The organism is Limnospira sp. PMC 1279.21 (assembly GCF_032349615.1).
GTDB lineage: Bacteria > Cyanobacteriota > Cyanobacteriia > Cyanobacteriales > Microcoleaceae > Limnospira > Limnospira fusiformis.
This window is the reverse complement of sequence record NZ_JARPLU010000007.1, coordinates 1-54,182: the sequence shown is the minus strand read 5'-3', so window position 1 is coordinate 54,182 and position 54,182 is coordinate 1. Positions and strand designations below refer to the sequence as shown.

Here is a 54,182-nt window from a genome sequence, read left to right as displayed (position 1 = left end):
TGCTTTAACGCCAATCGACCCCACTACCATGAGGAAAGCGACAGGCTGGGGAACCACCCCTGGCGGCTAGAAACAGCATAAAAGCCATTGAATAAGACCCCGGGGCGACACCCACCGAAACCGCCTATAAATTGGCATCAGGATTCAGTCCTGCTTCTCGCAGCAATTGTTCTAAACGTTGGTTACGTTGCCGTTCCTGTTCCAATTGTTCAGTAGCCGCTTGTTTGGCTTGCCGTTCCTGTTCCAATTGTTCAGTCACATCTTCCAATTGTTCAGTCATAGTTGTTAACTGCTGTTGGGCTTCCAGATAATCGGCAAAGGGTTGACCATCGGGACGATACAACACCAAATTATCCGAGGACAGGTCAAAGCGAATGCCCAAACGAGGGGAAACCCAACCATTGATGGGTTCAATGATATCTAACCAAGTCTCAGAACGTAACCATCCCGTTAGGTTATTCTTTTGAGGGTCATAGATATAGTATTCCTCCACCCCGTAGCGGTCATAAAATAATAATTTGCGGTTCATTTCCTTTTCAGTGTTGTTCGGAGAAAGAATTTCAAAGACGACTTGCGGGGCAATATTATTCTCTTGCCACTGTTGATAAGAACCTCTATCTCCTTTGGGAACACCAAAAGCCACCATTACATCTGGGGCTTGACATAATTTATTATTTCCCTGTACTGGATACCACAATAAATCCCCGGCGATAAACACATTCGGCTCTTGGGCAAATAACCAGGCTAGATTATGGTAAATGACAGTAATCCAGCGAAATTGAAGGGTATTATCGGCCATAGGTTGTCCATCACTTTCGGGATAAATGATTTCGGTATCGGTTGGGAGGGGGAGTTGTGTCGCCATAGTTGTTGTTTAGTTTACAGCTAATGCTGTCGATTTTAGCTTACCTTAATGCTAATCGGGCCAGGGGAGAGTATAGAGTTCTGCGGTATGCCAAAGTCTATCAACGTCTTCGGTTTTGGGCTTGAAAGTGCTTTAACGCAAATCCCGATAATCAGCCCTAGAATCCTCAAACCCCTATCAAATCAGGAAAAAAGTGCTTTAACGCCAATCGACCCCACTACCATGAGGAAAGCGACAGGCTGGGGAACCCGACAGCCAAATCCGCCGCCACCCCCGGCGACCTACTCGATAAGGGGAAATGCGCTAAATTAGCTACAAACCCCTAAAGTCGAAACAGCATGAAAGCTATTGAAACCACAGCGACCATTAACGAAAGTGGAGAACTGACCCTTGATTGCTCCCTAGGTATTACCAAACCTCAGCGAGTCCGCCTCATCGTCTTGATGCTGGAAGAAGACGAAGAAGACCCCGGCGAAACACCTACCGAAATCGCCATAGAAGGCATTAAACAAGGACTACAGGAAGCCTTCACGGGACAAACCCTCCCCCTGTCAGAAATGTGGGAAGGTATTGATGCCGAGTGAACCATTACCCATTGAAATCGCCTTGACTCCCCGCTTTAAACGCGACCTCGGAGTTTCTGGGAGGCGATCGCCTCAACGGCGGACTGTTCGATCGCGACTGGGGAGTTGTGTCGCCATAGTTGTTGTTGAGTTTACAGCTAATGCTGTCGATTTTAGCTTACCTTAACGCTAATCCGGTGCTAGTAGAGGGTCAAGATGCCTAGGGTAGAGTCACTGATTAAGGTTTGAATATGTGCTGCGTGAGTTCGCAGGATTGCTTCAATGTCTGTGGTAGAGCAGTTGCCTCGACGAATCCAAATTATTTTTGGGGGAAAGCCCATTAATGTGAGGAGTTCGTTGTAGTCGCTGTCTTTGGTGACGATGATGAATTTATGGTGCTTGGCATAATCCCAAACCTCACGATCGCCTGATTTCTCGAGTCCGATTTGGTAAACGTGGGTTGATTCGGGAAACAAGTCAGCAAGTCTTTGTATTAGCCGAGGTGAAAGATTGTGGTCAAATAGCAGATTCATGCTTGCACCAGTAGGGTTTGTTGTTCCCGATTGGCGGCGTAGCTGAGGCAAGCCAAGATATCCTCTTGGATGAGGTAGGGAAAGTCGTCTAAAATTTCTTGGTAGGTCATGCCAGAGGCTAAATAGGACAGCACATCATAAACGGTGATCCGCATACCGCGAATGCAGGGTTTGCCACTGCGTTGGCTCGGTTCTAGGGTGATTCGTTCTCTGTAGTCCATTGGCTGTTGCTCCTTTTTCAGTTGGGGCTTGCTCAATTCTGATTCATCGTTCAGTCATATTTTGATTATACTGGCTATATTTTGAAGGGCGACAATCATTGACCGGACAAACTCTCCCCCTCTCGGAAATTGCCTATTAATCAATAACAACACCTAAGACACTTTCCACACGAGGAGAAACCGATCGCCACCAAAAACAATAACTCGCAGACACTCTCGACGGGGGGTGATATCGGAAATGTCGGTAAGATTGTGGGGCGGCTCCCTATTAATTAGATGGGGATTGGCTCATTAATAAGAATTGTAAAAAATTGGGGTTTTTGTGGTCGGTGGGGGGGTACACTGGAAGTTATTTGAGTGGGATGGACTCGCCCGGTGAGGCAAGGGCAGCACCAGAATAACGATCGCTTATTGGTACTATGGGGGAATGGCGATCGCATGATCAGGAAGCCAAGATGACTAATCAACGTTTGCTCGGAATTGAGGATATTAGGGGTCTCACTGGACCGGAGAAAATCGCTGATTTATTCAGGCGGTTGGGTTACAATACCTGCGGCGAGGAATTTGACCCGGAAGATGTGGGTCTGAGCGATCGCCATGGTGAGGCGGTTGAAAAGGCTTACTTAATCGCACAACAGGATAACGGCGACCCGGATTTGAAGGTGCTGCTTTTTCAACTACGCCCGGAAGAATGGCAGGAAGATAGCACCGCCAGTAGCCGCCTGAAGGCGATCGCTAACCAGTTAGGACAACAAAGCACGGAATTTCTGTTGATGGCTACCACCGATTATAACCAATTGATGTTGGTTAACCCTCGTAAAGCCTTCGATGACAACAAGAACATCAAGCGTCACATTCGCAAACTACTCATCGATCGCACTAACCCCACCGCGTTCGATCGCGATCGCCTGGAAGCCCTGGCTGTTAACGGTAAATCCCCCTCCCAATTGTACCACGCTCACTGCCAAGCCTTCGATGTGGAACAACTCACTAAGAGCTTCTACAGGGGCTATCGTGACCTCTTCGAGCGACTAAAAGCGGTGGTGATGGAATATAACCCCCACCCCTATTTTGAGGACGCAGACAGGCTGCACCAGTTCTCTCAGCGACTCCTGGGGCGGCTGATGTTTCTGTATTTCCTCCAGAAAAAAGAGTTTCTGGCAGGCGATCGCCAGTTTTTGAGCCACCAATACCGGATCAACGGTTTTCAGCCATAGGATTGCGACTACTACGCGGAAAAATTTAGGTTGTCAACGGGATTTATAAGGTCTGACGCTACGGAAATTTACTGCGGCGTTGGGGTGAGGGGGAAAGACGGGGAAAGACGGGGAAAGACGGGGAAAGATGGATAACAATACCTAAGACACTTTCCACACGAGGAGAAACCGATCGCCACCAAAAACAATAACTCGCAGACACTCTCGACGGGGGGTGATATCGGAAATGTCGGTAAGATTGTGGGGCGGCTCCCTATTAATTAGATGGGGATTGGCTCATTAATAAGAATTGTAAAAAATTGGGGTTTTTGTGGTCGGTGGGGGGGTACACTGGAAGTTATTTGAGTGGGATGGACTCGCCCGGTGAGGCAAGGGCAGCACCAGAATAACGATCGCTTATTGGTACTATGGGGGAATGGCGATCGCATGATCAGGAAGCCAAGATGACTAATCAACGTTTGCATTGATGTTGGTTAACCGTCGTCAAGCCTTCGATGACGCTACGGAAATTTACTTAATCTTTATCGGCGATTTTGTTTCATGTGGAAACCTTTAGCAGCTTCATGCTTGCACCAGTAGGGTTTGTTCACGATTGGCGGCGTAGCTGAGGCAAGCCAAGATATCTTTTCGGGTGAGGTAGGGAAAGTCCTCTAAAATGTCTTGGTAGGTCATGCCAGAGCCTAAATAGGACAGGACATCATCAACCGTGATCGGCATACCGCGAATGCAGCGTTGGTCAATGGGTTGGCTCGGTTTATGTTTCAGTGATAATCGTTCAGTGATATTTTGATGATACTGGCTATATTTTTAAGCCGGACTATTGACAGAACGGCAAAAAGGGACAATGTTTGAGCAAACGTTCAAAAATATTGATGATGTCCTGCGAAAAGAGGCAGGTTGTACGACGGAGTTAGATTATACCGAGCAAACCTCTTGGCTCCTGTTTCTCAAGTATCTGGATGATTTGGAAGAGGAACGGGCGATGGAGGCGGAGTTACTGGGGAAGTCCTACGAGTTTATTTTAGAGGAACCCTATCGCTGGTCTTATTGGGCTGCGCCAAAGTTACCGAGTGGGGATATTGACCGCAACCATGCTTTAACCGGCGATGATTTGATTGAGTATGTTAATAATGTTCTGTTTCCCCACCTGCAAGGATTCAAACAACGCGCCGCCAGTGCGGATACCATCGAATATAAAATCGGTGAGATTTTTGGCGAAATTAAGAATAAATTTCAAAGTGGTTACGGTTTGCGGGAAGCGTTGGAGTTGGTGGATGAGTTGAAGTTTCAGACCCAGAAGGAGAAACATGAGCTTTCCCATCTCTATGAAACCAAGATAAAAAATATGGGGAATGCTGGCCGGAATGGGGGGGAATATTACACGCCACGGCCGTTAATTCGGGCGATGATTCGGGTGGTTAAACCCAAGATTGGCGATCGCATCTATGACGGGGCTTGCGGTTCGGCTGGATTCTTATGCGAGAGTTACGACTATTTGCGCCAAGGCAAGCTCACCACCCAGCAGCTTAGGCTACTCCAAACCGGGACACTATTTGGCAAGGAGAAAAAGAGCCTCGCCTATGTCATCGCCATCATGAACCTGATTCTGCATGGCATTGATGCGCCGAATATTATTCATACCAATACTCTGGCGGAAAATCTCAGCGATATTCAGGAGAAAGACCGTTTTGATGTGGTATTAGCTAACCCACCTTTTGGGGGGAATGAACGGAAGGAGGTGCAGCAAAATTTCCCGGTTAAAACCGGAGAGACGGCGTTTCTGTTTTTGCAGCACTTTATCAAGATTCTCAAGGTGGGGGGACGAGCGGGGATTGTTATTAAAAATACCTTCCTCTCGAATTCTGATAATGCGTCGCGGGCTTTGCGACAGCAGCTTTTAAGCGATTGTAATCTACACACGATTTTAGATTGTCCGGGGGGGACGTTTATCGGGGCTGGAGTGAAAACTGTGGTGCTGTTTTTTGATAAGGGCAATCCCTCTGATGCAGTTCAGGGGATGCCTTTATTTTCTCAGGGGAAATCTCCCACTGAGGAGATGGCGACTCAGAAGGTTTGGTATTATCAGTTAGACCCAGGGCGGAACATGGGCAAGACTAACCCCCTTAATGATGAGGATTTGCAAGAGTTTCTGGAGTTGCAAGCGACGTTTGCTGATTCGGAAAAGTCTTGGTCTGTGGATGTGGCGGATATTGGCTGGGAAACTTGCGATTTGTCGGTTAAGAATCCCAATAAGGCAGAGGAAACAGCGTTGAGAGACTCGCAGGAAATTCTCGATGAGATTGCGGCGTTGGATGAGGAGAGCGCAGAAATTTTAGCTGGAATTGGGGGGATGTTAATGGTAGATTGATTTTCAAGCTCAAATTAATATCTATAGGTTGGATTAAGCCAAGGGCGAAACTCAATATCCCCTAAAATCCAGAAACCGGGTTTATGGCTACTGAATTTAAGATAATTGAACTGAGGTAGGTTATGAAAAATATCAAAATTATTGTAGAAAAACACGCTGATGGTTATGTGGCTTATCCTTTAGGAATACAGGGGGTGATTGTGGGTGAGGGAGATAGTTATGATGAGGCTTTAAATGATGTCCGTTCTGCGATTTTATTTCATGTGGAAACCTTTGGGAAATCGGTACTAGAATCGGAGGATTTTATATTAGAGGCTTTTGTAGCTGAGACTAGCTTATAATGAGTAAATTTCCGGTAAATGCCCCCAAAACAAAAGTTATTAAAGCACTAGAGATGCTGGGATTTTCAATAGTGAGGGAGAAAGAACATATTTCTATGATTCGTCAAAATATTGATGGTACAAGGACTCCATTAACTTTGCCGAATCATAAACTAATTAAAGGTTCTACGCTGAGAAGTATCTGTACTCAATCTGGTATTTCACGGGATGATTTTCTGGCTGTATATGACCAAACCTAGAAATCTACCTAGTTTTATTTATGGATTGATGGGCTAAATTTGCAGAGTTTATTTTAGCAGGAATTGGGGGGATGTTGGAATGAGAAGTTGGGTAATTAAGAAGTTAGAAGACGTTTGTACACTTCAAAGAGGATTTGACCTTCCGAAAAGACTACGCAAGAAGGGTGAATATCCTCTGATAAGTTCAAGTGGCTGTATAGATATCCATGTTGAAGCAAAGGTTTCTGGGCCTGGAGTTGTTACTGGACGAAGCGGCAGTATTGGCTCAGTTTTTTTCATTGAAAAAGATTTCTGGCCTTTAAACACTACTCTTTATGTAAAAAATTTTCATGGCAATGACCCCAGGTTCATTTTCTATCTGTTAAATAAATTCGATTTAAGTTCTTTTTCAAGTGGTGCTGGTGTCCCAACGCTCAATCGCAACACTGTCCATAGCGAGACTGTTTACGTTCCTACTAATATCATAGAACAGAAGCGGATTGTGGCGATTTTGGATGAGGCGTTTGAGGGGATTGATAGAGCGATCGCCAACACAGAGAAGAACCTCGCCAATGCCCGTGAACTGTTTGAAAGTTATCTCAATGGCGTCTTTAGCCAGAAGGGTGAGGGCTTGGTTGAGAAGAAGTTATCTAGCTTAATTGACATTTCCCACGGCTATGCTTTTAAAGGAGGTGATTTTAATACAAGTAATGACTTAGAAAAACAAATTGTCTTAACACCAGGAAATTATTCGGAAAATGGCCGTTTATATTTTAATTCAAAAAATACTAAACGGTTAACTGGTACTAATTCACCAAATGGGTATCTTTTCAATGTAGGTGATTTAACAATAGTGATGACTGACCTTTCTTCAAAAATGAAGATTTTGGGTAAACCAGCATTTATAGAACAGCCTAATATTTTACATAATCTTTGTTGGCGCGTACCAACATTTTAACGACCCAGCATGGGACGGCGAACCGGAAACCCCCACCCCCATCACGCCCGGAATCAAAAAGCCCTCGATTCAAGACCCCCTAGAACCGGGCGAAACGGAAGAGAAGAGACAACCCCAGAAAGTGAAAATCCAACTGGCAGACGGCAAAGAACGCGAGATCCAGCACACCTTAGCGACGAGTTTCTGGAGTCCCGACGGGAAACCGTTATCAGCGGCTGAGTTTATCAAGGGTCTGTTTGGCACTCTCCCGGAACTGTTCCAAGATGAAAACCAACTGCGGGAACTGTGGAGCAGCCCTGATACCCGCCAGAACCTGTTAGACAGCCTGACGGAGAGAGGCTACAGTGGCGAGGACTTGCTGAAAATTAGCCGCATTATCGACGCGGAAAAAAGCGATATTTATGACGTGCTGGCTTATATCGCCTATGCTACGCCTCCGATAACTCGCAGCCAGAGGGTTCTCGCCCAAAAACGCCTGATTTTTTCGCACTATGACGACAAACAACAGGAGTTTTTAGAGTTTGTCCTTGAGCAGTACATGAAAGAGGGGGTGCAGGAATTGAGGGAAGATAAGCTAGGGTCACTGCTGGAACTGAAATATCACGGACTCCGGGATGCTGTGGCTCAATTGGGGAAGGTTGGCGATATCCGGCAAGTTTTTATCAGCTTCCAGCAATATCTCTATAAAGCTAGTTGACTCCTACCGGACTTAATGACTGTTTAAATTAATACGATCGCTTAACTGTTGTAGAATCTGATGGAGTTCCGGATCGCGATCGCGACGTTTGGCAATCTTTTCGCAGCCATACATAACCGTTGTATGATCTTTCCCTCCAAACACTTCCCCAATCTTAGGTAAACTCAGATCCGTATGCTGTCGCATCAAATACATCCCCACCTGACGTGCTAAACTAATTTCGCGACGGCGAGAATTGCCTTTTAAATCCTCTACCGATACCTTAAACTTGTCCGCGACGGCTTGGATGACTATTTCTGGGGATGACTCCGACTTGGGTTCTGTCGGGGTTAAAACCGCCGCAATATTCTCCACATTCATGGGAAGACTGGAAATAGAAATATAAGCCACCGCGCGAATTAAGGCTCCTTCCAACTCCCGAATATTCGAGGTGTAGTTAGTCGCAATATACTCAATCACCGCTGGGGGGAGTCGCATATTTTCATATTCAGCCTTTTTCTGAAGAATAGCCATCCGCGTTTCTAAATCAGGAGGTTGAATATCCGCTACTAACCCCATGGAAAACCGAGAACATAGGCGATCTTGCAATCCCGAAATTTTCGACGGGGGGCGATCCGAGGCTAAGACAATTTGTTTCCCCGCCTCATGGAGAGTGTTAAAAGTATGAAAAAACTCTTCCTGGGTGTACTCCTTCCCCTCAATAAACTGGATATCATCAACTAATAACACATCAGCGGCTCGGTAATGGTCCCGGAAACTCTGCATACTGTCGCGGCGGATCGCGGCAATTAAATCATTGGTAAACTTTTCTGTAGATACATAAAAAACACGAGCATAAGGATTAATTTCTAAGCGGTAATGACCGATCGCCTGCATTAAATGAGTTTTTCCCAAACCTACCCCACCACAGAGAAACAGCGGGTTAAATTCACGTCCCGGAGACTCAGCTACAGCCAGAGATGCAGCATGAGCCAAGCGACTCCCCGACCCCACCACAAACTGGGAAAACATATATTTAGAATTAAGGTTAGGCGGTTTATGCACGCTAGAGACTACTTCCCCTGGGGTATCTAACCCGCTCGATGACACCCTAGGACTGTGATCATTGGTTGTCATTAATTCTCCGGTTCCGGTGGTGATACAAATTTCTAGGCGATCGCCCATAATATCCTGGACGACATCGGCGATGATTTCCCGGTAGTGTTTTTGTAACCAATTACAGGCGAAGGGGTTAGCCGTGCGAATTACTAGACAATCGTTTTCTAGGCTAGTGGCGATCGCTGTCTTAATCCAGGTATTATATGTCGGTTCCCCAAGCTGTAGCTGGAGACGTTCCAAGACTCGATTCCATAACTGTTCAAGAGAAATATCCACGGCTTATCAAAATTAAAGATTTACTCCCGCGATTCTGCCAGAGCCGGCAAGAATCATGTTAAATTGGGACAAAGTGCCTGATCATGACGGGAAGTTGGTATCAGATGCTAACCCCGGACAGCCCCCTACTAAATTATATTTGAGTCATTATGACTGATACCACTGGAAAAGGCTTTTGGAAACACCCTGTTATCTATTTTCTGTTTTTGCTGATTGGCGGAACCGGAGCATTAATAGGCGATCGCTGGCTACAGAACAAATTAGGCGACCCTGGTAATCCTAACGAGACAGCCTCTCAGGTCAGTTCCCCAGATAGCACCGCTCTCGGTAACACAGAAACTAGACCCCAACCTAGACTGAACGCCCCTAATTGGTTTAATCACCCCTTTAATCCCTCCTCAGACCGAGCCTCTAACTTTATTGTAGAAGCAGTCGATAAGGTGGGTCCGGCGGTGGTGAGAATTAATGCTTCTCGGCGGGTCAGTCGCGATCGTTTCGAGAATTCTCTCCCTAGGGACTTCTTTAATCCTCCTAGGGGTATGCGTCCCCCTGGCGATCGCTTTGAGGAAGGGACTGGCTCCGGCTTTATTTTATCTCCTGATGGTCACATTCTCACCAATAGCCATGTCGTCGAAGGTACCGATACCGTCCAGGTTATATTAAAAGATGGTCGCCGCTATGATGGTCAGGTGTTGGGTACTGATTCGGTCACAGATGTAGCCGTGATTAAAATTGACGCGACCAATTTACCCACTGTCACTATCGGAAATTCTGAACAACTCTCCCCCGGAGAATGGGCGATCGCCATTGGAAACCCCCTCGGACTTGATAACTCCGTAACCGTCGGAATTATTAGCGCTACAGGACGTTCTAGCAGTGATGTCGGTGTTCCTGATAAGCGTATAGGATTCATCCAAACTGATGCTGCTATTAACCCTGGTAATTCTGGCGGTCCCCTGCTGAATGCTAAGGGAGAGGTCATTGGGATGAATACAGCCATCATCAGCGGCGCTCAGGGCTTGGGATTTGCGATCCCCATTAATCATGCTCAACAAATTGCTCAACAGCTAATCGCTTCCGGTCGCGCTGAACACGCCTATTTGGGAATTGAAATGATGACGCTGACCAAAAGATTCCGCCAAGAACTCCAAAATAGTCAAGATTTGCCATTTGCTATTCCTGACACTGATGGGGTATTAATTGTGAATGTCGTATCTGGTTCCCCCGCTGACATAGCCGGACTGCAACCGGGAGATGTGATTCTGAATCTTGACCAACAAACTATTACAACCTCTGAAAGAGTCCAGCAGATTGTACAAAGTAAGGCGGTCGGTAGTATACTAGAAATTGAGGTGAATCGCAACGGAAGTTCACAGATATTGCAAGTGAAAACTGGGAATTTGCCATCTCAAACAACTGGCTAAACGGTTCTACCTCGGTTTGTGAATTTTGGAGGCATTGCTATGGGAGATATACTCGCGGTTACTCAGTTGGGCGACCCGGTGCTGCGTGACCATGCTCAACCTGTTGCTAATATCTGGGAAGCGCGTATTCAGTCTCTGATTGATGATTTAATGGCAACGGTGATTGAAAAAAATGGCGTGGGTATCGCTGCGCCACAGGTGGGATATAGCGATCGTATCTTAGTCATCGCTTCCCGTCCTAGTATCCGCTATCCAGCAGCGCCCGAAATGGAACCCACCGCTATGATTAACCCCAAAATTATCGGTAAATCTGAGGAAATGGTGGCTGACTGGGAAGGCTGTTTAAGTGTTCCGGGAATCCGGGGAATTGTTAACCGTTATCAGGCGATCGAAGTTGAATATACCAGCCGTGATGGTCATCTTCAACACCGAGAACTAACTGGGTTTGTCGCTCGTATTTTTCAGCATGAATATGACCACTTAGAAGGGATCATATTTTTGGATAGGGTAGCTGACTCCCATAGCATGATGACAGAAGACGAATATCAGAAACGCATTGTTTTTCAAAGCTAAATTGAGTTCAAGGAGAACCTAAGATGTCAGTCAATATCAAAAAAGGTGAGCGGATTAATCTTTCCAAAGAGTCCCCCGGACTGCAAGAAGTGGGAATTGGTTTAGGATGGGATATCAATGCTACTGATACCGGGGTGGATTTTGATTTAGATGCTTCCGTGTTTATGTTAGCCAGCAATGGGAAAATCCCCCAAGATGAATACTTTGTATTCTACAATAATTTGAAGTCCCCTGATAGCTCAGTTAGACATTTAGGAGATAATCGCACTGGGTCGGGACTTGGTGATGATGAGGTGGTGGAAATTGATCTAAATCTGGTTAATTCTGCGATCGAAGAATTGATTTTTGTCGTCACAATTCACGAAGCAGACCAACGGCGACAAAATTTCGGTCAAGTCCGCAATTCCTATATCCGTATTTATGACCAGCAAAATAATACCGAGATTGCTAAATATGACCTAGAAGAAGACTTTTCTCGGGAAACCGCCGTCGAATTTGGTCGGTTATATAAGAAAGGTGGCGAATGGCGATTTCATGCAGTTGGACAGGGATATAATGAGGGATTACAAAGTTTCGTAGATAAGTACGTTTAAAGTACCTTTGGCGTTGACTTAATCTCATTCGCAAAGTGAGAAATTGGCAGTCAAAATTAACTAATTAGCAACCGGATTTCTGGATTAATTCTGATGAAATATAAACAATATTCAAGCAGAATAAAAATTCTGGGAGAAGTAGTTAACTAAGCCATTAACTATCAGATAAATGATAGAAATCCGATTGCTGACTGATTGTTATGATGCAAAATTTGGAGATTTTACCATGAGTATCAACCTGAAAAAAGGACAGAGTATTGTTCTTGATAAAAGTCAATATGACCTATCTAATGTGATGATGGGTTTAGGATGGGATGTAGTAGAATCTAAGGGGTTTTTCGGTAATTTACTGGGAGTCAATGCCGATTTTGACTTGGATGCTTATGCTATCTTACTCTCCAATAGTGGCAAAATCGGCAATTATAAAGATGATGTGATTTATTATGGTCATTTAAAGTCTAGTGATGGCACAGTTTATCACTCTGGAGACAACTTAACTGGGGAGGGAGAAGGGGATGATGAGTGTATTTTTCTGCGTTTAAATTCTATCTCCGATAGGTACAGCCACATTATTCTTGGGGTAAGTATTTACCAAGCTAAAACTCGCCAACAGCATTTTGGTCAGGTAGAAAATGCTTTTGTGAGAGTGGTAGATGCTAAAGGTAAAGAAATGGCTTTATATAACCTCTCAGCAGACCCTTCATACGACCAAAAAATTTCTATGTTGATGGGGGAACTTTACCGAGACAATGGTAAATGGAAATTTACGGCTTTGGGTACTCCCCTCAATCAAGATTTAAGTGGGGTTGTTAAAAAGTTTATGTAAGGGGGTAAATTCTAACTCAAGCGGAGTTTTTCCCAGCAACGATTTAAATAAATTCTAGCCACCATATCGTTAGGATTTTGAGATAAACAATCGTGAAATCCCTGTTTAGCTTCTAAGGTATGGTTGAGATAATAAAGGAATAGGGAACGCTCAAATAATACCTTAGTTGCTAACTTTTTAGCGTGTAATTCTGGGGGGTCAGCATCAAAAAACTCGTAAACTGTTACCGCATCAGTTTTCCCCTTCACCTTCACTCGGTCAATAATTCTAAAGGCGTATTGATTAGGGTCATCTAATCCCATAAAGGTTTGGTGGGTAATTAGGAAGGACACGCTATAATTTTTGGTGAGACTCTCAATGCGAGCCGCTAAATTAACCGCATCTCCAATAACGGTACTATCCATGCGGTTGCGACCACCAACAGTTCCCAGCATGAGGGTTCCTGTATGAATGCCTACCCCAATGCGGATAGGTCGCCTTCCGGGTCTACTACGGGTCAAATTATACTCACTTAATTGTTTTAACATAGCAATTCCCGCCTGAACAGCGTGGTCGGGTTTTTCGCCAAATAAAGCCATAATTCCATCGCCAATATATTTATCAATGAAACCATAATTATCTAAAATTTCTGGTTCCATACGGCTTAAAAAAGCATTGATAAACTTAAAACTATCTTCCGGTGTCATACCCTCGGATAAACTGGTAAAGTCTCGGATATCAGAAAATAAAATTGACATTTCTTTCTGGACAGCAGTTCCTAGTTGAACTTCGACTAGACTTTCATAACCTAAGCAGGAAAGAAACTGATGAGGTACAAACCGACCCGCAGCGTCTGTCATTTCAAATTCCGCGTCTAAGGCTTTATCTAAATTCTGATTTAATTCGGAGAGTTCATTTAATAACTCTAATCGCTCTTTTTCGGCGATTTTGCGTGAGGTAATATCTTCCAATAGTCCCTCATAGTAGAGTAAATCGCCGGACTGGTTTCGGACGGCTCGCGCGGTTTCAGAAATCCAGATTTTGGTACCGTCTTGGCGATAAAACTGACATTCAAAGTTGGAGACTTCCCCCTGTTCTCTGATTAATCTTTCAAAAGTTATGCGATCGTCGGGATTGACATATATTTGCTGGGAAATATCCTCACAAATGTTGATGACATCCTCTGGAGAATTATAGCCTAATATCCTAGCCATGGCGGGATTTGCTCGGATAAATTTGCCATCGGGGGTACTCTGAAATAAACCATCTAAGGCATTTTCAAAAATACTGCGATATCTTTCCTCAGCTTCTCGGAGAGCAATTTCTCGTTGTTGTTGCTCGGTAATATCTTGAAAGGCAATAATGGCATAGACTAAATCACCTTCTTGGTCATAATAAGGAGTTACCCAACTTTCAATAGGGATTAATTTATCGCCTTGATTAATTTCCAGAAAATTGGCGATCGCTCTTTGTTCTTGATCTATATCAACAGCATTGGGACTGTCTGGAGAACTATCTACCAATGGCTGTAGCAGGGGCAAAAAATCATCACAAATATCCCCTAATTTTAGCTTTTGATTCAGCAAATTTTTGGCTTGTTGATTGATATATTGTAACTTCCCCACACTATCAACTACCGCCACACCCACTGGCATTCCTTCTAAAAATTGGGTCATGCGTCGCTCCCCTTCCCGCATTTTCGAGTAAAGTCGAGCATTACCAATAGAAATAGCAGCTTGAGAAAATAAAACATTGAGAATTTGTAGTCTTTCTGAGGTAAAAGCGCCGTAAATCAAATTGTTTTCTAAATATAAAACACCCACCAAGTCGCCGCGATGATGAATCGGCATACACAGTAGAGATAATAGTTGATTATCTTGTAAATATTCATCCTCTGGCTTGATAAAATCACGGCTAACATTATCAAAAATGACAGGTTTTTCCGTAGACATGACCAACTCGATAATCCCCTGAGATAATTGTTGGGTCATGGTGACAGGAATAGACTCTAACACTGATATAACTTGAATTTTACCCGGAGTCTTTTTGGTGGAATTAGATGTAGATATCATATCACAAATGGCGACCCCTTCTATAGCCAAATTGGATAGGCGATCGCCTAAAATAATACAACACTTTTGCGCGCCAGCCGTCTCTAGTAGCACCTGCATCAACTTAGATAACAGCTTTTTTAAATCAATTTCTCCCGATAAGGCTTGAGCTGCTGTAATGGTGGTGGACAAGTCCAAAACATTGGAGCCTGTACTACTAGAAATAATCGTTTCTGTAGCGCCCAAATACTCTGATTTATGGTGATATAAAATGGGTTTTAATAATGAAAAATGACCAGATTCTAGGAGTTTTATTTTAGCGGATGCTTGCCAATTTGCATAACCATAATAGGCATCAATTAAATAAGTCCGAGCAATTTTATGCCGTTCCCAGTCTAAATAAAACAGTGCTGCTCGTTCATTAGCTACCGCCAACTCGCGTTTATGACCATGTTTTTGAGCTAATTCTATGGCGCGGTCATAGGCTTCGATCCCCTGAATACGGTTTCCTAAAACTCGATATTTTTCAGCTTCCACTAACTGCCATAAATGCCGAAAATTTTGCGGTGCGGACACACAAAAAGATTCGATAATATCCTGATTATTCCTAACGGTTTCCCCAACTTCTAGCGGTGGGGGATTAATGGCTAATTGAATTAAGGAATCATAGGCATAAAATAGCGCCTTTGACACCACACAAATGACGTTATTCACATGATTTCTGGCTAACTGTGCATACTCCCAACCCCTAGGAAAGTCTCTCAAAATATAAGCCACCATTAAGCGATCGAGATAATCATTAAAGGTTAATCTCTCTGGTGATGAGTTCCCTAACCACTCTTCTAAAGTCAAAGTACCCTTGAGGGTGTTAATGGCTTCGGTAGGAGTCAAAGAACCATTATCAACCCCAGTTAAATAAGCCAAGCGGGGTAACTGTTCAGCAGGTAGAGAAGAACGCCAATTAGCTAGGGACTCGCAGCGAGGTCTAATCCCTTGATTAACCCATTCTAACACCTTGGACTTTAAGGGAATAAAATCTAACTTATCCAGCCATTTTAAGGCTAATTTACCATAAGCATATCCCCTATCTAAATCTCCTGATTCGGTCAAGATTAAACCGGTGGCGGCGTAGGCTACAGCTAGGCGATCGCTTATTCCCAACTCCACTGATAAGTTGACTAATTCCCAGCCAATAAGCTGCGACATTTGGGGGTAATAACGGCGACTGGCTTCCCAAATTAATGAGAGTAGATTTACCGCCGCGCGCCGGGTCTGATTAGCTGGAGAATTAGGAGATAATTCCCTCGGATAATTATCAGGTTCTAAATTAGATAGACTCAGGAATTTAACCCGCGCCTGTTGTAATATATCCTCCCCGGGAACCAGGGGAATTTCTACCCCCAGTTGTTGACATAAATTCAGGGTATTAATAATCGGTGTCTGGGATTTATTTTGAGCAAGGTCTACCAATATTTTTAATTCCCAGGCTGTTACCTGATCAGCCAAAGTTTTAGCTTCCGCCAAAATGCGATCGCACCATTGACTCATCTGTTCCCCATTACCAACCAGATAAGCCACCCGTGCGGCTTGGGTATAAAGTGCTAAAGTCAGTTCATATTGTCTTGTCCATCCCTCCACACCAATTAAACCGATACCCACCATCAAATATCCGATCGCATGAGGGTAATTTTGCTTTTCTACAGCCCAAAATCCAGCGGTTAAATTCAGTTCTGCTAATCTATCCCTTTCCCACTGTTCCCCCATCAATTCTACACCCAAATTCAACTGATTGACTACCAGAAAATGTAATATTTTTTCCTGAGAATCAGAGGGTTGTGCGGTTAGATATGGGTAAAGCCGTCTTCCCAATTCCAGATGGATAGCAGGTCGTTGGTGAGGGAGAATTTGATGATAAGCAGCCACGCGGATACTAGGGTTAACAAAACCATAGCAGTTGGCGGTTACTAACTCAATTAAATTAGCAGCGATCGCCTCATCTAAAACCTCTCCCATTTGACCTGGTGAGAGCTGAGAAGCGCTCAATAAAATATCCGAGGCGAATTCATCCCCCAAACAAGCCGCCTGTTGTAGTAGCCTTTGAGTCAAGGGATTTAACCGTTGTAATTTTTGGTCAACCTCCGACTGCATTTGAGGGTCTAAAGATAGGTTTTCTGTCAGTTCTACTGACCTAAATTTTATCAAATTATACGGCGAATTTGAATAGGGAACACCCAGCTTAATCGTCTGTTGGTAGTCGATTTCCCATTGTGTTTTGGCGGCGACCAAATCCATATAGATACCCCAAGCATTTTGATATCTATCTTCAGGATTTTTAGCCATCAATTTCATAATTATATCGCTAATAATTAACGGAATTTCTGGCTTAATGACATGGGGAGGCTGAGGTTTTTTGGCAATATGAGCGTGAATAAACGACATGGGGTTATTGTATTTAAAAGGTAATTTTCCCGTTAATAACTGATAGAAAGTTACCCCCAGAGAATAAAAATCTGTCCGGTGATCAACCCCTCGATTAATGCGTCCCGTTTGTTCTGGCGCAATATAAGCCGGAGTCCCTTCTAATCCTTTATTCTGATGGTGTAAAATTACCTGATCTGAGAGTCTCACAGAAATGCTAAAGTCAATCAACTGAATAGCTAAAGTAATTGGCTCAATCAGCAAATTTTGAGGCTTAATATCCCGGTGAATAATTTGGCGACGGTGTAGACCGTCAATAATTTGAACAATAGCGGTGGCGACCGTCAAAAATTTGGGAACATCAAGGGGATACTCATAGATATATTCAGCCAAAGATATCAACCCATCATCAACCATAATTAAGGCTAACCCATTACTATATGGTTGCAGAGTTAATATATTAACAATTCCTGGTAGTCCTTTGAGGTATTCGGCGATAGTATATTGGTGGCGAAATTTCTCCAATTCATTGGCGGTAGGATAGCGATCGTGTAATAATTTAATTACCACAGGTTGGCGATCGCTACTACTCAAAGCACGATAAACAGACGTACTCGAGCCATTGTAGATGAGATCGAGAATTTCATACCCTGGTATTTGGACTGTTGGTTTGGAGGCTTCCATCTGATTTAGGCTGACCTTCCGACTGGTAGAGTTAGTGACCATCTCAACCTGCAAATTAGCCTGTAAATTCATGCTGCTATCTTTCCCGTTTTCCCCGTTACAGCCTGTTCATAAATCATCTGATCACCTCTCAAAGTCCCTCTACCTCTTGGGGAGAGGGATTTAGGGTGAGGGGAATGTATTAAGCGACTGGTGAACAAGCTGTAAGCCGTTCCCTAGTTGATTAATAACCATTTGATAGACAAGGATATCTATTATCGCTTTTAACCCTGAATTAGTAAACCGATAAAATAGCCGCTACTTTCAGGTAATGGGAAAAGCTGGAAAGTTGACCAGAAAAGCACTTACAGGTTATGGTGGGTAATCTCGGAATTTCACTATTGGGCATCATAGCCTTTTTGAGATAAGTTATCATCAGCCCAGTTTCCGTCAAATCAGCACCCACGAGATTAACTCCCTTGAGATTAGCATGATTCCAATTAGCTCCTCGCAGTTGACACCCCTTTAGGATAGCGTGACTGACTTAAATAAAGCCGTGTTAGGTCTGTTGGCTTGGCTTTCGCTAAATCAGCAGCTTTAAGATTAGTATTATATAACCTGGTTTGGTGTAGATTTGTCTGATCTAGGGAAGCATAGCCCAAAACTAGCCCCGACTAAACCCGACTTATACCAGGGGGACCCTTATCGATTCCCATTGATTGGCGATCGCCCCCATAATTCGCTAATATGGCGTAGGGTGCATCAACCGCAAGGCGCAACAAAAATGTTACCATGAAGCCCAGATTGGCGATCGCATTCCTCTAACCAGCCAAAGCGCGTTTTCAAGTAGCCCTTAGTTATCACCCCCTTTAAGTTTCATGGCTTTGGATCATTTAATTTTATTTTTGTGGCTAAGTTTAACTGGGTCAGGATTAGTTGCCGCTAGTCCTAGCCAGAGTTTAACCGTAGCGCAACAGCTGAGGGAAACTGCTGGGATGATCTCCCCATCTCCCTTCCTAGCCGCTACAACTTCTGAAAGTCTGCTTTTAGCACAGGAAAACAGTAACAGCAATGGCAACAATCAGGTAAAATTCCTTTCAGGTTTCCCAAAAGCCCTGATTCTTTTAGGAGTTGGTGGAGTAGTTGTCACCGGTGGGGCTGTATTTATTCTAATTCGGCTTCTGGCTACCCCCGACTTAGAGGAAGAGTCCCAGGAAACCCAACAGACTACCCAACCACAACCCGCGCCCGAAATTTCCGCCGCCTCCCCTCAGACCTTAATACAGTTTCCAGCCATAGAAGCGCCCCCCGAAGCAGACCCCCCCATTTCCGAGAATGGTTTAATTAATCTTCCCCCTACCCCCGTCACCGAATCTACTACAGAAGCGCCGCCTCCCCCTTCAGTCCCCACTGAACCCACCTTAGTAGCCGAGAGTCCCCAGCCTGTCAAAATCGATCGCATTGAGGAACTAATTTTACAACTACAGTATCCTAACCCCAATCATCGCAGCAAAGCCATTTGGGAGTTAGCCCAACAGGGGGATTCCAGAGCGATCGAACCTCTGGTAAACTTGCTATTTACATCAGACTCCAAGCAGCGTAGCAAAATATTGGCAGCCTTAGCAGAAATTAGCACCCGCTGTATCAAGCCCATGAGTAAGGCCCTGGTTTTTTCCTTGCAGGATGAAAACCCAGAGGTACGACAAAATGCCATTCGGGATCTAACCCGAATTTATGATTTAATGTACCAAACTAGCCAGATTCTCCAAAGAGCAATGGATGATCCCGAAGCCGATGTCAGAGAAACCGCGCAATGGGCCGTCGATAAACTGAGTCGGATGCGTCCTTTACCTATCTCTAGGAATCATCTGGATAATCAATAATTGATTGACTGAGATTACAGAGGCCTTAGCTTTAGCAAGCATTAGACTAATTGTTCCCTATCAATCTTCGTGCAATTCAAAGGCAGAGAAACGATAAACTTAGTTCCTTCTCCTAGTTCAGAAATACATTCTATTTTTCCCCCATGTTTTTCTACTACAATTTGATGAGATATAGCCAAACCTAATCCCGTCCCTTTTCCCACAGGTTTAGTAGTAAAAAATGGGTTAAATATCTGTTGTCTGACTAACTCCGGGATTCCGGGGCCGTTGTCGGAAATCTCCACAACAACCATATCCATGTTTTCCTCATATTCAGCCAATTCTAACCTGGTGCTAATCTTGATTTCCCTAGGTGCGGGTTGATTTCCCAAAGCATCGATCGCATTTGATATTAAATTCATGAACACCTGATTAATCTGGGAAGCATGGCACTCTACCCTAGGCAGTTCCCCATAATCGCGGATAATATTTGTCTCCCCTTGTTCCGCCTTTGCCTTCAGGCGATTTTGTAAAATCAGCAAAGTGCTTTCAATTCCCTCATGCAAATCAACCGCCTTCATTTTCGCCTCATCTAGTCGCGAAAAATTGCGTAGGGACGTAACAATTTCCTGAATGCGATGGGTTCCCAACTTCATTGATTCCAAAGCCTTGGGTAAGTCATCTAGCATAAAATCCACATCAATATCAGCTACAGCCTCTTTAAGTTCTGGCAGTGGCTCAGGGTAATATTTATGGTACATACACAGCATATATTGAATATCCTTAATACAGGTATCCAAATATATTAAGTTCCCATGAATGAAAGCCAGAGGATTATTAATCTCATGAGCCACTCCCGCCACCATTTGACCCAAACTCGATAGCTTTTCAGCTTGAATTAGTTGGGTTTGGGTGCGTTGTAGTTTGTCTAACGCTTTTTCCAGTTGAGCCGCTTTTTGTTTTTCCAATTGCTGTTCAACTAATAAAGCCGCCTCTATAGCCTTGCGATCCGTAATATCGCGCACGATCGCCAAAACCACATCATCCCCACTTTTAACATAGCGAGCCTCATAGGTGCGCCATCCTTCCTCAAAAGGCAGCATATATTCCCCAGACTGAGACTGTCCGCTAGTTAAAGTTAATTCTAAATAGTGGCGTGTCCACCAGGCTAGGTCCTCCGAAAAGACTTGCTCAACCGTTTTTCCCAGAACTTCTTTAGATTCTGTCACCCGATCATCCTTAGACGGGAAATAGTCAAGAAACATCCCATCTCGGTTCAGACGAAACATTAAATCGGGGATCGCTTCAATCAGGCTGCGATTTCTCACCTCACTTTGTCGTAAGGCTTCCTCCATCTTTTTGCGATCGCTAATATCAGTTTCAATCGCAATAAACTTAGTCAGATCCCCCTGGTGGTTAAAAATCGGAGTAATGCTAATAGACAGCCAGTAGGGACTCCCATGGCGTTTATAGTTAATCAACTCCCCACGATAGGGCTTGTGTTCCTTCAGACAGGCGCGAATTTGGCCTATAGTTTCCGTATCACTCAAAGGTCCCTGGAGAAAAGACCCTGGCGTTAGACCTTTCACCTCTTCCAGAGTGTAGCCTGTAATCCAAGTAAACGCCTCATTAACCCATTCAATCTTCCCATGGCGATCGCAGATAATCACCGCATTATCAGTTTGACTCGCCACCCAGGAAAGTTGGGTCAGTTCCAACTCAATTTCCTTGCGTTCCGTAATATCCTGGGTAAGTACCCAATACTTATCTGGGGTAGCACCTGTTTTCATCAAAGGTACAATAGTCGTTTCCAGCCAAACCTCTCGTCCCGTCAAAGTACAGTTTTGCAGTTCACCGCGCCAGACACCGCCAGATCTAACCACAGACCAGACCTTCTCTTCCCAAAAATCCGCATTATAGCATTTAGAATTGAGCAACGGATGCAGTTTACCGATTAACTGTTCTGCACCGTAACCGAAAACCTCAATAAATCCCTCGTTAATTTCCACAAGTGTGCCATTTTCGTCTACCCATGCTCCTGGGGTGGTCCGGTTGACCACCTGACGAAGATCCCAAAGTTCCTGTTGACTTTCATGTAATTGTTGTTTGGTTTTCGTCAAATCAGCCACTGCTCTCTGATAAGCTGCTACCAAAGGTTCGGGGAACAGGATCCCTAAAAGTTCTGCACTCATAATTAATTCTCCCAATAGTCGATTTCAGTTAGCTAGGACATTCACAAAAGTTTCTGTAGCCTAGCTACCTCAAGCAATATGAATGTTAGGATTGACTTTTCCGGGGCATCCTTTTTCTAGAGGTTTGATGAGCCTTTCAATTTCTTCAGCAAACCGCTGCCATTCTCGTAAGGTTTCCGTAGCCGAAAGCATGATCCTGCCTTGGCTCAGGAATTGTTCCATTTTCTGGTCATCAACAGCCTTAGAGAATAAATATCCCTGGCACAGTTGGCATCCCCAGGCTTGCAATACAGCCATTTGTTCCGGAGTTTCCACACCCTCTGCAATCACCTCTAGTCCCAGGGTATGGGCTAAATTGACAATGGCATAAGCAATTTTTAGTTGATCCTGAGATTCATCGATCCCCTCAATGAAAGAGCGATCAATCTTCAGCGTATGAATCGGAAAGTGATATAGGCGACTGAGCGAAGAATACCCAGTTCCAAAGTCATCAATACATAATTTGATCCCCAATTCGCTAAGTTCTCTCATTTGGGGAACCACCACCTCTGCATATTCAGCAATAGTGCTTTCCGTCAATTCCAGTTTTAACCTACAGGGATCACAGCCAGTTTCTTCCAAAATTGTCTGAACCTTATTAACTAATTGGGGGTTAGTTAATTGATACGTCGATAGGTTCACACTCATAAATGGCTGTTTTCCCTGGGGAAACATTAACTGCCAACGGTGCAATGTTTCGCACGCGGACCGCAGCACCCACTCTCCAATCGGTTGGATCAGTCCAGTTTCTTCCGCAATGGGGATAAATTGACTAGGAGACACCCAGCCTCGCTTGGGATGTTCCCAACGTATTAAAGCCTCGCAGCCGATAATCTCTAGCGTCTCCAGGGAAATAATCGGTTGATAGTGTAGTTGCAATTCCTGACGTTCAATGGCATGACGCAGATCATTTTCAAGCTGCATACGATCCCAAGCCTGGCGGTGCATCGTAGGGTTAAATATTACATGACAGGCTTTTCCTTTCCTTTTCGCTTGCGATAACGCTGTGTCTGCATCTCGGAGAATTTCTTTGCCGTTGCTATAGCTGACATTACTGATCGCAATACCAATGCTAACAGTGCTAAAGACTTCCTGTTCCCCTAAAATAATAGGTTGTTGTAGATGATATTGGATGTTTTGTGCCGTCTGGGATATTTGGGTTAAATTGTTGAGGTCATCAAACAAAATAGCAAATTCATCTCCCCCCAGACGCGCTACAGTATGCCAAGGTGGGATGCACTCCCTTAATCGTTCTCCTACCCCCTCTAATAGGCGATCCCCGACTTGATGACCGAGACTGTCATTAATTATTTTGAACCGATCTACATCCAAAAGTAGTACCACAAATTGGTATTCGGGATCTTCTTTTGCCCGTTCTACTACTTCGTCCAGTTCCCTCATAAAGTAGGATCTGTTATATAAATTAGTTAACCCGTCGTGGGTTGATTTATATATCAGTAATCTAGCTTCCTCACGTCTCCGTCGTTTTTTGTCAGCGTCTAAAACTGGCCGTTGACTTTTGACAATTTCCTTATGTCTTGATGGCTCGCACTGCCATATACCAGACAATTCACCTTCGTTATCAGAGGTATTTAGGGATGATCCACCGGGTAGATGTTGGTCTTCTGAAACATCCTTAAATCTATGGAAAATGGTGTTATTCTCCTCATTAGAGCCTTCACGAATAGTTTTGGTAATTTGCATAATACTTGGGTTTTTACTGAAAAATTCATCGGCTGTATACCCGGTGTTACCTGTAAATAGCGGGTTAACAAATGTTATTCTGGGTACGACTGGCTGGAAATTATAAATGGCAATACTTAGAAAATCCTGAGCATTTATAGCTACTGCACTTAATGCTTGCCATGCTCTTCCCGTTGGCTCAACTTGCCGATTTCCACCCCCCCACAGCAAATTACTTGATGGGATAGAGACTGCTGGGGAATTTTGCCAGTTTCCCCAGTTATTTGGAGGGTGTGAAAAATTGTTGCTGTCCATTTTAATTGCCTCATGGGATGGACATTGGTACTTTCCCAGAAATCTCAGAAAGACCAATTAGTTTGTACAGGTTGAATCATCTCTAGCGATCGCCATATAACCAGACCCTTGCACGAACCCCTTACTTATACAGACAATGTATAAGAAATTTGCCAAGATGCCTAAGATTTCCATTCTAAATTTACCAAAATTGACTTAACAGACCCTGTTTTTGAAGATCTGACCAAAGTGAACACCGAAAACCTTAGACTCTCATTCTCAAGAATAGCAGTTATAGTTCACAAACCCTAACTGCAAATCTTAAAAAATTGTTGAATTCAATACTTGGCTAGGGAACTTACGCTATCGATTATGATTCATAAGTTAACAGAAGATTGTATAGCAGTTAACCATTAATTAAATCTTGATAAAAAATGAAACTTACTTCCCTAGTCAAATATTTACCAAAGGTTAAATTCACTTTCTTGGGTTAGGCTCTTAAACAGTGAGATTTCCACCATACATAAGTCTAGGAAATATTATATCGGGATATGAGACCCAAATAAATGTATCTATTCATACAAAAGGCCAAAAATGATCAAAGCATGGAGAGGAGGAACGGAGGAGTTATCTTTCCTCCCCTATTTATAAGGTACTGCGGTTTTCTCGGATCAATATAGCTTAAATGGGTCTGTCAGGGCTATAATGGTTAACTGTGGGTTAAGAATCAGAGTCTACTGGAGGACGCAAAAGGGTCAAGTGAAAATCTTGGCGGACTACAGGATTTAGATATCGACGCTGTAGCTGAGTCCAGCTCTGCCATGATTCATAGCGCTTTTGGCTCATCTGATTTGAGAGGGTGGGTAGACTTTTCTTGAGATCGGAACGCACGATCGCCACCAAAACGGCTTCGAGTACCATGGTATCTTGAATATCACCCAGGCATTCTTGCAGATCTTTCATATCCTGGAGATAGGCTTGATAGGTAGACCCGTAAAAGTCGGTAAATAGGGCCATGAGGTAACGGACTCGTTTGGCTTGCTTGCGTAAACTGTGTAAGACATCCCCGTGAGTGGTCAGGAGTTTCTCAAGTTTTTTCTTGGTAATGGTTTTTTTAGGGGTAGTTTCCTGGGAACTGTTTTCTGTGGACTCGGACTCGGTTTCTAGTTTGTCAATACCAAACAACCAACCTTGATGTAATAATAGCTGACTGACTTGCGGGAGTAATAAATCTGGTAATACCCCCATAATCGGCAGCTTTTCTATGGGGGTATAAACGGGAAAATCTAGCCAGTTTTGCAGGTCTTGTTTAAGGTTTTTATATGTTTGATGTGCCAAAGTAGCCTGAACTTTTTTCAAGGCTTTACCCCGTTGCTTAACTAGGCGAATTAATACCTTGTCTAAGGTGGGTTTTTCGGCTTCGGTTAAGGTGGGATAATATTGATTATTCAAGGCTTCGATCATAACATCAATATCTCGGAGTTCTCCCAGACGACGTGCGATTTTCCCTATGTTGTCATCGCTGGCGGCTTTGGGTAAATCTAAAACGGGTGCAAAACCAGTGACAGCCGATCGCAGTCTTCTCATTCCCACCCGCATTTGATGTAATTCTTCTGGATCTTCATCTTGTAACACGGCGGCTTCATGGCTGAGGACTTTGTTTAGATATTTCTGAATCCCCAAACTGGCCCATTCCCCCAGGGTGTTGGTTTGAGGTGAGGTATCAATAGTCATTTTTATCTGTCCAACTAAAATTTTGAGATACTTTTCACTATAACAGAATCATTTGTGTAGATGATATCCCCATTTCCCCAGTGTATAGTAGCGAGGTGTTCACCAGGTTTCTGAGAATAGGAATAAATGGCTGTGGGTGGCTGAAAATGCGATAAATTCTGGACAGATGGGGGGCGCAAAAATTTAACCTTTTCTTAACCCAATTTATCCCAAATTATGCTGTGTGAAATCCCTAGATAGGATGGGGATTTGTGATCAGGTGCAGCCCCACCAAAATCCCAGGCTATGATTGAATGGGGGAATTGAGACGATCGCCTTCAGATCTACACTAATTCCGGCGGGTGGGAAGTCGGAGAAGATTATTTATTGGCATTTCTCCAGATAGTATTGAGCGACTGTATCGCTGGGGTCTTGGGTGAGAATCGCTTGAAAGCATTTTAAGGCTTCTTGAATGTTGCCATTTCTCCAGCAACGAGTACCGCGATCGAACACCGGACGGGTGAGAATTTTTTGGGGTGACACCGCATAGGTTTGACTAGCTAAAACCTCATAAATTTCTAAGGGTTCTTTTTTGCCTCTGGGGGTGACACAATCAATCCAGCGAGTTTGGAAAGATTCGTTATTTTCCGGGGATTGCGTCATTAATTCAGCCGTATCAATAGCGGATTTGCTGGCAATAATTTGACAGCCATAAATTTTAGTCAATCCTTCTAATCGGGAGGCGGTATTAACCACATTACCGATAACGGTAGAATCCATGCGGCTATTTGACCCCAAAGTGCCAATCATGCCGATTCCGGTATCAATGCCAATGCCAATTCTGATAGGGTCTTTGATACTAAAAAGATGGCGATCGCGATTAAATTTGCGTAAACTATCCTGCATCAGCAAAGCCGAATTTAAGGCATCAATAGCATGGGAATTTGTCATATCAAAAACCGCCATAATTGCATCACCCAAATATTTATCAATAAAGCCATTATGGGAGGATATACAATGACTCATCTGGTTAAAAAAGGCATTTAACCACTCAAAGGTTTCTCTAGCTTGTTGAGATTCAGCGATCGAAGTAAAACCGCGAATATCACAAAACAAGACAGTCAAGTGTTCTTCCGTGACATTTCCCAGTTGAATAGATCCCACCCCCTGGGGAGCAATCCGCTTTAAAAATTGTTGGGGTACAAATAGCTGAAATTTGTTTGATAAATTTTCATTAATCTGCCAAGCAGCCGAAAACTGGCGTTGATTTTGTTCCTGAACTTGTCGCTGTAACTTCACCTTAGCAGTATCATTCCGCATTTTATGTAATTTGATGATATTATGAATTTTGGCTAACAAAAGTTTGATATTAATAGGTTTAGTGATATAATCATCCCCCATTTTTTCCAAACCTTTTAAGCGGGATTCCTCATCATCTAAGGCTGTCAAAAAAATGATAGGAGTAGTTTGCAAAATGTCATGTTCTCGGAGGCGATCGCAAACTTCAAAGCCATTCATATCCGGCATCATAATATCCAAAAGCACCAAATCTGGCGGGTTATTTGTAGCTAGTTCAATCGCCCTAGGTCCCGATTCTGCTAAGGTAGTGTCATAACCTTCCGCCATCAATAAATCTTCTAATAAAACCAGGTTAGCCGGTTCATCATCAACCAAAAGAATATGTAATTTAGTTTCAGACATAGGTAAAACGGTGGGGGTAACTGTTTAATACAGAGTAAATTCACAAAATCGACTGATAGATATGCCAACATGGCTGTATAAACATTGATAATTGTATCTTTCAGTAGATGCCCCTACCAACCCGTATTAAAATAAGTCATTAGGTAGCTATACTCACTTAGGGCTGTTGTCCTAAGACTCGACGAACTTTTTGACAGTTGCCAATACCTGGTCAACATCAAGGGGTTTACTCAAATAACCATCAGCCCCAGCAGCCAGACAGCGTTCACGATCGCCCGACATAACCATAGCCGTAACTGCGACCACCGGAACGACTTTCCATAAACTGCTTTGCTTGAGTCGGCGTATCAGTTCAAAGCCATCAACTTCCGGTAGTTGAATATCCATTAAAATCAGATCAGGCAGCAGTTCGGGTTTTGCCAGAGTCGAGTTAATCATATCCAACATTGTATAACCATCAGCAATCAACTCGACCTCATACCCTTCCAATTCCAAAACTTCAGTAATTAATAACTGATTAAAAATCTGGTCTTCCACCACCAAAATCCGAGGGCAGTCTACCTGATGTAACTTAGGGGTTTCCGGTTCTGGTGTAATTACCTCCCGGCTTTCCGGTTCAGGATTATAATTTTTGGCTAATTCCTGTCGCATCTCAGTTAGGGGTAGCCATACCCGGAAGCGACTGCCTTGATTAACCTGAGACTGCAAAGATACCGTGCCGCCGTGCAATTCTGCCAAACGCTTAGTTAGAAGCAACCCCAATCCCGTACCTTCATGGCGACGAGTTAGGGAAGAATCTATCTGTTGGAAAGGCTGAAATAATAAATGCCATCTGTCCTGGGGAATGCCAATACCAGAGTCCTGTACTTCCAAACATAAATAAGGGGTACTGTCATTAATGGGAGAACAGTCAGGGCGATAATCTCCTTCTATCTGAGAGCCATAAGCTAGGTGTCCGCTTAGTCGCACTCTACCACCTTCTGGGGTAAATTTAATGGCATTGGAGAGCAAATTAATCATAATTTGTCTGACCCGTCGCTTATCTAACAAAACTTGGGTGATGCGGTAGTCTGATTCTAAAGACAGGGCTAGACATTTTTTATCAGCCCGAGGTTGAACCATTTTCAGACACTCGCTACAGAGTTCGTGGATGTTAACGGACTCCAGGTTTAACTCGGTTTTGCCAGATTCTATTTTGGATAGATCCAGAATGTCGTTGATCAAATGCAACAAGTGCCAACCACTTTTTTCGATAAATTGGACTTGGTTAAGCTGGCGAGAGTTGAGAGTTCCAGAGTTTTGGCGTTTGAGTAAATCCGCAAAGCCTAAAACGCTGTTAAGGGGGGTGCGTAATTCGTGAGACATGGAGGCTAAAAATTCGGATTTCAGTTGAGAGGCGCGTTCTAATTTTTCGTTGCTTTGACGCAAGCGTTCTTGGGCTTCGGCGCGTTCTATGGCGGTTCCCAGGGTTCGACAGGCGGCAAATAACATATCTAATTGCGGATATTCCTGCATTTTGGTGAGATCCCGTGATTCGAGGGTCAACACGCCGATGATTTCTCCGTTGGTAGCGGGAATGGGAAAAATTCCTAGTTGACCAATTCCGGGATGACGAAAGGGGGAGAAGGCTTTGGGATGGTTGGCGTAGTCTCTGACAAATCTCGGTTCACCTGTTCTAACTACATCCCACAGTAGACCCTCGCCGTAGGGGATTCCTTGGCTTAATGCGGCTTTCATTTCGGCGACGGCGGGTTCTCCATAGGTGGCCACAAAATGACCGGAAATTTGGTTTCCTAGCATCCCAGTGATGCGATTCTCTCCCTCTCCTAAAATTACTTTGACATCCCCAAAGGCTGCATTGGTGGTGTGTACTAGATAGTTGAGCGCAAATTGGGCGATGTTATCGAGGTTATCGGAGTCTTGGAGGCGTTCGTTTAGTCCCAACAGAAATCTTAGTCGTCGCACTTCGGTATTGAGGCTCAGTTGGGTGTTGCGATGGTCTGTGATATCTCTAAAGGTGAGTAAACGTCCCCCTGATGCTGTGGTCTGGCTGTGGACTTCGAGATAGATTTGATTATGTTGTTGGATGCAAAATGAGATTTCGCCTCTCACGCAGTCGCGCAGGGTTTGTCTCAGGTGTTCCCAGTCTGGCTTTAACCAAAGTTTTTTGGAGGTGATTTCAGCACAAATGTCATCGAGGGAGGGTTGGGCGGCGAGTTGGTCAACAGAAATTCCCCAAATGGCGGCGAGTTGGGGATTGAATAGGATTAGGCGATCGCTGCTGTCAAATAGGGCGATCGCCTGATCAATCTGGTTTAAAATCAAGATCTGCTGGTCTTTTAACTGCTGTATATCCATTCTCGGCCCTGAAAAAGTCCCAATTTCGGGTTAACTCACACCTACTTTATAAAACTTAACAGAAAATTGAACGGGTTAACAGTCCGCCGCCAAAGAGGGAACCAATCAGCAGCTAAACCACCCCAGGGGGCTGTCAAAAGGAATCGGCGGCTAGAGGCGCGATGAATATGCTTAGAATTACATTGAGGCCCAATGTCCGCGCCCTAATGTCTCGGTCTGACAAAAAAAGCCCCAGCCAGCCTTGTGGCTACCCATAGAAGCCGGTTTGACTTCCGCCCCCTGGGTGCATTGCTTCACCAGAAATCGAAACGGAGGCTATTGATATCTCCCCGGTGACTTGGCTTTGGGGGGCGGGGAGCATTTCTCCACGGAAGTCTAGGATGCTCACCAATAACAAATAAGCGATCGCTAAAATAATCGAAATGGCTCCGGTAATATAGGCAACTACTTTAGAACGTTCCATTCTCAATCAATTACAAGTTTCCACCATCCCACCCAGTATATACTAGACCATGGACAATTGAACATCACATTAACCATGATGTCGGGGCGGGTTCTGCTGTCAATCCTCAATTCCCACAGAAAAGATTGCCCAACCCGCCCTACACCCACAGTAGGGGCGACCTATTTTTTCAAGGCTACCACATCAGCAACTACCCGGACCAGCCCTCTCCCAGAGTTCGGGAGAGCCAGATTTAGAGGGTTTCATTATCCATCAATTACCTAGGTATTAGCGATTATAACGGTCATAGCGATTATAACGGTCATGGCGATTATGACGGTCACCGCGATTATAGCGGTCTTGGCGATCGCGCATTCTTTCAAAGTTGTCGCGATAGCGCTTTTCCCATTCCTGTTTCTCACGACTGAGGGTGCGTTCTAATTCCTGGTGAGCTTCTCTAATCACCCGTTCTTTTTGGCTTTGAGACAAACGCTGATTGTGGGGCTTGTTCATCTCATCTCGCATTTCCGATTCTAGCTGCTCATGTCGCCGCCGGCTATATTCTTCAAAATCTCGCTCAAATTGTCGCCGCCAATCATCATTATTCCGATTAGCATTCCGATTAGCATTCCGATTAGCATTCCGATTAGCGATCGTCAATCCCGCTTCTCCTCTGGTAGCTTGTTGAGTAGAATTACCATAGGAAATCATAGAGTTAGCCGGGAGTTGTAATCCTCCGGCTAGTAGAAACGTTGTCAGAACCAAAATACCTTTCATTGCTCAATTCTCCATAATTTTCAGATTAATTGACAGCCCCATGGGAAATGATTACGGTTTCAGACTAACGAAAATCCTGGTTCATTTACCCATACATATATACTACCATTTTGTCAATAGGATTGACAAAGTTTATAGTCGATATTGGTGATCACAAAGTTCCCAATCAAGTTCCCAGGGAGGACCATGAGCCGTATAAGGTACAGCCCCCCATATTTAAGTTCACAGCAAGGGGTAAAATAGGAGATTGAATAAAAATGAATCGATTTAGTTCAATCTGTAGTTAACTATTAGAGGTTACCTTGGCTCATCATCAAGATGCTATCGCGCCCCACGGTGGAAAGCTAATTAATCGCATGGCTAGTGCCGAACAACGGGCCGAACTCCTAGACAAAGCGGATACTCTCCCCAGAGTACAACTTGACGAGCGATCGCAGTCCGATTTAGAACTAATTGCGATCGGTGGTTTCAGTCCCCTGACCGGGTTTATGGAACAGGAGGACTATACCAATGTCGTCCATAATATGCGACTGAGTAACGGACTACCCTGGTCTGTTCCCATCACCCTATCGGTTACCGAAGAGGAAGCGGCGCATTTGTCCGAAGGCAGCCTAATTCGTCTGGACTCACCAGAGGGTAAATTTGTAGGAGTTCTGGAACTCACCCAAAAATACACCTATGATAAAGAACAGGAAGCCATCCACGTCTATCGCACTAATGATAACAAACATCCGGGAGTAAAGGTAGTTTATGAGCAAGGTCCGGTCAATCTCGCCGGTCCTGTATGGTTACTCAAACGAGAAGCGCACCCTTTGTTTCCCAACTATCAAATTGACCCCGCTGATAGTCGTTCACTCTTCCGAGAAAGGGAATGGAAAACCATCGTCGGGTTTCAGACTCGCAACCCTATTCACCGCGCCCACGAGTATATTCAAAAATGCGCCCTAGAAACTGTTGATGGTCTATTTCTCCATCCTCTGGTTGGCGCTACTAAGTCTGATGATATTCCGGCTGATGTGCGGATGCGTTGTTATGAAATCTTGATGGAACGCTACTATCCTCAAAATCGGGTGATTTTAGCGATTAATCCGGCTGCTATGCGTTATGCTGGACCGAGGGAAGCGATTTTTCATGCTATGGTCCGCAAAAATTACGGCTGTACCCACTTTATTGTCGGGCGTGATCATGCGGGAGTGGGGGACTATTATGGAACCTATGATGCCCAGCACATCTTTGATGAGTTTGAACCAGCAGAATTGGGTATTACTCCCATGAAGTTTGAACACGCCTTCTATTGCACATTGACTAAGGGTATGGCTACCAGTAAAACTAGCCCCAGTAACCCAGAACAACGGATTCACTTATCAGGAACCAAGGTTCGGGAAATGCTGCGACGGGGGGAAATGCCACCCCCAGAGTTTTCTCGTCCAGAAGTGGCGGCGGAACTAATTAAGGCCATGAGGGTTCCCTCAGAAGCATAATTTCACCAAACCCCCCTATCCCCGTCTCTGGGAGGGGGGAGTAGAAAATTCTCGACAATGGCAGAGTACGCGCTAGGATAAAAATGTAGGGATCGGGTTCAACCGAATTTCATCGGCGGGAAAGCCCCCAGGCTATTGTACAACTATCTCAGGCGCAGGTTCTCAGCTCTCTGGTTATGAACACAAAAAACATTCACCTCCCCGTGTCTGGGAAATTATCACTTTGTTGGGTGCGATATTATCTAGTTATAGGAGTGAGACACAAGGACTATCAGGAGGGTAATTAGTGGCAGATTTTGTTTTGCAATATCAGGGGTCTAATTTTCAGAAAAAAAATATCCTATTTTAGATAATAATGTTGATGGGAATAAAAGTTAATTTACGGCATTTAATCCCATTACAACAAAAACGCGTGACTAGATTTAGAGAATTTGGTCAGCCTTGATGGATTTAAGTTTCAGGGTATAGATGGATTAGGAATAATAGATCATGGCATTAAAGCGACGGCAATTTCTAAACAGATCGGGTATGCTACTGGCAGGGTTGGGACTAAGTGAGGTGGCTTGGTGGCAACTAGGCGATCGCTACCAGCAGGCGATCGCACAACCCAACCATCGGAAACTGGCTCTGCTAGTGGGTATCAATCAATATCCGAAAGTCTCCCAACGTCATATAGAACCGTTATCGGGATGTGTCACGGATGTAGAATTACAGCGGGAACTATTAATCGGTAGATTTGGGTTTAACCCCTCAGATATCCTCGCCTTGACTGATAAGGAAGCGACGAGGGAAAATATCGAAACTAGCTTTATAGAACATCTGATTAACCAAGCGCAACCAGGGGATTTGGTAGTCTTTCATTATAGCGGCTATGGCAGCCATGTAGCTGATACTAATCAAAACCCCGATGAACCGACTATCAAGCACTCCCTAATTCCGGTTGATGTTACCCAAGACCGCATGGGGGAACCAATTAACGATATTATGGAGGATACCCTGTGGTTATTACTGCGATCGCTGAGGACTCAACAAGTAGTCACAATTCTGGATACCAGTTATGTTTATCCTGGTTATTCTCAACAGGGAGTCCTGAGAATCCGGACAGCCGCCAGTCCCAATTCTCGCCAAATTAGCGATCGCACCATTACCCGACAACAAGAATTACTACAGCGCCACCAAATCGACCCCAAAGAACTAGAACAGCGTCGTCGCGGTGAATTGCCTGGTATAGTATTAGCAGCCAGCACACCCACCCAAATAGCCACAGAAACCAATTGGTCTGGACTCAGGGCCGGATTATTTACCTATAGCCTGACTCAAACTCTCTGGAATGCGACAGCCACCTCCGACCTGAAAGAAAGTCTAGGTCGTGTAGCCGGAGCCGTAGAACGTATCACCGGACCGAACCAGCAACCTCAGCTTCAGCGTCAAGGGAGAATGACTGAAGACTCGCCTTCACCCATGATTAAGCTACCACTAAAATCACCCCCAGTCGATGGAATTGTTACGACCGTGACGGGGGATGGAAAAAGTACGGAATTGCTACTAGCGGGTTTACCTGGCTGTGTACTGGAATCGGGAGATGTTAATTCCCTATTTGCCATTGTACCAAACACTGAGAGTACAGAATCTAAGGTGCTGCCAAAACTTCAAATTCGCGGATATAACTCATTGCACGCTACCGCTGAGGTACTCACATTAGAAGTTGGTGGTATCAAGTCACCTGCCGTTGAATCTGGCCAATTTATTAAAGAGACTATTCGGGTTTTACCTCGCCACATTGACTTAAAAATTGGTCTTGACCCTAAACTCGATCGCATTGAAAGGGTCGATGCGACCAGTGCTTTGTCTAGTGTTGCTGATGTCTCTATCACCAGCAACGACCAACCCATGGATTATCTACTGAGTCGCGTTCGGGATACTACTATTGCTCAAAATTCGACTGCTCCCCTGAATTCATTATTCCAAGGGCATTATGGTCTATTTTCCCCCGGTCAAGTGGTGCTTCCTGATACGGCCGGAGAAGGAGGAGAAGCCGTAAAAGTCGCCGTACAGCGATTAGTTCCCCAATTGAAAACTCGATTAGCCGCTAAGTTGCTGCGTCTGACCGAAAATGAACGTTCCGACTTACTCAAAGCCAAAGTTACCCTGGCTATGTTAACTCCCCAGTCAAGGGCGATCGCTAAACGAGAAACCCCTGATTTATCCCATCAGGGAACCGAACAACTCATCCTAAATGCCTCGAATCATAGTAATTCTACCCCAGGGTTAGCGCACCGTTCCGAAACTTTTGGTATACCGACTATACCAAAGGAAAGTCGCATTCAGATGCAATTGCAGAATAATGGTGAACTCCCCCTATATTTCATCATGTTTTTGTTCGACAGTCGTGGTCAAACATACGTTTATGATGCTACTAGACCTCCCATAGTTGAGACTGAAGACAGTTCTATGATTTTACCCCAGGTTTTACGGGTAGAGGCTGGTAAAACCATGAGTATCCCCCCAGCTAATGTTAATGGCGGAACTAGCAACACCGAAACCCTAGGAGAACTGGTGCGGGGTCCGGCTGGATTGATTGAAACCTATCTAATTATTAGTCATTTCCCTTTTACTCAGACTTTACCAGCTATTAGTCGTGGTTTAAAGCCAACTTCCATAAGTTCACCAAATGGGCTGCAATTGCTATCTAATCCTTTGGAAGTTTCCCGCGCTGTCTTGGAAGATTTGGCAAAAGCTAGTAAACTAGGAGTTGAACGTTCCGGGATTTCTACTGATAATCTCGCACTAGATGTTAATGCTTGGGGAACCTTTAACTTTGTCTGTCGAGTTGTGTAAAACTTGTCAGGAGTTGAGAAACTTAATAGTAGACAGTTATTTCTGTTTTCTATCCGGTTTCCTATCTTGTTAGTCAGGGTTAGAGAGTTTCTGATAGCATCAGTAGGAGATGTTCATGAAAATTTTAATTGTTGAGGATGATAGAAATGCAATTATTCCTCTGATTGACGAGTTAAAAGCCTATCACTATATTGTTGACTTGGCGGTTGATGGTCATACCGGATTGGAACTCGCTTTAGAATGGAATTATGATTTAATTATCCTTGACTGGATGCTTCCCGGAATCAATGGACCAGCAATTTGTCGTCAATTGCGCGAGCAAGGTTTTCTCAAACCGATTTTGCTTTTAACTGTACGCAATCTTAATGAGGATATCATTACCGGATTAGATGCTGGCGCTGATGATTTTGTTTCTAAACCTTGCAGTCCGTCTCAGCTTTTGGCGAGAATTAGGGCTTTATTAAGAAGGCAAAGTTTACCACAATCAGCATTACAATTGACCTGGGAAAAGTTGCAGGTAAATGAAACTTCTGCACAGGTTTATTATGATAACCAACCCGTTGATATTAAGCCCAAAGCCTATAATTTACTTTTGCTATTTCTGAAAAATCCACAGCGGATTTTTAGCCGTCAGGATATTATCGACCAACTCTGGTCTTTTGATAATGAACCTAGCGAATATGCGGTCACTAATTTAATTAAAGACCTGCGCCGAACCCTGAAAGATGCGGGGATGATGGGAGATATTATCGCCACTGTCTATGGCTTGGGATATCGCTTAAATCCCCCCCCAGAAACGGAAGATTATTCGGGGAAATATCTGGATAATTCAACATCCTTAATGCCGAAATCCACCCATAATCTTGAGGAAGTTTTGGCTAAATATCAAAATTCTTTTGGCGAAGAGGTAAGTTTTTTAGAAAACCTGTTTTTAATTAATTATTCGGATGATTCTATCTCGGAAATTTCCCAAAAAAAGGCTCAGGAAATTGCTCATAATTTGGCAGGAAGTTTGGGTTCTTTTGGCTATCAACGAGGTTCGGAATTAGCCCGTGATATCGAAAACTGCTTGAGAAATGATGATGGCTTATGTTTTATACATAAAAATATCAGTATAATTCAAGACAAAATCCGGGAATTATGTAATGAAATTAACCAGTCTCCTCAACCGATATATTGCCACATTTGTGCTTCATCTAATCAAATTTTGCTGATTGATGCTGATCGAAGTTTAGCGGAACAATTACAAGGTCAAGCTGGCGCTTGGAACTTAAATATAGAAGCGGTTTCCACTTTGACTAATGCTAGACAGTGGCTGACCAAAACTCTCCCTGATGCGATTTTATTAGACCCCCATTTGTCAGAGGAAGATTTGACAGGATTTGATTTCCTCAAGAACATCGGACAACGTTTCCCGGAAATTCCTATTTTGATTTTTACTTATGAGGATAACCTGTCGGAACGTATTATGTCGGCGCGTTTGGGGGCTAGACGATTTTTGCACAAACCCGTTACGCCTCAATACATTTTTGAAGCGATCGCCCAAGTTCTCCCCAAACCCCCCAGCCGAGATGCTCGGATTCTGATTGTAGAAGATGATCCTATCTGTTTGCAAGTTTTGCGAAATATCCTCAAACCCTGGGGATTTGATCTGATTTGCTTGAGAGAACCTAACCAATTTTGGCAAGTCCTAACCCAAACTCTCCCGGATTTATTAATTTTAGACGTACAAATGCCTACCTATACGGGTTTGGATTTGTGTCAGGTCGTCCGACAAGACCCGGCTTGGGAAGAGTTACCAATTTTGGTGGTCACTGGACATCAAAGTTCTGATATGATCCAAAGGGTTTTTGAAGCTGGCGCAGATGATTTTATTACTAAACCAATTATTGGCCCGGAATTAGTCACCCGCGTTATGGCTCGTATTGAGCGATCGCAACTGAGAAGAAAAGTTAAACAGATCCGAAAACAGTCTAGGTGAGTTATCCATCATAGCCGCAGCTACTGACCGAGATTGTCAGAAAGAAAAACCCAGCCCCCACTTCCAGCCCACTAGGGACTAGATATTTAGGTCTCCTACTCACCCAGAAAGGGCATGAACCCTTGAGAGCTTTTGGTTCCCTAAACTATAGGTACCAGTTCTATATGGGTAGACTGGGCTGCATATCAGGGTCTATGTGTCATAGTAACAGCAAAATATAAGAAACTTATAAAATGATATCCAAAATTTTGTAAAGCCCACACCCTTACCGGATTATGGCCAACCTTTCCCAATAGTTCTGTCTGTTTATCGATTTCAGGTAGCATCTTCTGATACCGCCTGACTTTTTTGGCGGTCTGGGAGGGTGACGACTTTGGCTGTGGTGAGTTGTAAATACGCCTAAGTTGTTGAGGTGGGAGGCGGCGGGGAGTAGTTGGGAGTGGGTGAATTTGAGCGATCGCACCATTTCAACCTAGTTAAACACATCCCCTATTGCTTTTCAGATTATCTGTGGGGTGATTATCTGTAGGCTGAGGTTGGGTTTCCCAAGCTACAATTTATGATTTTTTAGTATGTCGATGTGAGCGATTACATCAGATGATTATAAACTTACAACCCTTTCAGTCATCATGCAATATAATTTCCCTCGTCCCTATCCCGGGGGGAAGAAGGGTTTATGGTGCGGGTAATGTTTTAAGTAAGTGATTTCCCTGCTGTAAAGACATTTTTATAAGGATGATCAACTGGGGGGGGAACCTCCACAACCCAGTTGAAGACATTAACACAAATTGTGATTAAATATATTTCTGTTCATACAAGCTGATTCAACGATTCTTAATGAATGTGATAATCTTATCAAGAACTATGAAGGTTTGTAACATTTTATAAATTTACTGATCAGGACTATTGTATTCAAGCTATGTCATGCTAGGATATGAGGTGTAGTCAGGTATAGAGATTTGGAACTCTATCCAAATCCAATTATGTATTCAGGCGAACTTTTTTGCATGGTGTGATTCTTATAGACTATTGCATTCTACCTAAAAATTAATTCCCGACTCTGAAGGAAAACCCATCGGATTGGGAAGTTGCGTTGTGGAGTAAACGATAATGTCTAAAGCCAAAATATTGCTAAACTTATCAATGGCTGGTGTAACCGTCTCAGCAGCCGTGGCTCTCACCAGTCAACCGGCTGTTGCCAATACCACCTTTCGATGTATTCCAGTCGGAAACGGTTATGCCACCATTGCTGTAGCTAGTACCGGACACGAAAGTAAACCTCTGATCACCTGGAATAGTCAAGCCTTTATAGCAGGTGGCTATACACCCCAAAATCGCTGTGAGATAGTCAGTCAACGTTTAACCAGTGCTGTGGCTCAGAATGGAGGGCTTTTGAGAGATTTGTTGTTAACGACTGGAAACGTTAATGGCTATGATGTCGTCTGTTGGGTAAATAATAGCAGTTCCATTTGCAACCCGAATAACCTCTTAGTAACTATTTCTCCTGGTCGCAGTGCGGGTGAGTTTCTGGGTAACTTTCTCAAGATGGGGGCTAATCCTATGGGCGAAGGAACACCGGGTCAAGAAAGCGTGCGTCGAACCACTGTCAGATTTGGTGAACTGGTTGAGCGGGAGTTAGAGGAAGCCAGAAGGCAAGGTGGGGGTCATAGTAACCCTGGAACCACTCCCGATCCTGTGCGTCCTCCCAATGATCCGCCCGTAGTTTTTTAGTCAATTTATCAACTCCAAATCCCCTTAATTTTTTAAGATTGTGATGCCTAAATCTAACCGTCAATCTTGGCAATTTTGGGTCGGGTTCTTGCTTGCAGCAGGACTGGTCCTAGCAAACACTTCCGGGTTGAGAGCCTTTGACCACCAGATAGCTGAGTCTATGGTTCAAAATCCTTTACGCCCCGCATCACCATCTGTCGAAAGTTCTGTCCTCCAGGTAGCCAAACAGGTGACGGTCAGAATTTTGAAAAATCAGGGAGGTGGGTCTGGGGTAATCATTGACCGCCAAGGGGGAACCTATAAAGTTCTCACCTGCGACCATGTTGTTGTTAGCGGGAGTCAAGATCAGACCTATCAAATCTTGACTCCCGATGGTAAAACCCATTTGGGGCGACGTCGGCCAATGTCGGGTTTGCAGGGCTTAGATTTGGCGGTGGTGGAGTTTACAAGCTCAAACCATTATCAAGTTGCAGTTTTGGGGAATTCTGAAGAGATTTCGATTGGAAAACCAATTTATGTGGCAGGATTCCCCAACTATCAACCCCGAGATGATGGTGGTCTGCATATTACCCATGATTGGGGACTAAGAGCTTTTCAATTCACAACTGGAAATCTATCCATGCGGTTATCGGGTCCGACCTTGCAACGTGGCTATCAGCTTGCCTATACTAATGCCACCAGTGAAGGCATGAGTGGTGGGCCGGTCTTGAATGCTGATGGTGAACTGATTGGGATTCACGGACGTGGGAGGGTCACGATTCATGGAATTGAGACATTTCGTTTCACCGATGGAACTTTGCCCTCACTGGAACTCTATGAGTATATGTCGCCCTTGAGCTGGGCTGTGCCAATTTCTGCCTTTCAGAGACCCTTGGAACCTAGGCCGACTGGTCGCCCCTTTTCCACCGATCCGACTCAGCCCTCTTTACCTGCGACACCCATGCCTCAGAATCAATGACCAGAGAAAATTTAAGTTTCTGTTAGCCATTCATCATCCCAGGAATTATGGTTAAAAACAACTGGAATATTAGGTTGGGACTTTTAGCGGTTCTGACCAGTTTGTTGGTAATTATTCTCGCCACAATAGCCCCAATCTCAGCTCTACAGTCTGAGGTCGAGCCGGACACTCAATTTCATACCACTGATCAAATTTATGTTACATCGGTGAGTCAATTATCGGATGTTCAGCCCACGGATTCGGCATTTATGGCGATTCAATCTTTAGCGGATCGAGGAATGCCGATCGCTTATCCTGATTTGACATTTCGTGGTAATCGAGCAATCAGACGAGGTGAAGTAGCTCAATGGTTTGAAGGCTTTATCAAAAGGGTATTAGAAACATCAGAGCTAGATAGTACACAGTCCGATTTAGCCACACCAGAGGATTTAGACCGACTTGCACAATCTGTTAGAGCTCTCCAAGAGTCTATACGAGAATTACAGCAGGGAAGTCCTTAACCGAATCTTGCTCCCATGTGAGCTGATCCAGATTTTTTGCTGTTCTTATTTGGCTTGTCTATTATGCTGCGATCGCAATTATCCAAGTTTAAACTAGCTGTCTTTGGTGCAATTTTTGTAGTTGTACTAGCGGTATTTGGGCTGCTAATTGTACCATCAAACCCCCCAGCCCAGGCTCAAAATTTGCCTGTTGATGTTCAACCTACGGATTTCTTCTTTCAATCCTTACAATCTCTAATTGAGCGTTATGATTGCTTTAGCACCTTCCCGGATGGAACCTTTAGAGGCAATAGAGCCTTAACTCGCTTTGAACTAGCAGTCTATCTGAGTTCCTGCATGAATTCATTGGAGCAAAATCTAACAACCAGCGGAACGCATGGGATAACTAAATCCCAAGTGGCTGCTTTGCAAAATAGGATTGATGCCTTACAACAACAAGTCAATCAACGGCGAAGCTCTACCCCAGTTAATTAGCCAGACGTTTTTTAATATTTGCTGGGGATAAACTGATTTAAACATTACGGAAAACATCATGTTTAAACTGAATCTAAAAAATTTGCCAACCATGGTAATAGCTGCGATCGCCAGCCTCTGTATTTGTCTTGCTATCAGTACCATTCGCAGCGATGCCAGTACCCCTTCCCCCATCTGGGAAAACCAGAGAGAACCGATAATCCTAGCAGCTAATTATTCCGAAAATGACATTAACTCCATTGCTAGGGCGGTCACAGTTTTTGTGGGTGGGCAAATCGAAAATCGTCAAAAATTGGAACAAAGTGCTGCAGAGGGTGCAGAGTTCAGGGATGCTGGTTCCGGCGTAATTGTAGCCCGCAGAAATGCAACTTACTATGTTTTGACCAATGAACATGTTGTGCGAAATCGTAATAATTATTCTATTCGGACTCACGATGGCGATTTACATCAAGTTGAAAATATGCTGCCCCCCTATCTTGATTTGGGTCAACAGGATACCACAAAGGATACAGTAACCCACTTTGGGAAATATAATCATCAGAAAAAAACGGTGGATGGTTATGATTTAGCTTTAATCAGTTTTCAAAGCAATAACAATTATCCCGTTGCAGTGGTTGGAGATGCCAACACAACTACAGTTGGAACACCTGTGTTTGTTTCAGGTTGGCCTTTACCAAGCAACCCATCCCAAGATCGAACCCGTGTTTTGAGAGCTGGAGAACTTCAACAAATTCTTGACCCTGCTGATCCGAATGGCAATTATAATTTATGTTATACGGCTGAGACAGCCAGGGGTATGAGTGGTGGTCCTGTCTTCAATGATCGCGGAGAAGTGATCGGCGTGCATGGAGAAGGCAAGGATAATCAGCGCCCTCAATGTTTTGATGTACGTTTGGGAATTAAAATCAATGATTTTATCGATGCACAGGAACAGAAAGGACAATATAGATTAAAAAATGACCTGCGTTTTCCTCCCGCCAACCCCTCAGAATTTGCCAGTGCGGTTACTTATCCAAATGCTGATACTTTGAGAGGAGTAGACTATCAACAATCCTTTGAGATTAGCCCTAATGACCCAGCTTATAAAGCTATTCAATTCGTGAGTCAATATGGCTGCATGGGAGCCTTTCAGGACGGCACCTTTAGACCCCGTCGTGTGGCTACTCGTGGTGAATTTGTCGTGGATATCAATCGCTGTATGAATGGCTTAAAAGAAGTGGCTTCTAAAAGTCTGCCTGGAGGAGGTATATCTCTAGAAAATTTTGATTTTCTTCAGCAATCTGTTGATGAACTTCAACGGGAGGTTGAATCGCTTTCTAATAATAATAATTTGCTGTGGTAGATACAGCCGGGAAGTGACTTAAAACATTACCCTCTCCCTAAATCCGAATCTCAGGGGGGGAGAGGGATGCGATGATAAACTGTTAGTCGGTAAATTGGAGCGATCGCACCATTTAAAGCTACTATTTAACCTAGTTCAGGATATCCCCTATTGCTTTTCAGATTATGTGATCTGCCATCATCATATCTAAAAACTCAAGGCGATCGCTCTCAGTCTGGCGGACTCAATGGGTGGCCCGCTGCCCGAGTTAATCGCCCTCTGGGTTTTATAAAATGTCCTTTATACAATTTTAAGGTTTAGAGTTTGAATTTTATTTAAAGATTAGAGATTGAGTTATTCATAAGATCGCAGAGGAGACAGTGATGATCCAGCCCAAAAACACAACCGTAGATCATCACCAACTTTCTAACTTCATTTGGCAAATTGCCGATCTGTTGCGGGGACCCTATCGACCGCCACAATATGAGCGGGTCATGTTACCCATGACAGTTTTGCGTCGTTTTGACTGTGTACTTGCACCCACCAAACAGAATGTTTTAGATAAATATCAGCAATATAAGGATCGACTCCAAGATAAAGCCCTTGACTCCATGCTTGATACAGCAGCAGGGCAACGCTTTCACAATCGTTCTGAATTTACCTTTGAAAAGCTCAAGGGCGATCCTAATAACCTTGATCAACATTTGGTGAGCTATATCAATAGTTTTTCCCAAAATATCCGGGAGATTTTTGAACGCTTCGAGTTCACCGCCGAAATTGAAAAAATGAATGAGGCGAATATCCTTTATTTAGTCGTCTCCAAGTTTTGTGATGTTAATTTACACCCGAACCAGGTGGATAACATTGCAATGGGGTCGATTTTTGAAGATTTAATCCGCCGTTTTAATGAACTCGCCAATGAAACCGCAGGCGATCACTTTACGCCCCGAGAAGTCATCCGCTTAATGGTTGATATTTTATTTGACCCGGATGATGATATTTTGACAAAACCCGTTATTTGTAGATTGCTCGACCCGGCTTGTGGTACGGGGGGGATGTTATCGGAAGGGCAAAACTATCTACGAGAAAATAACAAAGAAGCACAACTCTGGGTTTTTGGGCAGGATTTTAATCCTCGGGCCTATGCGATCGCCGCTTCTGATTTATTGATCAAAGACAACGAACAAAGCGCGATTCAGTTTGGAGACTCCCTAACTGACGATCAATACTCCGGCGAAACCTTTGATTATTTTTTGGCAAATCCTCCCTTTCGTGTGTATTGGAAGAAACAGCAAAAGGAGGTAAAACGAGAGCATGAAAAGTTAGGTTTTGCGGGACGTTTTGGGGCCGGTTTGCCCAGGGTTAATGACGGTTCCCTGTTGTTTTTACAGCATCAGATTAGCAAATTTGAACCCTATCAACCAGACAGTGATAAAAAGGGTTCTCGTCTGGCGATCGTCTTTAATGGTTCTCCTTTATTTACCGGGGGTGCGGGAAGCGGTGAAAGTGAAATCCGCAAATGGATTATTGAAAGCGATTGGTTAGAGGCGATCGTCGCTTTACCCGAACAGATGTTTTATAATACGGGTATTGGAACTTATCTTTGGATTGTCACCAACCGAAAGCAGAAACACCGTCAAGGCAAAATTCAACTGATTGATGCACGTCACCGCTGGCAACCGATGCGACGGAGTTTAGGGGATAAACGCCGTTATATGGGTGAGGAAGATATCGCCATTGTGGTGCAGGAATATGGGAATTTTATAGAGACAGAAACTAGCAAAATTTTTGCCAATGAGGATTTCGGTTATAACCGAGTTCCCATTGAACGCCCCCTGCGTTTACTGTATCAAATGGATATAGACCGGAAACTTCGTTTTCTCGATGCGGTTCCCCATTTATTAGAAGATGTTCAGGCGATCGAGCAACAATTAGGGCGCGAACCTCGTCCTGATTGGAATGAGTTTGATCGGTTAATGAAGGATTTATTAAAACAGCGGGGTAGTCGTTGGAAAAAGGCGGAAAAAAAGCTATTTCGAGATGTTTTTACCGAACGAGAACCGGAGGCAGAACCCGTGATTTTAAAAGAACGGAAGGCTAAGGATGAACCTTATGCCCGGGTTTGGGGTTGGTTCCCAGTGGCTGGTAAAAAAATTGAACTGATGTATGAGCCAGACTCAAAGCTGCGGGATTTTGAAAATGTTAATCTAGAAGATGAAGTCACCCGTTATTTTCTGGAGGAAGTTGAACCCCATGTTTCTGATGCTTGGGCAGATGGCACTAAAATTAAAAGTGCTTATGAAATTAATTTCAATCGCTATTTTTACAAGTACACGCCGCCTCGTCCATTAGCCGAAATCGATGCAGACATTAAACAGATGGAACAGGAGATTATTAAGTTGTTGAGAGAGGTTACTGTATAAAAATGAATTTTATTAAAACTGCAACTAACTATCATGATCTCAGCTCTATGCCATTAGGATGGAAAAAGAGCTATGTAAAATATTTAGGTAATTATATTAATGGTTATCCCTTTAAGCCTGATAATTGGAGTTTTCAAGGAAAACCTATTTTAAGAATTCAAAATTTATCTAATCCTAATGCTGATTTTAATCGCTATGAAGGAGAAATTTCAGAAGCATATTTAGTTCATAAAGGAGATATTTTGATTTCTTGGTCTGCTTCCCTAGGAGTCTATAAATGGTTGGGCGAAGATGCTTGGCTGAATCAACATATTTTTAAGGTAGAAATTAATACAAAGTTAGTATTTGAGGAATATTTCGTATGGTTAGCTAGTTGGTTTATTAAAGAGTTAGAACACAAAGCTCATGGCTCGACCATGCAACATCTTACATGGAATGCTTTTGGCAATTTTCCTGTTCTACTTCCACCCATGCCTGAACAAAAAGCGATCGCACATTATCTCGATAAAGAAACGGCTAAAATCGACCAACTCATTGAAGCCAAAAAACGATTATTGGAATTATTAGACGAAAAACGTCGCGCCCTCATCACCCATGCTGTCACTCGTGGGTTAAATCCTGATGTTCCGATGCGTGATTCTGGTGTTGAGTGGATAGGAGAAATTCCTAAACATTGGAAAGTAGAGTTTGCTAAATGGTTATTTAAAGAAATAGATGATCGTTCAACTACAGGACAAGAAGAATTACTAACAGTTTCTCATATAACAGGTATCACACCTCGGTCAGAAAAAGATGTAAATATGTTTAAGGCTGAAAGTATGGAAGGGTATAAGGTCTGCCAATCAGGTGATTTAATAATTAATACTCTGTGGGCGTGGATGGGTGCAATGGGAGTATCTTTTCAACCTGGTATTGTCAGTCCTTCTTATCATGTTTATCGCCCACAGGGAGAATATCATCCAGTTTATTTAGATTATTTAGTAAGGATTCCTATTTTTGCTGAAGAAGCAATTCGTTATTCAAAAGGTGTTTGGATATCTCGTTTACGCCTTTACCCTGAAGAATTTTTCCAAATTTTATTGCCTGTTCCTCCATTAGAAGAACAATACAAAATCGGTAAATACTTGATGGAAAAAACTAAAAAATTAGATAATCTTAGCATAGCTACAAAAAAAACGATGGATTTGTTGCAAGAACGTCGCACCTCATTGATAACAGCAGCAGTCACCGGACAACTTAAAATTAGTTAAACTCAAGGAGTAACTTATGCAAATCAACCATCTTAAAATCACTAATTTTCGGGGCTTTGAACAGGCAGAATTTGAATTTCAGCCAGGAATGAACTTGATTGTTGGTATTAATGGAGTCGGCAAATCTAGTGTCTTGGATGCCTTGCGGATTGCCTTCTCAAGAATCCTCCCTGAATTGACAGATTGTCAAGAGAGACGGATTAATTTTAATATCGATGATATTATGATTGGCAAAACTGAATTAAAGGTTGAAATAAATGTGGATATATCAGGAATCCCTTTTCGATGTAAAGTTAGCCGGGGAAAACGCCATGAACAGGAACTTAAACCTGACGGTTACCAAATTTTAGGACTTATAAAAGATGATCCAAATCAACCCCTCGTTGTATATTGTGCAACCCGGCGCTCAATAGTTACAGAACAAGACTTAAATCCTAATCGAAGTTTAGGTAATCAATCTGCGGCTTTTGTTGACGCACTCATTCCTAGAATGCTACGTCTTCGGGAATTTATAGATTGGTGGTTAGTCCAAGAGGAACTTTTAGACGAAAAACCTCAGTTAACCCAGGGTCGCATTGATGCTTTAAACGATGCCGTCACCTGCTTTTTAGATTGGTGTAATAATGTTCGTGCTGTTCCAGCCTCGGACACCTACAAAAAACCAACCTTGCTACTTGACAAAAACGGGGTAACACTAAATATTAATCAGCTTTCAGACGGCGAACGGGGTATTTTAGCATTGATACTTGACCTAGTACAACGGCTGTTGCAGGCAAATCCCGAACTCGAAAATCCTGTACAGGATGGAAAAGCCGTTGTCTTAATTGACGAATTGGACTTGCATTTACATCCACAGTGGCAACGCATGGTTGTCCATAAGCTGACAGAAATCTTTCCCAACTGCCAATTTATTGCCACCACTCATTCACCGCAAATGATTGGAGAAGTCAAACCAGAAAATATTATTATTTTAGACCAAGATAAACAACCCTATATTCCCGACCAATCCTTGGGTATGGATAGTAATTGGATTTTACGCTTTCTTATGGAAACTCCTGAGCGTGATATGGACACCCAGAAAAAATTAGAGGACGTTGAATCATTGATTGCTGACAAGAATTTTTCAGAAGCAACTGAAAAAATAAATAGTCTCCGCCAATTAGGAGAATTTCCCGAATTGGTACGCCTGCAAACTCGCATTGATCGGATCAGCCGATTAGGTAAATAGATGAAATACATCAAAAAAGAACAAGAACCTGAAAAATTACGTTCCTGGTTTAACAATCAATATGATCAAGAAGGAAATCGCCTGGGTTGCGACTACTATAATGACGTGCCAAGCGATGTCAAAAGGGATTTAAAAGATCATCTACTGGGAGAGCAAGGCTTTCTATGTTGTTATACAGGTATCTTGATTGATACAGATACTTCCCACATTGAACACCTCAAGCCTTATTCTATATGTCGGGACGAGAAAAATTATGAAGATGTCAACTATTTGAATCTTGTAACGGCTTATCCCGGTAGAAATTATAAGTCTCAAGATGATGAAGTTAATCAACCTAGCAAAAAAAGCAAGAAGAATAGCAAGAAATGTCCTTTTGGAGCGCACGCTAAAGACAATTGGTATGAACTGGACAATTTTGTAACACCGTTAGAGTCGGATTGTGAAGACAGATTCAAGTTTGATAATTCTGGGAAAGTCGAAGCTACAAATCATCAAGACACGGCGGCACAAATAACGATTGAAAAATTAGTGTTAAATCATGAGCGATTGATAGATTTAAGAAGGGCAGCTATTGATGAAGCCATATTCCCTCCCGATACTGAATTAGATGAATCAGACATCAAGGAAATTGCTAATGGCTTATATTCCCAAAAGAATGCAGAGGGAAAATTTGCTCAGTTTTGCTTCGTGATTGAACAAATTGCCAAACAACTGGTATAACCCGTTTATCTTTTAATCAATTAAGTTCAAAAAATCTTGCCCTATATCTAAAAGGCAATTCACCTATGAACTCTAGCAATTTTGTTGATCCAAAAAAAGAACTAGCCTTCGAGGAAGTGATAGAAGACTATTTTCTAACATACGGTTATATCAAACCCATAACCCCATTTGACAAAAATCTAGCCATTTTCCCAGATATTGCCCTTAACTTTATCCGTCAAACCCAACCGAAAGCATGGGCAAAATTAGAAGCGTTACACGGAGAAAACACGGGTAATCAAATCATTACCGACCTGTGTAAATGGATGGATACCTACGGTTCACTGCACACCCTGCGTCACGGTTTTAAATGCTATGGTCGCACGCTGCGAATTGCCTATTTTAAAGCTGCCCACAGCCTCAATTCTGACTTAGAACGCTGCTACCAAGCCAATCAACTTGGGATTACCCGTCAACTTCAATATAGCACGAGAAATCGAAATAAACTCGATATTACCCTCAGTCTCAATGGTATCCCCATTGTCACCATAGAACTGAAAAATCCCCTAACCGGACAAACGGTAGAACAGGGGAAACAACAATATCGCCAAGATCGCGATCCTCACGAGATTATTTTTGAGTTTAAACGGAGAACTTTGGTTCATTTTACGGTTTATACGGAAGAAGTCTGGATGACAGTGAAGGCTCAATTCAACTAAAAAAAGGAGAGACAATTCCTCAAGATGGCTACCCAGCAGTTGGCACAGGAATTTTGCGGGAAAATTCTGTGAAGCTGTCACAGTTAATTGATGTTTTGAATAACCGCTTTGGTACTGACTTTAATCAAGCTGACCAACTATTCTTTGACCAAATTGTTGAAGCGGCTGTCAACACGGAAGCACTGCAACAAGCAGCCCAAGTCAATTCGGTGAATAAATTTGGTTTACTGTTTGAGAAAATTGTGGAGTCTCTTTTTGTCGAGCGTGTAGATCAAAATGAAAATATTTTCGCTCGTTATATGAATGACAATGCTTTTCAAAATGTCGTTTCGGAATGGTTACTGTCGGAGGTCTATAAACGCCTGTCGGATCCTCATAATTCTCGGTGATAACCTGCCCAAAGCGATCGCACCATTTAAACCTACCATTGAGGAGCGATCGCACCATTTAAACCTACCATTTAGGAGCGATCGCACCATTTAAACCTACCATTTAGGAGCGATCGCACCATTTAAACCTACCATTTAGGAGCGATCGCCTTATTTAAAGCTAGTTCAGGAACTTGATCAACTCCTGTAATTTCGACCACGCCGCCCCACTTTGGAGGATATCCAGCGCCAGGCTATAGCCTTGGTGATGTTCCTGGAGTGGAACTACTCCAGCCACCTGTAAAGCTAGGGAACTATTGAGCGCCACAGCATCTTGTTGGGGGGTCGTTCCTTTCCCTTGTAGCACCTGGGTTAAAATTTCCATATTGTCGGCAAGTTCTCCCCCCTTCAGGGCGCTAATAGGGGCCGCGTTGATGCCTAAATCTTCTGGGTTCAGGAGCGATCGCATTACCTTACCCTCAGATAGAATAGCTAAATCCGTACCATCCGCTAAACCCGCCTCGTCTAAACCCTCCCGTCCATGGAGGACAATAGCCCTTTCTATGTTAAGATGTCCTAGGGCTTGGGCGATCGCATCCAAAACACTCGGATCAAACACCCCAATAACTTGCCCTACCGGACGCAGAGGATTAACCAAAGGTCCCAAAAGATTAAATACCGTCCGCACCTTCAGAGTTCGACGTAACGGCGCTACCGCCTTCATAGCCGGATGCCAACCCGGTGCAAATAGGAAAGTAATCCCCACCTGTTCAACCGCCGCCCTCACCTTTTCTAGGGGCGCTCCTAAATTCACTCCTAACCCCTCTAATACGTCCGCAGAGCCAACTTTACTCGAAGCCGAACGATTCCCATGTTTAGCTACCGGAACCCCGGCGGCGGCGCACACAAACGCCACAGCAGTAGAAATATTAAACGTCGATGCCCCATCTCCCCCGGTTCCACAGGTATCGATTAGGGAAAATTTAGATTTCAAACCATCTGCGCCGGGGGTGGGTAAATTTCCTGATTGGGACTGCGCTTGTAATACTTTCGCCATTCCCGCCAATTCTTCCCCAGATACTCCTTTGGTTTGCAGAGCCACTAAAATCGCCCCGGATAAGACAGGGGGGATAGACTCACTGAGCCATCCTTCCATTAACATTGAGGCTTGGTCGGTGGAAAGGGACTGATGATCTAGGAGTTGTTGGAGAAGTTGCGGCCAGATATCAGCATCAGGGGCAGAATGAGTCATGGTAAAGGCAATTAATTGAGATTATCTAGGTTGGGCATTCTGATTTTATCCTAGGTCAGATCAGGCGATCGCGCAACCTCCCAGATTAGCTATAGGTGGGAAGATGATTATCCGGGTCGGTTGAGTCCCACCCTTGCCGATAGTTAAGATTTGTTAAGTTGCCTTGACACAGTAACCAAATTGTGTTAGGTCTTAAAAAACCTCAGCCCCATCAAACTTCTTAACATTCTGAACTTTAGCGGATTCTCCACAGGTGCGAGGTGTAGGGAACATTTTACCAGGATTAGCCAAACCCTTAGAATTAAAAACCGATCGCACCCATTGCATAGTTTCCAAATCCTGTTCATTAAACATCTGATTCATATAACACTTTTTATCTTCCCCAATACCGTGTTCCCCGGACAAACTCCCCCCCACATCAACACAGATTTTCAAAATTTCGCCGCCAATTTCTTCGACGGTTTCTAACGCACCTTCCACCGAATTATCATAGAGAATCAAAGGATGTAAATTCCCATCTCCCGCATGAAAGACATTGGCAATGCGATAGCCATACTTTTCGCTCAAAGCGGCAATTTCTTTCAATACATAAGCCATCTGAGTCCGAGGAATCACCCCATCTTGGACATAATAATCGGGGCTAATATGACCCGCCGCCGCAAATGCCGCCTTCCGACCCTTCCACATTTTCAAGCGTTTTTCGGGTTCATTGGCGGTAGTAATATTCCGCGCGCCATTTTGTTTACAAATCTCTGCCACCCGCTGTTTATTGCGGTCTACCTCCACCTGCAAACCATCTAATTCCACCAATAAAATCGCCCCAGCATCTCGGGGATATAATCCGGTATTAACGACATCTTCCACGGCATTAATACTGAGATTATCCATAATTTCCATACCACCAGGAATAATCCCCGCCCCGATAATATCAGATACCGATTGCCCAGCTTCTTCAATGGTAGCAAAGTCTGCCAACAGCACACAAATCGATTCGGGGGCTTTAAGAATTCTGAGGGTGATTTCGGTAGCCACGCCTAGGGTCCCTTCTGACCCCACAAATAAACCCGTCAGGTCATATCCTGGCATTTCGGGAATTGAACCGCCTATATCGACGATAGACCCGTCAGGGGTAACGATTTTTAAGCCGAGGACGTGGTTAGTGGTGACTCCATATTTCAAGCAGTGAACACCACCGGAATTTTCAGCGACATTACCACCAATGGAACAGATAATCTGGCTGGAGGGGTCGGGGGCGTAGTAAAATCCTGAACCGCTGACGGTTTGAGTTACCCAGTTATTAATCACGCCAGGTTGTACGACGACCTGCTGGTTTTCCAGGTCTACTTTCAGAATTTGGCGCATTAAGGCGGTGACAATCATCACGCAATCAGTTACAGGTAATGCACCTCCTGATAGTCCAGTTCCCGCCCCTCGCGCTACCCAGGGTATATTATGGCGATCGCATATTTTCACTGCTGCTGCGACTTCTTCTGTAGTGCGGGGAAGGACCACCAAAGCGGGACGTTGGCGATAACTGGTTAGTCCATCACATTCATAAACTAGGAGTTCTTCCCGTCGCTGAATCACCCCCCGCTTACCTACAACGGCGGCAAATTCTTTGATTATCGGTTTCCAGTTCCGGCTGACGGTGGGGCTTGACATAAGTGAATGTCTTTAGCTGGTATTGCTATGAGGTTATACATCTATCTCCCTATAGCCATAACATAATTCGATATTTCTGTCAATCACGACCAACCTCTACAATTAATAATTAATAATTAATAATTAATAATTAATTATTATCGCGGAGGTCAAGAAACCCGGTTTCTCAAAGAAACCGGGTTTCTCAGGCGGAGGTCAAAAAACCCGGTTTCTCGTTTCTCAGCCGAAAGGGTGGGGCGGGTTTATTCATATCCTCCTGGGGAGTTGATGATTTACAGAGGTCAAGAAGTCAAGAAACCCGGTTTCTCAAAGAAACCGGGTTTCTCAGGCGGAGGTCAAAAAACCCGGTTTCTCGTTTCTCAGCCGAAAGGGTGGGGCGGGTTTATTCATATCCTCCTGGGGAGTTGATGATTTACAGAGGTCAAGAAGTCAAGAAACCCGGTTTCTCAAAGAAACCGGGTTTCTCAGGCGGAGGTCAAGAAACTTACACCAGAACCCGCACCTACAATTAATAATTATTAATTATTAATTATTAATTATTAATTATCAATGACCGCTAAACTCTTTTTGTAGTCAGAGATTGACTGATAATTGTTATTCTCATCATACAAATGGCAGTGGTCAACAACTTGCTTCATTAAACCCCAGGAAAAATCACACTCAGGATAGAGATATTCACCCCAATTTTCCTGTAAACTGGCGTAGGCTGTACGGAGGTTATACCAGGGAATTGCGGTGGTGACGTGGTGGGGAATATGAACGTTGATATCGTGACAGAGAAACTCAACCCAGCGGGGATAATTGCAGTGAACAGTCCCTGATAGTTGGGATTCGGCTTCGTGCCATTGTTCGGGTTCTCTAAAGGGAATGTCGGCGATGGTGTGATGAAGTAGGGTAAAGGTACTCATCCAGAAGTGGAAGACTAACCAAGGAATGACCCAAAACTTGACAAATCCCCAAACTCCGATGGTTAAAATCATAGTCGGAAATGCGATCGCCGCCGCGCCGATGACCAACAGAGAGGAAAACTTAACCTGTTGGCGCTGCTTACCTTCAAATTTTGTCCAGTCAAAGTGAATGCTTGCCCAGTGTAGAATGGAACCAATCCACCAGGCGCGACCTCGGAAAAGGTCATAAGTCACCTGCATGAATTTACCAGCGTTTTGGTATTCTTCTTTACGCCAGGGTTGCCAAGCATTATCTAACTCCATTCTGTTAGTGTATTTATGGTGTTGGTTGTGACCAATACGCCAACTGTGAAAGGGATATATAATCGGCAGAAACAGGATATGACCTACCCAATCATTTACCCAAACATTCCGAGAAAATGAGCGGTGTCCGCAGTCATGTCCGATCACAAAAAATCCGGTGAGGGCGGTCCCTGTAAATACCCACAACACCGGAAGGAGAAACCAGGGAGCGATCGCTATTCCTAGCCATCCTAAACCCACCATGAAAACGTTAATGATTACTGTCATCCAAGCTTTGTATCGGTCCTGGACAAACACATCACTAGGAAGGGTGTTAATAATATCTCTCAAGCGCAAATCCGAGGGAACTGCGGAGGGGCGTGACGATGAATCTTCAGACTTTACAATTGATAGGGTCATAGATGAATTTTAAGGGAAAACCAAGCCACCATTACTGGTGCCTGGCTTCTGAATGAATGTGCTTTTTTAACTGCTAAGGTAGCCGACAACTTTCCCAACCTACAGTAATGGTATCTCAGCCAATTAACCCGCCTAAGCGGTTTTTTTTGATGGAGTTACCTGACCCTGAGATTGAGAGCAATCCTCAACCAAGACTGGCTGATTCCAAATAGTTGAATCAACCCCTCAGACGGTTAAGTGTAGTCTGATCATTTATAGCACACCGTCTGCGATCGCGATCGCTAATTTCTGATTGCTGATTATTGGCCCCCTGGCGGGATTGGGCCTAATTTTTCGGGTCGGTGGGACCAAGCGATCGCATTTGCTTGAGAGTTTGTAATTCTAGCAGCAGAGTGTCCACCTCAGCCTGAAGATGCAAAAACTTCACTTGCTGATCAACACTATATATAGACGGCATCTTGTCGATTTTACCGGAAGCTGAAGACAACGGCAAGGATGACAGATTTTGTGGACGCGATAAAGTCGATGAAGGAGTTGGCATCAGTAATTAGTTGGATTTATAAACTTAACTGGCACATCAACAAATCTTAACTATATTTTCACTCCATGTTAAACTCTTTTTAAGAAAAACATCATCGCCCCCCAAGGCAAGTGGCTGGATGTTTACATCAGGAGTAAACTGAGTTAAGGGTCAGCACCCCCGGCTGAAGCACAGGGGCTTCGTGCCCCCCTTTCAGGTAGCTG

Annotated in this window: 46 protein-coding genes and 1 pseudogene; 27 read left to right on the top strand and 20 right to left on the bottom strand. The window is 43.8% G+C overall.

The annotated features are described in order from the left end of the window. Window positions 1-124: 124 nt before the first annotated feature. Window positions 125-865, bottom strand: coding sequence for a Uma2 family endonuclease (locus tag P5683_RS02200; protein ID WP_315641727.1), 741 nt, complete (start codon window positions 863-865; stop codon window positions 125-127). A gap of 338 nt (window positions 866-1,203) precedes the next feature. Here P5683_RS02200 and P5683_RS02195 point away from each other — a divergent pair, with 338 nt between their 5' ends. Continuing rightward, window positions 1,204-1,449, top strand: a complete 246-nt coding sequence (locus P5683_RS02195; RefSeq protein ID WP_006623047.1) for a hypothetical protein — start codon at window positions 1,204-1,206, stop codon at window positions 1,447-1,449. After that, window positions 1,439-1,615 carry a hypothetical protein gene (locus P5683_RS02190; RefSeq protein ID WP_006623046.1) on the top strand — a complete coding sequence of 59 codons (177 nt, stop codon included), beginning with the start codon at window positions 1,439-1,441 and terminating at the stop codon, window positions 1,613-1,615. Before P5683_RS02195 ends, P5683_RS02190 begins: the two co-directional genes overlap by 11 nt. 13 nt (window positions 1,616-1,628) lie before the next feature. On the opposite strand, the gene P5683_RS02185 is transcribed toward P5683_RS02190, so the two are convergent. Further along, entirely contained in the window at window positions 1,629-1,961 is a 333-nt protein-coding gene (locus tag P5683_RS02185) for a DUF5615 family PIN-like protein (protein ID WP_108614647.1), read from the bottom strand. After that, window positions 1,958-2,182 (bottom strand): DUF433 domain-containing protein, encoded by a 225-nt coding sequence (locus P5683_RS02180; protein ID WP_315638524.1) that lies wholly within the window; start codon window positions 2,180-2,182, stop codon window positions 1,958-1,960. Before P5683_RS02180 ends, P5683_RS02185 begins: the two co-directional genes overlap by 4 nt. 455 nt (window positions 2,183-2,637) lie before the next feature. On the opposite strand from P5683_RS02180, the gene P5683_RS02175 reads away from it, so the two are divergent. Beyond that, window positions 2,638-3,399, top strand: coding sequence for a hypothetical protein (locus P5683_RS02175; RefSeq protein WP_315638525.1), 762 nt, complete (start codon window positions 2,638-2,640; stop codon window positions 3,397-3,399). 561 nt (window positions 3,400-3,960) lie between these two features. Here P5683_RS02175 and P5683_RS02170 read toward each other — a convergent pair. Beyond that, entirely contained in the window at window positions 3,961-4,116 is a 156-nt protein-coding gene (locus P5683_RS02170; RefSeq protein ID WP_396442548.1) for a DUF433 domain-containing protein, read from the bottom strand. A gap of 127 nt (window positions 4,117-4,243) precedes the next feature. On the opposite strand from P5683_RS02170, the gene P5683_RS02165 reads away from it, so the two are divergent. The 5 genes from P5683_RS02165 (at window position 4,244) to P5683_RS02145 (ending at window position 7,981) form a co-directional block, all read left to right on the top strand. Beyond that, a complete protein-coding gene (locus tag P5683_RS02165) occupies window positions 4,244-5,767 on the top strand; it encodes a class I SAM-dependent DNA methyltransferase (protein ID WP_315638526.1) in 1,524 nt (507 codons plus the stop codon). Window positions 5,768-5,889: 122 nt separating this feature from the next. Then, window positions 5,890-6,108 carry a type II toxin-antitoxin system HicB family antitoxin gene (locus P5683_RS02160; RefSeq protein WP_006623039.1) on the top strand — a complete coding sequence of 73 codons (219 nt, stop codon included), beginning with the start codon at window positions 5,890-5,892 and terminating at the stop codon, window positions 6,106-6,108. Continuing rightward, window positions 6,108-6,347, top strand: coding sequence for a type II toxin-antitoxin system HicA family toxin (locus P5683_RS02155; RefSeq protein ID WP_315638527.1), 240 nt, complete (start codon window positions 6,108-6,110; stop codon window positions 6,345-6,347). The genes P5683_RS02160 and P5683_RS02155 overlap by 1 nt, the downstream gene beginning before the upstream one ends. Window positions 6,348-6,426: 79 nt before the next feature. Further along, entirely contained in the window at window positions 6,427-7,284 is an 858-nt protein-coding gene (locus P5683_RS02150) for a restriction endonuclease subunit S (RefSeq protein WP_008055803.1), read from the top strand. Window positions 7,285-7,405: 121 nt separating this feature from the next. Further along, the gene (locus P5683_RS02145; RefSeq protein WP_008055802.1) at window positions 7,406-7,981 is read left to right on the top strand and encodes a type I restriction-modification enzyme R subunit C-terminal domain-containing protein; all 576 of its coding nucleotides are present in this window, start codon (window positions 7,406-7,408) and stop codon (window positions 7,979-7,981) included. 12 nt (window positions 7,982-7,993) lie between these two features. Here the strand turns inward: P5683_RS02145 and dnaA are convergent, their stop codons facing one another. Beyond that, window positions 7,994-9,355, bottom strand: a complete 1,362-nt coding sequence (gene dnaA, locus P5683_RS02140) for a chromosomal replication initiator protein DnaA (protein WP_006668320.1) — start codon at window positions 9,353-9,355, stop codon at window positions 7,994-7,996. A gap of 149 nt (window positions 9,356-9,504) precedes the next feature. Between dnaA and P5683_RS02135 the strand changes: the two genes are divergently transcribed. From P5683_RS02135 to P5683_RS02120, 4 genes are all read left to right on the top strand, one after another. Then, window positions 9,505-10,779, top strand: coding sequence for an HhoA/HhoB/HtrA family serine endopeptidase (locus tag P5683_RS02135; protein WP_193520715.1), 1,275 nt, complete (start codon window positions 9,505-9,507; stop codon window positions 10,777-10,779). A gap of 39 nt (window positions 10,780-10,818) precedes the next feature. Further along, window positions 10,819-11,352: a peptide deformylase gene (gene def / locus P5683_RS02130; protein ID WP_006668319.1), complete on the top strand. Its 534-nt coding sequence runs from the start codon at window positions 10,819-10,821 to the stop codon at window positions 11,350-11,352. A gap of 23 nt (window positions 11,353-11,375) precedes the next feature. Next, window positions 11,376-11,945: a TerD family protein gene (locus P5683_RS02125; RefSeq protein ID WP_006623031.1), complete on the top strand. Its 570-nt coding sequence runs from the start codon at window positions 11,376-11,378 to the stop codon at window positions 11,943-11,945. 226 nt (window positions 11,946-12,171) lie between these two features. Continuing rightward, entirely contained in the window at window positions 12,172-12,771 is a 600-nt protein-coding gene (locus P5683_RS02120; protein ID WP_035760030.1) for a TerD family protein, read from the top strand. Window positions 12,772-12,782: 11 nt separating this feature from the next. Here the strand turns inward: P5683_RS02120 and P5683_RS02115 are convergent, their stop codons facing one another. From P5683_RS02115 to P5683_RS26355, 4 genes and pseudogenes are all read right to left on the bottom strand, one after another. After that, the gene (locus P5683_RS02115; protein ID WP_006623029.1) at window positions 12,783-17,975 is read right to left on the bottom strand and encodes a protein kinase domain-containing protein; all 5,193 of its coding nucleotides are present in this window, start codon (window positions 17,973-17,975) and stop codon (window positions 12,783-12,785) included. A 202-nt stretch (window positions 17,976-18,177) separates the two neighbouring features. Further along, window positions 18,178-18,318 carry a hypothetical protein gene (locus tag P5683_RS02110; protein ID WP_228116420.1) on the bottom strand — a complete coding sequence of 47 codons (141 nt, stop codon included), beginning with the start codon at window positions 18,316-18,318 and terminating at the stop codon, window positions 18,178-18,180. 18 nt (window positions 18,319-18,336) lie between these two features. Then, window positions 18,337-18,414: pseudogene (locus P5683_RS26360) on the bottom strand (pentapeptide repeat-containing protein); the annotation flags it as partial. Continuing rightward, entirely contained in the window at window positions 18,383-18,544 is a 162-nt protein-coding gene (locus P5683_RS26355; protein WP_008055799.1) for a pentapeptide repeat-containing protein, read from the bottom strand. The gene P5683_RS26355 and the pseudogene P5683_RS26360, both read right to left, overlap by 32 nt. Before the next feature lie 216 nt (window positions 18,545-18,760). Here P5683_RS26355 and P5683_RS02105 point away from each other — a divergent pair, with 216 nt between their 5' ends. After that, the gene (locus P5683_RS02105) at window positions 18,761-19,765 is read left to right on the top strand and encodes a HEAT repeat domain-containing protein (RefSeq protein WP_006668318.1); all 1,005 of its coding nucleotides are present in this window, start codon (window positions 18,761-18,763) and stop codon (window positions 19,763-19,765) included. 41 nt (window positions 19,766-19,806) lie between these two features. Here P5683_RS02105 and P5683_RS02100 read toward each other — a convergent pair whose 3' ends face one another. From P5683_RS02100 to P5683_RS02070, 7 genes are all read right to left on the bottom strand, one after another. Then, the gene (locus P5683_RS02100) at window positions 19,807-21,936 is read right to left on the bottom strand and encodes a PAS domain S-box protein (RefSeq protein ID WP_315638531.1); all 2,130 of its coding nucleotides are present in this window, start codon (window positions 21,934-21,936) and stop codon (window positions 19,807-19,809) included. 69 nt (window positions 21,937-22,005) lie between these two features. Beyond that, entirely contained in the window at window positions 22,006-23,973 is a 1,968-nt protein-coding gene (locus P5683_RS02095; protein ID WP_315638532.1) for a bifunctional diguanylate cyclase/phosphodiesterase, read from the bottom strand. Window positions 23,974-24,672: 699 nt separating this feature from the next. Next, window positions 24,673-25,686: a CHAD domain-containing protein gene (locus P5683_RS02090; RefSeq protein ID WP_008055796.1), complete on the bottom strand. Its 1,014-nt coding sequence runs from the start codon at window positions 25,684-25,686 to the stop codon at window positions 24,673-24,675. 363 nt (window positions 25,687-26,049) lie between these two features. Beyond that, a complete protein-coding gene (locus P5683_RS02085) occupies window positions 26,050-27,366 on the bottom strand; it encodes a response regulator (protein ID WP_008055795.1) in 1,317 nt (438 codons plus the stop codon). A 171-nt stretch (window positions 27,367-27,537) separates the two neighbouring features. Next, window positions 27,538-29,724, bottom strand: coding sequence for an ATP-binding protein (locus P5683_RS02080; protein ID WP_273247721.1), 2,187 nt, complete (start codon window positions 29,722-29,724; stop codon window positions 27,538-27,540). A gap of 247 nt (window positions 29,725-29,971) precedes the next feature. Continuing rightward, window positions 29,972-30,187 carry a hypothetical protein gene (locus tag P5683_RS02075; RefSeq protein WP_006668313.1) on the bottom strand — a complete coding sequence of 72 codons (216 nt, stop codon included), beginning with the start codon at window positions 30,185-30,187 and terminating at the stop codon, window positions 29,972-29,974. A gap of 267 nt (window positions 30,188-30,454) precedes the next feature. Continuing rightward, window positions 30,455-30,943 (bottom strand): hypothetical protein, encoded by a 489-nt coding sequence (locus P5683_RS02070; RefSeq protein WP_006623018.1) that lies wholly within the window; start codon window positions 30,941-30,943, stop codon window positions 30,455-30,457. A gap of 302 nt (window positions 30,944-31,245) precedes the next feature. On the opposite strand from P5683_RS02070, the gene sat reads away from it, so the two are divergent. From sat to P5683_RS02000, 14 genes are all read left to right on the top strand, one after another. After that, complete coding sequence (gene sat / locus P5683_RS02065; RefSeq protein ID WP_006623017.1) at window positions 31,246-32,424, top strand: sulfate adenylyltransferase; 1,179 nt, start codon at window positions 31,246-31,248, stop codon at window positions 32,422-32,424. Between the two features lie 489 nt (window positions 32,425-32,913). Further along, window positions 32,914-35,262, top strand: a complete 2,349-nt coding sequence (locus P5683_RS02060) for a caspase family protein (protein ID WP_006623016.1) — start codon at window positions 32,914-32,916, stop codon at window positions 35,260-35,262. A 115-nt stretch (window positions 35,263-35,377) separates the two neighbouring features. Next, the gene (locus P5683_RS02055; RefSeq protein ID WP_006623015.1) at window positions 35,378-37,243 is read left to right on the top strand and encodes a response regulator; all 1,866 of its coding nucleotides are present in this window, start codon (window positions 35,378-35,380) and stop codon (window positions 37,241-37,243) included. 1,110 nt (window positions 37,244-38,353) lie between these two features. Further along, complete coding sequence (locus tag P5683_RS02050; RefSeq protein ID WP_006668312.1) at window positions 38,354-38,974, top strand: COP23 domain-containing protein; 621 nt, start codon at window positions 38,354-38,356, stop codon at window positions 38,972-38,974. Window positions 38,975-39,017: 43 nt separating this feature from the next. Beyond that, complete coding sequence (locus P5683_RS02045; RefSeq protein ID WP_006668311.1) at window positions 39,018-39,932, top strand: serine protease; 915 nt, start codon at window positions 39,018-39,020, stop codon at window positions 39,930-39,932. Window positions 39,933-39,979: 47 nt separating this feature from the next. Next, window positions 39,980-40,432: an S-layer homology domain-containing protein gene (locus P5683_RS02040; protein ID WP_006623011.1), complete on the top strand. Its 453-nt coding sequence runs from the start codon at window positions 39,980-39,982 to the stop codon at window positions 40,430-40,432. Window positions 40,433-40,468: 36 nt separating this feature from the next. After that, window positions 40,469-40,906, top strand: a complete 438-nt coding sequence (locus P5683_RS02035) for an S-layer homology domain-containing protein (RefSeq protein WP_228116422.1) — start codon at window positions 40,469-40,471, stop codon at window positions 40,904-40,906. A 58-nt stretch (window positions 40,907-40,964) separates the two neighbouring features. Next, window positions 40,965-42,248 (top strand): trypsin-like peptidase domain-containing protein, encoded by a 1,284-nt coding sequence (locus P5683_RS02030; RefSeq protein ID WP_315638536.1) that lies wholly within the window; start codon window positions 40,965-40,967, stop codon window positions 42,246-42,248. A gap of 362 nt (window positions 42,249-42,610) precedes the next feature. Further along, the gene (locus P5683_RS02025; RefSeq protein ID WP_315638537.1) at window positions 42,611-44,650 is read left to right on the top strand and encodes a class I SAM-dependent DNA methyltransferase; all 2,040 of its coding nucleotides are present in this window, start codon (window positions 42,611-42,613) and stop codon (window positions 44,648-44,650) included. A gap of 2 nt (window positions 44,651-44,652) precedes the next feature. Further along, the gene (locus tag P5683_RS02020; protein ID WP_006668308.1) at window positions 44,653-45,900 is read left to right on the top strand and encodes a restriction endonuclease subunit S; all 1,248 of its coding nucleotides are present in this window, start codon (window positions 44,653-44,655) and stop codon (window positions 45,898-45,900) included. A gap of 16 nt (window positions 45,901-45,916) precedes the next feature. Then, on the top strand, window positions 45,917-47,128 hold the full coding sequence (locus P5683_RS02015; RefSeq protein ID WP_006668307.1) for an AAA family ATPase: 1,212 nt from the start codon (window positions 45,917-45,919) through the stop codon (window positions 47,126-47,128). After that, on the top strand, window positions 47,129-47,848 hold the full coding sequence (locus tag P5683_RS02010; protein ID WP_006668306.1) for a retron system putative HNH endonuclease: 720 nt from the start codon (window positions 47,129-47,131) through the stop codon (window positions 47,846-47,848). A 65-nt stretch (window positions 47,849-47,913) separates the two neighbouring features. After that, on the top strand, window positions 47,914-48,546 hold the full coding sequence (locus tag P5683_RS02005) for a type I restriction endonuclease (RefSeq protein ID WP_006668305.1): 633 nt from the start codon (window positions 47,914-47,916) through the stop codon (window positions 48,544-48,546). A gap of 53 nt (window positions 48,547-48,599) precedes the next feature. Beyond that, window positions 48,600-48,935 (top strand): hypothetical protein, encoded by a 336-nt coding sequence (locus P5683_RS02000; protein WP_052584900.1) that lies wholly within the window; start codon window positions 48,600-48,602, stop codon window positions 48,933-48,935. A gap of 160 nt (window positions 48,936-49,095) precedes the next feature. Here P5683_RS02000 and trpD read toward each other — a convergent pair whose 3' ends face one another. From trpD to P5683_RS01980, 4 genes are all read right to left on the bottom strand, one after another. Further along, window positions 49,096-50,166 (bottom strand): anthranilate phosphoribosyltransferase, encoded by a 1,071-nt coding sequence (trpD, locus tag P5683_RS01995; RefSeq protein WP_006623003.1) that lies wholly within the window; start codon window positions 50,164-50,166, stop codon window positions 49,096-49,098. Between the two features lie 192 nt (window positions 50,167-50,358). Continuing rightward, entirely contained in the window at window positions 50,359-51,828 is a 1,470-nt protein-coding gene (gene glcD, locus P5683_RS01990) for a glycolate oxidase subunit GlcD (RefSeq protein WP_006623002.1), read from the bottom strand. A 539-nt stretch (window positions 51,829-52,367) separates the two neighbouring features. Continuing rightward, window positions 52,368-53,438, bottom strand: a complete 1,071-nt coding sequence (locus P5683_RS01985) for a fatty acid desaturase (RefSeq protein WP_315638539.1) — start codon at window positions 53,436-53,438, stop codon at window positions 52,368-52,370. 325 nt (window positions 53,439-53,763) lie between these two features. Next, window positions 53,764-53,979 (bottom strand): hypothetical protein, encoded by a 216-nt coding sequence (locus P5683_RS01980; protein WP_008055771.1) that lies wholly within the window; start codon window positions 53,977-53,979, stop codon window positions 53,764-53,766. Window positions 53,980-54,182 lie beyond the last annotated feature (203 nt).

What these genes read in the sequence shown, in the direction of transcription:
- P5683_RS02150 (WP_008055803.1), top strand. Translation starts at nt 6,427, where the DNA reads ATGAGAAGTTGGGTAATTAAGAAGTTAGAAGACGTTTGTACACTTCAA.
- P5683_RS02200 (WP_315641727.1), bottom strand. Translation starts at nt 865, where the DNA reads ATGGCGACACAACTCCCCCTCCCAACCGATACCGAAATCATTTATCCC.
- P5683_RS02030 (WP_315638536.1), top strand. Translation starts at nt 40,965, where the DNA reads ATGTTTAAACTGAATCTAAAAAATTTGCCAACCATGGTAATAGCTGCG.
- P5683_RS02155 (WP_315638527.1), top strand. Translation starts at nt 6,108, where the DNA reads ATGAGTAAATTTCCGGTAAATGCCCCCAAAACAAAAGTTATTAAAGCA.
- trpD (WP_006623003.1), bottom strand. Translation starts at nt 50,166, where the DNA reads ATGACTCATTCTGCCCCTGATGCTGATATCTGGCCGCAACTTCTCCAA.
- P5683_RS02015 (WP_006668307.1), top strand. Translation starts at nt 45,917, where the DNA reads ATGCAAATCAACCATCTTAAAATCACTAATTTTCGGGGCTTTGAACAG.
- P5683_RS02025 (WP_315638537.1), top strand. Translation starts at nt 42,611, where the DNA reads ATGATCCAGCCCAAAAACACAACCGTAGATCATCACCAACTTTCTAAC.
- P5683_RS02045 (WP_006668311.1), top strand. Translation starts at nt 39,018, where the DNA reads ATGCCTAAATCTAACCGTCAATCTTGGCAATTTTGGGTCGGGTTCTTG.
- P5683_RS02080 (WP_273247721.1), bottom strand. Translation starts at nt 29,724, where the DNA reads ATGGATATACAGCAGTTAAAAGACCAGCAGATCTTGATTTTAAACCAG.
- P5683_RS02020 (WP_006668308.1), top strand. Translation starts at nt 44,653, where the DNA reads ATGAATTTTATTAAAACTGCAACTAACTATCATGATCTCAGCTCTATG.
- P5683_RS02070 (WP_006623018.1), bottom strand. Translation starts at nt 30,943, where the DNA reads ATGAAAGGTATTTTGGTTCTGACAACGTTTCTACTAGCCGGAGGATTA.
- P5683_RS02105 (WP_006668318.1), top strand. Translation starts at nt 18,761, where the DNA reads ATGGCTTTGGATCATTTAATTTTATTTTTGTGGCTAAGTTTAACTGGG.
- P5683_RS02100 (WP_315638531.1), bottom strand. Translation starts at nt 21,936, where the DNA reads ATGAGTGCAGAACTTTTAGGGATCCTGTTCCCCGAACCTTTGGTAGCA.
- glcD (WP_006623002.1), bottom strand. Translation starts at nt 51,828, where the DNA reads ATGTCAAGCCCCACCGTCAGCCGGAACTGGAAACCGATAATCAAAGAA.
- P5683_RS02085 (WP_008055795.1), bottom strand. Translation starts at nt 27,366, where the DNA reads ATGTCTGAAACTAAATTACATATTCTTTTGGTTGATGATGAACCGGCT.
- P5683_RS02195 (WP_006623047.1), top strand. Translation starts at nt 1,204, where the DNA reads ATGAAAGCTATTGAAACCACAGCGACCATTAACGAAAGTGGAGAACTG.
- P5683_RS02010 (WP_006668306.1), top strand. Translation starts at nt 47,129, where the DNA reads ATGAAATACATCAAAAAAGAACAAGAACCTGAAAAATTACGTTCCTGG.
- P5683_RS02090 (WP_008055796.1), bottom strand. Translation starts at nt 25,686, where the DNA reads ATGACTATTGATACCTCACCTCAAACCAACACCCTGGGGGAATGGGCC.
- P5683_RS02075 (WP_006668313.1), bottom strand. Translation starts at nt 30,187, where the DNA reads ATGGAACGTTCTAAAGTAGTTGCCTATATTACCGGAGCCATTTCGATT.
- P5683_RS02005 (WP_006668305.1), top strand. Translation starts at nt 47,914, where the DNA reads ATGAACTCTAGCAATTTTGTTGATCCAAAAAAAGAACTAGCCTTCGAG.
- def (WP_006668319.1), top strand. Translation starts at nt 10,819, where the DNA reads ATGGGAGATATACTCGCGGTTACTCAGTTGGGCGACCCGGTGCTGCGT.
- P5683_RS02160 (WP_006623039.1), top strand. Translation starts at nt 5,890, where the DNA reads ATGAAAAATATCAAAATTATTGTAGAAAAACACGCTGATGGTTATGTG.
- P5683_RS02040 (WP_006623011.1), top strand. Translation starts at nt 39,980, where the DNA reads ATGGTTAAAAACAACTGGAATATTAGGTTGGGACTTTTAGCGGTTCTG.
- P5683_RS02115 (WP_006623029.1), bottom strand. Translation starts at nt 17,975, where the DNA reads ATGAATTTACAGGCTAATTTGCAGGTTGAGATGGTCACTAACTCTACC.
- P5683_RS02120 (WP_035760030.1), top strand. Translation starts at nt 12,172, where the DNA reads ATGAGTATCAACCTGAAAAAAGGACAGAGTATTGTTCTTGATAAAAGT.
- P5683_RS02180 (WP_315638524.1), bottom strand. Translation starts at nt 2,182, where the DNA reads ATGGACTACAGAGAACGAATCACCCTAGAACCGAGCCAACGCAGTGGC.
- P5683_RS02190 (WP_006623046.1), top strand. Translation starts at nt 1,439, where the DNA reads ATGCCGAGTGAACCATTACCCATTGAAATCGCCTTGACTCCCCGCTTT.
- P5683_RS02125 (WP_006623031.1), top strand. Translation starts at nt 11,376, where the DNA reads ATGTCAGTCAATATCAAAAAAGGTGAGCGGATTAATCTTTCCAAAGAG.
- P5683_RS02050 (WP_006668312.1), top strand. Translation starts at nt 38,354, where the DNA reads ATGTCTAAAGCCAAAATATTGCTAAACTTATCAATGGCTGGTGTAACC.
- P5683_RS01985 (WP_315638539.1), bottom strand. Translation starts at nt 53,438, where the DNA reads ATGACCCTATCAATTGTAAAGTCTGAAGATTCATCGTCACGCCCCTCC.
- P5683_RS02055 (WP_006623015.1), top strand. Translation starts at nt 35,378, where the DNA reads ATGAAAATTTTAATTGTTGAGGATGATAGAAATGCAATTATTCCTCTG.
- P5683_RS02170 (WP_396442548.1), bottom strand. Translation starts at nt 4,116, where the DNA reads ATGCCGATCACGGTTGATGATGTCCTGTCCTATTTAGGCTCTGGCATG.
- P5683_RS02175 (WP_315638525.1), top strand. Translation starts at nt 2,638, where the DNA reads ATGACTAATCAACGTTTGCTCGGAATTGAGGATATTAGGGGTCTCACT.
- P5683_RS02185 (WP_108614647.1), bottom strand. Translation starts at nt 1,961, where the DNA reads ATGAATCTGCTATTTGACCACAATCTTTCACCTCGGCTAATACAAAGA.
- P5683_RS01980 (WP_008055771.1), bottom strand. Translation starts at nt 53,979, where the DNA reads ATGCCAACTCCTTCATCGACTTTATCGCGTCCACAAAATCTGTCATCC.
- P5683_RS02110 (WP_228116420.1), bottom strand. Translation starts at nt 18,318, where the DNA reads ATGATAACTTATCTCAAAAAGGCTATGATGCCCAATAGTGAAATTCCG.
- P5683_RS02060 (WP_006623016.1), top strand. Translation starts at nt 32,914, where the DNA reads ATGGCATTAAAGCGACGGCAATTTCTAAACAGATCGGGTATGCTACTG.
- P5683_RS02135 (WP_193520715.1), top strand. Translation starts at nt 9,505, where the DNA reads ATGACTGATACCACTGGAAAAGGCTTTTGGAAACACCCTGTTATCTAT.
- P5683_RS02095 (WP_315638532.1), bottom strand. Translation starts at nt 23,973, where the DNA reads ATGGACAGCAACAATTTTTCACACCCTCCAAATAACTGGGGAAACTGG.
- P5683_RS02165 (WP_315638526.1), top strand. Translation starts at nt 4,244, where the DNA reads ATGTTTGAGCAAACGTTCAAAAATATTGATGATGTCCTGCGAAAAGAG.